At 64.8% G+C, this 56,505-nt stretch carries 55 protein-coding genes (1 of these 55 only partly in view); 39 read left to right on the top strand and 16 right to left on the bottom strand.

The window, feature by feature from the left end:
• Both V3C33_00275 and V3C33_00270 read right to left on the bottom strand, forming a co-directional pair.
• Nucleotides 1–315 carry the beginning of a LytTR family DNA-binding domain-containing protein gene (locus V3C33_00275; GenBank protein XAS67825.1) on the bottom strand. The gene continues 405 nt to the left of window position 1, outside the view, so only the first 315 of its 720 coding nucleotides appear in the window; its start codon is at nucleotides 313–315; its stop codon lies beyond the left edge, outside the window.
• 85 nt (nucleotides 316–400) lie between these two features.
• A complete protein-coding gene (locus V3C33_00270; protein XAS67824.1) occupies nucleotides 401–1,618 on the bottom strand; it encodes a sensor histidine kinase in 1,218 nt (405 codons plus the stop codon).
• Between the two features lie 170 nt (nucleotides 1,619–1,788).
• Here V3C33_00270 and V3C33_00265 point away from each other — a divergent pair, with 170 nt between their 5' ends.
• Together V3C33_00265 and V3C33_00260 are read left to right on the top strand one after the other, a co-directional pair.
• Nucleotides 1,789–2,169 (top strand): DUF485 domain-containing protein, encoded by a 381-nt coding sequence (locus V3C33_00265; GenBank protein XAS67823.1) that lies wholly within the window; start codon nucleotides 1,789–1,791, stop codon nucleotides 2,167–2,169.
• Nucleotides 2,166–3,782 (top strand): cation acetate symporter, encoded by a 1,617-nt coding sequence (locus V3C33_00260; GenBank protein XAS67822.1) that lies wholly within the window; start codon nucleotides 2,166–2,168, stop codon nucleotides 3,780–3,782. Before V3C33_00265 ends, V3C33_00260 begins: the two co-directional genes overlap by 4 nt.
• Before the next feature lie 139 nt (nucleotides 3,783–3,921).
• On the opposite strand, the gene V3C33_00255 is transcribed toward V3C33_00260, so the two are convergent.
• From V3C33_00255 to V3C33_00240, 4 genes are all read right to left on the bottom strand, one after another.
• A complete protein-coding gene (locus V3C33_00255; protein ID XAS67821.1) occupies nucleotides 3,922–4,518 on the bottom strand; it encodes a hypothetical protein in 597 nt (198 codons plus the stop codon).
• A gap of 6 nt (nucleotides 4,519–4,524) precedes the next feature.
• On the bottom strand, nucleotides 4,525–4,929 hold the full coding sequence (locus V3C33_00250; protein ID XAS67820.1) for a DUF4383 domain-containing protein: 405 nt from the start codon (nucleotides 4,927–4,929) through the stop codon (nucleotides 4,525–4,527).
• Nucleotides 4,930–5,050: 121 nt separating this feature from the next.
• Nucleotides 5,051–5,629, bottom strand: coding sequence for a hypothetical protein (locus V3C33_00245; GenBank protein XAS67819.1), 579 nt, complete (start codon nucleotides 5,627–5,629; stop codon nucleotides 5,051–5,053).
• Nucleotides 5,630–5,767: 138 nt separating this feature from the next.
• Nucleotides 5,768–6,241 carry an Lrp/AsnC family transcriptional regulator gene (locus tag V3C33_00240; GenBank protein ID XAS67818.1) on the bottom strand — a complete coding sequence of 158 codons (474 nt, stop codon included), beginning with the start codon at nucleotides 6,239–6,241 and terminating at the stop codon, nucleotides 5,768–5,770.
• Nucleotides 6,242–6,437: 196 nt separating this feature from the next.
• On the opposite strand from V3C33_00240, the gene pdhA reads away from it, so the two are divergent.
• The 3 genes from pdhA to V3C33_00225 are packed head-to-tail and all read left to right on the top strand — an operon-like array spanning nucleotide 6,438 to nucleotide 10,023.
• Nucleotides 6,438–7,616, top strand: coding sequence for a pyruvate dehydrogenase (acetyl-transferring) E1 component subunit alpha (gene pdhA / locus V3C33_00235; GenBank protein XAS67817.1), 1,179 nt, complete (start codon nucleotides 6,438–6,440; stop codon nucleotides 7,614–7,616).
• On the top strand, nucleotides 7,616–8,626 hold the full coding sequence (locus V3C33_00230; GenBank protein ID XAS67816.1) for an alpha-ketoacid dehydrogenase subunit beta: 1,011 nt from the start codon (nucleotides 7,616–7,618) through the stop codon (nucleotides 8,624–8,626). The genes pdhA and V3C33_00230 overlap by 1 nt, the downstream gene beginning before the upstream one ends.
• Nucleotides 8,623–10,023: a dihydrolipoamide acetyltransferase family protein gene (locus V3C33_00225; GenBank protein XAS67815.1), complete on the top strand. Its 1,401-nt coding sequence runs from the start codon at nucleotides 8,623–8,625 to the stop codon at nucleotides 10,021–10,023. The genes V3C33_00230 and V3C33_00225 overlap by 4 nt, the downstream gene beginning before the upstream one ends.
• Before the next feature lie 103 nt (nucleotides 10,024–10,126).
• Here the strand turns inward: V3C33_00225 and V3C33_00220 are convergent, their stop codons facing one another.
• On the bottom strand, nucleotides 10,127–10,792 hold the full coding sequence (locus tag V3C33_00220) for a TetR family transcriptional regulator (protein ID XAS67814.1): 666 nt from the start codon (nucleotides 10,790–10,792) through the stop codon (nucleotides 10,127–10,129).
• Between the two features lie 133 nt (nucleotides 10,793–10,925).
• Between V3C33_00220 and V3C33_00215 the strand changes: the two genes are divergently transcribed.
• From V3C33_00215 to V3C33_00185, 7 genes are read left to right on the top strand one after another with little or no spacing between them, the layout of a single operon-like run.
• Entirely contained in the window at nucleotides 10,926–12,533 is a 1,608-nt protein-coding gene (locus V3C33_00215) for a carboxyl transferase domain-containing protein (GenBank protein ID XAS67813.1), read from the top strand.
• A gap of 7 nt (nucleotides 12,534–12,540) precedes the next feature.
• On the top strand, nucleotides 12,541–14,880 hold the full coding sequence (locus V3C33_00210) for a biotin carboxylase N-terminal domain-containing protein (GenBank protein ID XAS67812.1): 2,340 nt from the start codon (nucleotides 12,541–12,543) through the stop codon (nucleotides 14,878–14,880).
• Nucleotides 14,881–14,882: 2 nt separating this feature from the next.
• Nucleotides 14,883–16,046, top strand: a complete 1,164-nt coding sequence (locus V3C33_00205) for an acyl-CoA dehydrogenase family protein (protein ID XAS67811.1) — start codon at nucleotides 14,883–14,885, stop codon at nucleotides 16,044–16,046.
• Between the two features lie 46 nt (nucleotides 16,047–16,092).
• Nucleotides 16,093–16,884 carry a CoA transferase subunit A gene (locus V3C33_00200; GenBank protein ID XAS67810.1) on the top strand — a complete coding sequence of 264 codons (792 nt, stop codon included), beginning with the start codon at nucleotides 16,093–16,095 and terminating at the stop codon, nucleotides 16,882–16,884.
• A gap of 2 nt (nucleotides 16,885–16,886) precedes the next feature.
• Nucleotides 16,887–17,639: a CoA transferase subunit B gene (locus V3C33_00195; GenBank protein XAS67809.1), complete on the top strand. Its 753-nt coding sequence runs from the start codon at nucleotides 16,887–16,889 to the stop codon at nucleotides 17,637–17,639.
• Nucleotides 17,636–18,157: a MaoC family dehydratase gene (locus V3C33_00190; protein ID XAS67808.1), complete on the top strand. Its 522-nt coding sequence runs from the start codon at nucleotides 17,636–17,638 to the stop codon at nucleotides 18,155–18,157. The genes V3C33_00195 and V3C33_00190 overlap by 4 nt, the downstream gene beginning before the upstream one ends.
• Entirely contained in the window at nucleotides 18,154–18,993 is an 840-nt protein-coding gene (locus V3C33_00185) for a CoA ester lyase (protein ID XAS67807.1), read from the top strand. Before V3C33_00190 ends, V3C33_00185 begins: the two co-directional genes overlap by 4 nt.
• A 9-nt stretch (nucleotides 18,994–19,002) precedes the next feature.
• Here V3C33_00185 and V3C33_00180 read toward each other — a convergent pair whose 3' ends face one another.
• Together V3C33_00180 and V3C33_00175 are read right to left on the bottom strand one after the other, a co-directional pair.
• A complete protein-coding gene (locus V3C33_00180) occupies nucleotides 19,003–20,463 on the bottom strand; it encodes a lipase maturation factor family protein (GenBank protein XAS67806.1) in 1,461 nt (486 codons plus the stop codon).
• 94 nt (nucleotides 20,464–20,557) lie between these two features.
• Nucleotides 20,558–21,997, bottom strand: coding sequence for an NAD(P)/FAD-dependent oxidoreductase (locus tag V3C33_00175; protein XAS67805.1), 1,440 nt, complete (start codon nucleotides 21,995–21,997; stop codon nucleotides 20,558–20,560).
• A gap of 124 nt (nucleotides 21,998–22,121) precedes the next feature.
• On the opposite strand from V3C33_00175, the gene V3C33_00170 reads away from it, so the two are divergent.
• From V3C33_00170 to V3C33_00135, 8 genes are all read left to right on the top strand, one after another.
• On the top strand, nucleotides 22,122–22,865 hold the full coding sequence (locus tag V3C33_00170; protein XAS67804.1) for a sulfite exporter TauE/SafE family protein: 744 nt from the start codon (nucleotides 22,122–22,124) through the stop codon (nucleotides 22,863–22,865).
• 81 nt (nucleotides 22,866–22,946) lie between these two features.
• The gene (gene dxr, locus V3C33_00165) at nucleotides 22,947–24,167 is read left to right on the top strand and encodes a 1-deoxy-D-xylulose-5-phosphate reductoisomerase (protein XAS67803.1); all 1,221 of its coding nucleotides are present in this window, start codon (nucleotides 22,947–22,949) and stop codon (nucleotides 24,165–24,167) included.
• Nucleotides 24,168–24,185: 18 nt separating this feature from the next.
• Nucleotides 24,186–25,517, top strand: a complete 1,332-nt coding sequence (locus tag V3C33_00160; protein XAS67802.1) for a site-2 protease family protein — start codon at nucleotides 24,186–24,188, stop codon at nucleotides 25,515–25,517.
• 105 nt (nucleotides 25,518–25,622) lie between these two features.
• Nucleotides 25,623–26,321 (top strand): MarR family transcriptional regulator, encoded by a 699-nt coding sequence (locus tag V3C33_00155; GenBank protein ID XAS67801.1) that lies wholly within the window; start codon nucleotides 25,623–25,625, stop codon nucleotides 26,319–26,321.
• Nucleotides 26,318–26,782: a hypothetical protein gene (locus V3C33_00150; protein XAS67800.1), complete on the top strand. Its 465-nt coding sequence runs from the start codon at nucleotides 26,318–26,320 to the stop codon at nucleotides 26,780–26,782. Before V3C33_00155 ends, V3C33_00150 begins: the two co-directional genes overlap by 4 nt.
• Nucleotides 26,783–26,825: 43 nt before the next feature.
• A complete protein-coding gene (locus V3C33_00145; protein XAS67799.1) occupies nucleotides 26,826–27,119 on the top strand; it encodes a YciI family protein in 294 nt (97 codons plus the stop codon).
• 71 nt (nucleotides 27,120–27,190) lie between these two features.
• Nucleotides 27,191–28,357: a flavodoxin-dependent (E)-4-hydroxy-3-methylbut-2-enyl-diphosphate synthase gene (gene ispG / locus V3C33_00140; protein XAS67798.1), complete on the top strand. Its 1,167-nt coding sequence runs from the start codon at nucleotides 27,191–27,193 to the stop codon at nucleotides 28,355–28,357.
• Complete coding sequence (locus V3C33_00135; GenBank protein ID XAS69818.1) at nucleotides 28,320–29,210, top strand: GNAT family N-acetyltransferase; 891 nt, start codon at nucleotides 28,320–28,322, stop codon at nucleotides 29,208–29,210. Before ispG ends, V3C33_00135 begins: the two co-directional genes overlap by 38 nt.
• A gap of 3 nt (nucleotides 29,211–29,213) precedes the next feature.
• On the opposite strand, the gene V3C33_00130 is transcribed toward V3C33_00135, so the two are convergent.
• Genes V3C33_00130 through V3C33_00120 form a run of 3 tightly spaced genes read right to left on the bottom strand, consistent with a single transcriptional unit; the run spans nucleotide 29,214 to nucleotide 31,374 of the window.
• Complete coding sequence (locus V3C33_00130; GenBank protein XAS67797.1) at nucleotides 29,214–29,843, bottom strand: TetR family transcriptional regulator; 630 nt, start codon at nucleotides 29,841–29,843, stop codon at nucleotides 29,214–29,216.
• A complete protein-coding gene (locus V3C33_00125; GenBank protein XAS67796.1) occupies nucleotides 29,840–30,583 on the bottom strand; it encodes an ABC transporter permease in 744 nt (247 codons plus the stop codon). The genes V3C33_00130 and V3C33_00125 overlap by 4 nt, the downstream gene beginning before the upstream one ends.
• Before the next feature lie 11 nt (nucleotides 30,584–30,594).
• Nucleotides 30,595–31,374 (bottom strand): ABC transporter ATP-binding protein, encoded by a 780-nt coding sequence (locus V3C33_00120; GenBank protein ID XAS67795.1) that lies wholly within the window; start codon nucleotides 31,372–31,374, stop codon nucleotides 30,595–30,597.
• A gap of 208 nt (nucleotides 31,375–31,582) precedes the next feature.
• Between V3C33_00120 and V3C33_00115 the strand changes: the two genes are divergently transcribed.
• From V3C33_00115 to V3C33_00095, 5 genes are all read left to right on the top strand, one after another.
• Entirely contained in the window at nucleotides 31,583–32,800 is a 1,218-nt protein-coding gene (locus tag V3C33_00115) for a transposase family protein (protein ID XAS67794.1), read from the top strand.
• A 116-nt stretch (nucleotides 32,801–32,916) separates the two neighbouring features.
• Complete coding sequence (locus V3C33_00110; GenBank protein XAS67793.1) at nucleotides 32,917–33,141, top strand: hypothetical protein; 225 nt, start codon at nucleotides 32,917–32,919, stop codon at nucleotides 33,139–33,141.
• Nucleotides 33,142–33,392: 251 nt separating this feature from the next.
• Nucleotides 33,393–35,204, top strand: coding sequence for a proline--tRNA ligase (locus V3C33_00105; protein XAS67792.1), 1,812 nt, complete (start codon nucleotides 33,393–33,395; stop codon nucleotides 35,202–35,204).
• Nucleotides 35,205–35,223: 19 nt separating this feature from the next.
• Nucleotides 35,224–36,018: a TSUP family transporter gene (locus V3C33_00100; GenBank protein XAS67791.1), complete on the top strand. Its 795-nt coding sequence runs from the start codon at nucleotides 35,224–35,226 to the stop codon at nucleotides 36,016–36,018.
• Nucleotides 36,019–36,193: 175 nt separating this feature from the next.
• Complete coding sequence (locus tag V3C33_00095) at nucleotides 36,194–37,585, top strand: pyridoxal-dependent decarboxylase (protein ID XAS67790.1); 1,392 nt, start codon at nucleotides 36,194–36,196, stop codon at nucleotides 37,583–37,585.
• A 79-nt stretch (nucleotides 37,586–37,664) separates the two neighbouring features.
• On the opposite strand, the gene V3C33_00090 is transcribed toward V3C33_00095, so the two are convergent.
• The 3 genes from V3C33_00090 to V3C33_00080 are packed head-to-tail and all read right to left on the bottom strand — an operon-like array spanning nucleotide 37,665 to nucleotide 40,598.
• Nucleotides 37,665–38,693 carry an aminoglycoside phosphotransferase family protein gene (locus tag V3C33_00090; protein ID XAS67789.1) on the bottom strand — a complete coding sequence of 343 codons (1,029 nt, stop codon included), beginning with the start codon at nucleotides 38,691–38,693 and terminating at the stop codon, nucleotides 37,665–37,667.
• Nucleotides 38,693–39,448 carry a VIT1/CCC1 transporter family protein gene (locus V3C33_00085; protein ID XAS67788.1) on the bottom strand — a complete coding sequence of 252 codons (756 nt, stop codon included), beginning with the start codon at nucleotides 39,446–39,448 and terminating at the stop codon, nucleotides 38,693–38,695. The genes V3C33_00090 and V3C33_00085 overlap by 1 nt, the downstream gene beginning before the upstream one ends.
• Before the next feature lie 46 nt (nucleotides 39,449–39,494).
• Complete coding sequence (locus V3C33_00080; GenBank protein ID XAS67787.1) at nucleotides 39,495–40,598, bottom strand: ferritin-like domain-containing protein; 1,104 nt, start codon at nucleotides 40,596–40,598, stop codon at nucleotides 39,495–39,497.
• 87 nt (nucleotides 40,599–40,685) lie between these two features.
• On the opposite strand from V3C33_00080, the gene rimP reads away from it, so the two are divergent.
• The 6 genes from rimP to V3C33_00050 all read left to right on the top strand — a co-directional run bounded on the left by rimP (nucleotide 40,686) and on the right by V3C33_00050 (nucleotide 47,170).
• A complete protein-coding gene (gene rimP / locus V3C33_00075; GenBank protein ID XAS67786.1) occupies nucleotides 40,686–41,300 on the top strand; it encodes a ribosome maturation factor RimP in 615 nt (204 codons plus the stop codon).
• Nucleotides 41,300–42,280, top strand: a complete 981-nt coding sequence (gene nusA, locus V3C33_00070) for a transcription termination factor NusA (protein XAS67785.1) — start codon at nucleotides 41,300–41,302, stop codon at nucleotides 42,278–42,280. The genes rimP and nusA overlap by 1 nt, the downstream gene beginning before the upstream one ends.
• A 144-nt stretch (nucleotides 42,281–42,424) precedes the next feature.
• Complete coding sequence (locus V3C33_00065; protein XAS67784.1) at nucleotides 42,425–42,823, top strand: YlxR family protein; 399 nt, start codon at nucleotides 42,425–42,427, stop codon at nucleotides 42,821–42,823.
• Between the two features lie 152 nt (nucleotides 42,824–42,975).
• Complete coding sequence (infB, locus tag V3C33_00060; GenBank protein ID XAS67783.1) at nucleotides 42,976–45,879, top strand: translation initiation factor IF-2; 2,904 nt, start codon at nucleotides 42,976–42,978, stop codon at nucleotides 45,877–45,879.
• A gap of 205 nt (nucleotides 45,880–46,084) precedes the next feature.
• Entirely contained in the window at nucleotides 46,085–46,594 is a 510-nt protein-coding gene (rbfA, locus tag V3C33_00055) for a 30S ribosome-binding factor RbfA (protein ID XAS67782.1), read from the top strand.
• A 90-nt stretch (nucleotides 46,595–46,684) separates the two neighbouring features.
• Nucleotides 46,685–47,170 (top strand): nucleoside deaminase, encoded by a 486-nt coding sequence (locus tag V3C33_00050; GenBank protein ID XAS67781.1) that lies wholly within the window; start codon nucleotides 46,685–46,687, stop codon nucleotides 47,168–47,170.
• A 29-nt stretch (nucleotides 47,171–47,199) separates the two neighbouring features.
• On the opposite strand, the gene V3C33_00045 is transcribed toward V3C33_00050, so the two are convergent.
• Nucleotides 47,200–48,354 (bottom strand): pyridoxal phosphate-dependent aminotransferase, encoded by a 1,155-nt coding sequence (locus V3C33_00045; protein ID XAS67780.1) that lies wholly within the window; start codon nucleotides 48,352–48,354, stop codon nucleotides 47,200–47,202.
• A gap of 81 nt (nucleotides 48,355–48,435) precedes the next feature.
• Here V3C33_00045 and truB point away from each other — a divergent pair, with 81 nt between their 5' ends.
• The 8 genes from truB (at nucleotide 48,436) to V3C33_00005 (ending at nucleotide 56,475) form a co-directional block, all read left to right on the top strand.
• Nucleotides 48,436–49,359 (top strand): tRNA pseudouridine(55) synthase TruB, encoded by a 924-nt coding sequence (gene truB, locus V3C33_00040; GenBank protein XAS67779.1) that lies wholly within the window; start codon nucleotides 48,436–48,438, stop codon nucleotides 49,357–49,359.
• 2 nt (nucleotides 49,360–49,361) lie between these two features.
• The gene (locus V3C33_00035; GenBank protein XAS67778.1) at nucleotides 49,362–49,715 is read left to right on the top strand and encodes a hypothetical protein; all 354 of its coding nucleotides are present in this window, start codon (nucleotides 49,362–49,364) and stop codon (nucleotides 49,713–49,715) included.
• Between the two features lie 19 nt (nucleotides 49,716–49,734).
• The gene (locus V3C33_00030) at nucleotides 49,735–50,175 is read left to right on the top strand and encodes a hypothetical protein (protein XAS67777.1); all 441 of its coding nucleotides are present in this window, start codon (nucleotides 49,735–49,737) and stop codon (nucleotides 50,173–50,175) included.
• Between the two features lie 202 nt (nucleotides 50,176–50,377).
• Nucleotides 50,378–51,361, top strand: a complete 984-nt coding sequence (locus tag V3C33_00025; GenBank protein ID XAS67776.1) for a bifunctional riboflavin kinase/FAD synthetase — start codon at nucleotides 50,378–50,380, stop codon at nucleotides 51,359–51,361.
• Between the two features lie 38 nt (nucleotides 51,362–51,399).
• Entirely contained in the window at nucleotides 51,400–52,254 is an 855-nt protein-coding gene (gene kynA / locus V3C33_00020; GenBank protein XAS67775.1) for a tryptophan 2,3-dioxygenase, read from the top strand.
• The gene (gene kynU / locus V3C33_00015; GenBank protein XAS67774.1) at nucleotides 52,251–53,492 is read left to right on the top strand and encodes a kynureninase; all 1,242 of its coding nucleotides are present in this window, start codon (nucleotides 52,251–52,253) and stop codon (nucleotides 53,490–53,492) included. The genes kynA and kynU overlap by 4 nt, the downstream gene beginning before the upstream one ends.
• Before the next feature lie 193 nt (nucleotides 53,493–53,685).
• A complete protein-coding gene (gene rpsO / locus V3C33_00010) occupies nucleotides 53,686–53,955 on the top strand; it encodes a 30S ribosomal protein S15 (protein ID XAS67773.1) in 270 nt (89 codons plus the stop codon).
• Nucleotides 53,956–54,198: 243 nt separating this feature from the next.
• Nucleotides 54,199–56,475 carry a polyribonucleotide nucleotidyltransferase gene (locus V3C33_00005; protein ID XAS69817.1) on the top strand — a complete coding sequence of 759 codons (2,277 nt, stop codon included), beginning with the start codon at nucleotides 54,199–54,201 and terminating at the stop codon, nucleotides 56,473–56,475.
• Nucleotides 56,476–56,505 lie beyond the last annotated feature (30 nt).

The following is a 56,505-nucleotide window of genomic DNA, read 5'->3' as shown; positions in this document are numbered from 1 at the left end:
GCGCACGGGCTTCAACAGGTAGTCAACGGCCGCCAGCTCGAAGGCCTCCAGCGCGCAGTCCTCGTCCGCCGTCACAAACACCACAGCCGGTGGGTTGCTGCTGCGCGAAATAACCCTGGCGATGTCCAGTCCGGAAACTGCCGGCATATGGATGTCGAGGAATACTGCGTCCACGGACTCGGCTTCCAGCGCCCGCAGTGCTTCTGAACCGGACGAGGCGCGGTGGATGATGCCGATCCGGTCGTCCTTGCCCAGCAGGAAGGCGAGTTCTTCAATGGCCGGCAGCTCGTCGTCAGCGACGAGGACGTTAATCATAGTTCTAGATTAGCTTCCGCAGGCGGCGGCCGGCAGGAAACGGAAGTCAGCAGGAAAACTGCGGCTTTCGGCCAGCGCCCGGGTGTCAGGCATCGTGGCTCGGCTGGGATTTGGGCACACGCATGGTGATGAGGGTTCCTTCACCGGGAGCGGTCTCGATCACCAGGCCATGTTCGTCGCCGTACACCTGGCGGAGCCGGGCATCCACATTCCGCAGGCCCACATGGTCTCCGTCGCTGTGTCCGGCCAGCATGGACCGCAGCTGCTCCGGATCCATCCCCACGCCGTCGTCCTCTATGGTGACTTCGGCGAAGGCCCCGGAACCGTTGGCGGTGATGGTGATGTGGCCGGGTCCTTCCTTGGCTTCGAGCCCGTGCCTGACTGCGTTCTCCACAAGCGGCTGCAGGCTCAGGAACGGGATCACGGTGCTCAGCACCTCCGGGGCGATCCGCAGGCTGACCTGCACCCGCTCGCCGAACCGTGCGCGTTCGAGGAGCAGGTAGCGGTCGATGCAGCGCAGTTCCTCGGCAAGGGTGGTGAAGTCACCGTGGCGCCGGAACGAGTACCTGGTGAAGTCGGCGAACTCCACCACCAGCTCGCGTGCCCGCTCCGGATCGGTGTTGATAAAGGAAGCGATCGCATTGAGCGAGTTGTAGATGAAATGCGGGCTTATCTGGGCGCGCAGTGCCCGCACTTCAGCCTCCATCAGCAGGGTGCGGGACGCATCGAGCTCGGCAAGTTCCACCTGGGTTGCCACCCAGTCAGCCACCTCGCCCGTTGCGCGGACCAGGCCGGCGCCTGCGGCCGGGGCAAAGGCGGCCACTACGCCCACCACTCTGGCTCCTGCCCGGATCGGGGCGATAACGGCGGCGGGCTGGACGGCTTGGCCGCCGCGTTCCGCCCCGCCGTTCAATGCGCGCGGCTGAATGTCACCGGCATGGATCACCGTGGTCCGCCCTCCTGCGAGTACGTCCGCCGCGAGCCCCATCAGCAACGGTTTGAGTTCCTCCGACCCCCCGTCCCACGCCAGCACTCCGGAGGTGTCCGTAATGGCAAGGGCATCGCAGCCCAGCAGGTTACGCAGCTGCCGGCTGGCCTTGGCTGCGCCTGAAGGGTTCAGGCCGGTGCGCAGATGCTGTCCGGCTCTCGACGCCGCGTGCAGCGTGTTGTACGTGGCGCGCTCGGCGTCTGTGCCCAGCTCGCGGAAGGAGCGGAGCACCTTGAGGCCCACGGCGACGACGACGGCGATCGCCATGGCGATGACAGCCACGGCGGCGGCGGTAAACAGGGGAGAGTCCGGCATGGTGCCAGCGTATCGCGGGTGCCGTTTGTCGCAGCATCCGGACCGCTGAGCGACGGGGTACGCAAGAACTCTGGATAGTAAGCGGCACCGGGGGTCATAGTGATTGTAGTCACATTGGCAGGGGGCTGTTCAGCCGGTGTGGACCAGGCAAGTCTCAATGAGGAGGAATGATGGGTAATGATGCCCAAACTCCGGACGCTGCGGCGTCCGTTGACTTCGTGGAAGTCCAATCGACGGAGCGGTTCCAGGAACTGCGCAAACGTCATCGCAGCTTTGTCTTTCCGATGGCCATTGCATTCCTGCTCTGGTACTTCGCCTACGTCCTGCTGGCCGACTACGCGGTCGGTTTCATGTCAACCAAGGTCTGGGGCAACATCAACGTCGGACTGATCCTGGGCCTGCTGCAGTTCGTGTCCACGTTCGCCATCACCGGCTGGTACGTCAGCTACTCGAACCGGAAGCTTGACCCCATCGCCGCCGAGATCCGCCAGGAAATCGAAGGCCACGAGTTCGACAAACACGGCAATCCACTAAGCGGGGCGGCACAATGACACTCATGGTTCCCGCAGTGAACGTTGCGGATCTCAAGGACACCACCCTGCTGAACATGGGCATCTTCGCCCTGTTCGTTGCAATCACCATGGTGATTGTGATCAAGGCCAGCCGCAACAACAAGACGGCGGCCGACTACTACGCCGCCGGGCGGTCCTTCACGGGCCCCCAGAACGGCACAGCCATCGCCGGCGACTACCTCTCGGCGGCCTCGTTCCTGGGCATCACCGGGGCCATCGCCATCAACGGGTACGACGGCTTCATGTACTCCATCGGATTCCTCGTCGCCTGGCTGGTGGCCCTGCTGCTCGTCGCCGAGCTGCTCCGCAACACGGGCAAGTTCACCATGGCCGACGTCCTGTCCTTCCGCCTCAAGCAGCGACCGGTGCGGATCGCGGCAGCCATTTCCACCCTGGCCGTCTGCTTCTTCTACCTGCTGGCGCAGATGGCCGGCGCAGGGAGCCTGATCTCCCTGCTCCTGGGTATCAGCGACTGGGGCGGGCAGGCGCTGGTGATCATCGTCGTCGGCGCCCTGATGATCATGTACGTCCTGATCGGCGGAATGAAGGGCACCACCTGGGTCCAGATCATCAAGGCCATGCTGCTCATTGCAGGTGCCGCGGTCATGACTTTCTGGGTCCTGGCGATCTACGGCTTCAACCTCTCCGACCTGCTGGGGGGCGCTGTGGAAACCTCAAAGAACCCCAACATGCTCAACCCGGGCCTGCAGTACGGCAAAACCGAGACCTCCAAGCTGGACTTCATGTCCCTGGGCCTGGCACTGGTGCTCGGCACCGCCGCCCTGCCGCACGTGCTGATGCGCTTCTACACGGTCCCCACGGCCAAGGAAGCCCGCAAGTCCGTGGTGTGGTCCATCTGGCTGATCGGCATCTTCTACATCTTCACCCTGGTCCTGGGTTACGGCGCGGCGGCGCTGGTGGGTGCTGACACCATCAAGGCGGCTCCGGGCGGGGTCAACTCCGCTGCACCGCTGCTCGCCTTCCACCTCGGCGGGCCGCTGTTGCTGGGCTTCATCTCGGCCGTGGCGTTCGCCACCATCCTTGCAGTGGTGGCTGGTCTCACCATCACGGCCGCTGCCTCCTTTGCCCATGACATCTACGCCAGCGTTATCTCCAAGGGCAAGGCCGACGCCGAAACTGAGGTCAAGGTTGCCCGGCGCACCGTTGTGGTGATCGGCCTGCTCGCCATTGTCGGCGGCATCTTCGCCAACGGCCAGAACGTGGCGTTCCTTGTGGCGCTGGCCTTCGCGGTGGCGGCGTCCGCCAACCTGCCCACCATCGTCTACTCGCTGTTCTGGCGCCGGTTCACCACCCAGGGCGCGGTGTGGAGCATGTATGGCGGACTGGGCTCGGCAATCCTGCTGATCGCGCTGTCTCCAGTGGTTTCAGGGGCCAAAACGTCCATGATCCCGGGAGCAAACTTCGCGATCTTCCCGCTGAGCAACCCGGGAATTGTGTCCATTCCGCTGGCCTTCTTCCTTGGCTGGCTGGGCACCGTGCTGGACAAGAATAAGGAGAACAGCGCCAAGCAGGCCGAAATGGAGGTCCGATCGCTGACCGGTGTAGGAGCCGAGAAGGCCGTCAACCACTGACTTTGACCAGCCCAAGGCATTCAACGTAAACGAAGTTTCACTCAGAGGAAGGAGCCGCCGCGCGGATGCGCAGCGGCTCCTTCCTCTGGTTCCCCAGGTCGTCTGGTTGTGCAGGGCCTCTGGTTCCGCGCGTCAACAGTCAGTGCTGGTGGTGGGAACCCTTTGGAAGTTCAACGCCGTGTCCGCCGTGCGGAACAGCGTACTGTCCCGCCGTCGATGCGGAAAGTCCCGGCGTCGCAACGGACGCCACCACCACGGCGCCGGTGAACGCTGCGATCAAAAGCCTGCCTGGCTTGGGGCCAGCCGGGGTGGGCAAACCGCCGTCGTGATTCCGGCTGCGGTCCTGCCGTTGCAGCCACGCAGCGGAGGCAACGATCATCAGGGTCAGCAGGAGTGCCGCGAGCTGGCTGATGCTGAGGCTGGACGGCCCGGGCGAGCGGGCCGTCGCAATGGCCACAATATGGGTTCCGGCAGCGGCCAGGAGCAGGGCCATCGCCAGCCGGGGAAGCGGAAACGTGCCGCCGCGGAGCGCGGTCACTGTCCAGACGATGAGCGCAATGCCCCAAAGCCCGGCGGCTGCAGCGACCGGGATCTGCCATTGAACGGCGGCCCTGGCCGGTTCCACGAGCAGGCTTGAGGCAATGGCCAGATTCACTGATGCCGCCCCGAACCCCGCGAAACCGGCGAAAAGCCGCACCGCGTCAGCTGACTGGCCGTCCCTGATCCGGCTGGCCATAACTGCCTAGGCTCGGGCCGCGGCAGGAGACCTGTCCAGGGACAGGCCGACACCGAGCAAAAGCACCGCGCTGGCGAGGTGCAGGACGTTGTCCGCACCGTTGAGCGCGATGATGTTCAGGGGTGAGCTGAGCAGGAACAGGCCCACCAATCCAACCAGTAGGTACACGGCGCCGACGCTCGCGTTGACTGTCCGGGCCTGCTGGGTGTTCTTCAGGCCGGCATAGAGCAAGGCCGCGCCGATGGCGAGGTGAATGATGTTGTGCAGGGGATTGACTTCAAAAATGATCAGATTGCGGCCTTCGGTGGCAAAGAAGCCGATGCCCGAGGTGACGACGAATCCGAGGAGACCCACAAGCAGATAAACGGCGCCGAAGACGGTGGCGATGAGGCGGTTCGGTGAGGTGCGCATTGTCCGAATCCTTCCGGTGAGGCGGGGATAACGTATCCCGGCCGGACTGTGGAGTCCCGGCTGGGACTCTCAGGAAGCAATTCGGACCATGCGGTTGTCCGGATGGGTGGAGTGCCGGCCGTCAGGCCTTGGGCTTGAGTTTGATGTTGATCATCTTGAGTTCGTCGGTCCCGGCGAAGCGGTAGGCGAGCTCCACTTCTTTGCCGTCGCAGGTGATGAGGCCGGCCACGTCGGCGGCATTTGTGCCGTTCTCGGAGCTGACCTTGAGGTCGTCATAAGATGGCTTGCAGGATGCATCCATTTCAAGGCTTTTGACGCCGGCTGCGAAGTCCGCCTTGGAGAGCTGCTCCTGAAGCTTGGGATCCAGGAAGTCGTCGTAGGCTTTGTCGGTATCACCGGAGATCACCAGTTTCGTGAAATCATCGGCGAGGCCCCGGGCCTGGTTGGTGGCGCCACCGACCACGTTCAGAAGCACAATGACCCCCACAATCACCAGCAGCAGAACGCCGCCCACAATTCCCAGAATGATCCAGAGCCCCTTGCGGTTCTTGACGGGAGGCCAGCCGGGGAGGCCGAAGGGCCCGGGCGCCGCATGCTGTCCGGGGGCTGCGTACTGCCCCGGTGCTTGGTACTGGCCGGGTACACCCTGCTGGCTTGAGTCCGGCTGGCCGGGCTGCTGCGGTTCCTGAGGATTGCTCAAGATTAAGCCTTTCCGGCAGCCTGCATTGCCCGCTGCCTGATTGCTGGGGGCCACTGTCCGGCGCCACATCGATCAACTGGGAACAGCCTATAACCCAACCCTCGTACCGAGGCATTCTGCGTCTGCCGCCGTCGGATTTCAGTCTGGCGCGGAGCCGCGGTCCAGAAGCGGCTGGATGCGGAACGGAATGAGTTCTCCCATGGCCAGGGCCGTATCCGTTCGGTCCACACCATCGCAGGCCAGAATTTTCCCGTTGATCCGGAACAGGTCCTCGGCGTCCAGCGCCACTACGCGTAGGAGGAGATCCGCCGAGCCTGTCAGGCCATACCCTTCGAGGATTTCCGGCACGCCGGCAAGTTCCTCGGCCAGCTGGCCAAGCTTCTGTTGCTGCACGTGCACGGAGATAAAGGCCATCAGCGGGTAGCCCAGTGACGCCGGATTGATGCGGCGTTCGAAGGAAAGAAAGACGTGCTTTTTCTCCAGCTGCGCCATCCGGGCCTGGACCGTATTCCGGGACAGCCCCAGTTTTTGAGCCAATGCCACAACTGTTCGGCGGGGGTCGCGCGCCAACGCTGAAAGGAGCCGTGTGTCTGTGCCATCCAAAGCTTGCATAATGCGCAAGGCTAGCACGGCGCGGCGTCGTCAAACAGTGCATACTGCTCAGTTTTTGCGGCGGTGGTTGTACCCATTGGGCATTGTGAGTAGGGTCACAATTATCCGGGGCGACGGCGCCCGGGAGGCCTGAACGAGGCGGGATCACGAGTCCTTCCCGGGCAGGTCAAACGACGTAAGAAGGTTGCGGGCAATCGTGTTTACAGACGAGTTGGGTAAGGGCGGAACAAACGCCGGAGGCCCGGGCAACAGCGCAGGACCACATGGCGGGGCGGCCCAGAACCTGGTCCAGCTGATCACCCCCGAGGGGGAACGGATCAGCCATCCGGAATATGACATCTGGGTCCAGGACGTTACTGATGAGCAGCTGTGCTCCCTCTACGAGGACATGGTGGCCATCCGGCGGATCGATACGGAGGCCACCGCACTGCAGCGGCAGGGCGAGCTTGCACTCTGGCCGCCGCTGCTGGGCCAGGAAGCATCCCAGATCGGCTCCGGCCGGGCACTGCGTGAGGATGACTTCGTCTTTTCCAGCTACCGTGAAAACGGTGTGGCGTACTGCCGCGGCGTGGACCTGACGGACATCGTCCGGGTCTGGCGCGGGAACGCCTCCTCAGGCTGGGATCCGTACACCATAAATATGGCAACGCCGCAGATCATCATCGGCGCCCAGACGCTGCATGCCACCGGTTACGCCATGGGGATCCAGAATGACGGAGCCGATTCCGTGGCCGTGACCTATTTCGGTGACGGGGCAACCAGCGAGGGAGACGTCAACGAGGCCATGGTTTTCGCCGCCAGTTTCCAGGCGCCCGTTGTCTTTTTCTGCCAGAACAACCAGTGGGCCATCTCCGAGCCGGTGCGGCTGCAGTCACACATCCAGATTGCCGACAGGGCAATGGGCTTCGGCATCCCCAGCATGCGGGTGGATGGCAACGACGTCCTGGCCGTGCTGGCAGCCACCCGTGTGGCATTGGACAGGGCGCGCCACGGCGGCGGCCCCACCTTTATCGAGGCCGTTACTTACCGCATGGGCCCCCATACCACCGCTGATGACCCCACGCGCTACCGGGACGCCAACGAGCTCGAAGACTGGGCTGCCAAGGACCCCATTGCCCGGGTCAAGGCCCTGCTGGACCGGAAGGGCCTGCTGAGCGAAGACTTCGAGGCGCACGTGCAGGCAAAGGCCGACGCCGTTGCCCGCGAAATGCGCGCAGGCTGCATCAACATGCCCGAGCCGGAGCCGCTGGACATCTTCAAGCACGTCTACAGCACACCGAACTCCTGGCTGGACCGCCAGCAGGACCATTACTCCCGTTACCTGGCTTCCTTCGGCGATCCCGCGGAAGCCACTTCAGAAGAAGGTGCACGCTGATGACGCAGATGACCTTTGCCCGTGCCATCAATTCCGGTCTGCGCAAGTCCCTCGAAAACGACCCCAAGGTGATTCTGATGGGCGAGGACATCGGCGCCCTGGGCGGTGTCTTCCGGGTCACTGACGGCTTACAGAAGGATTTCGGAGAGCACCGCGTGGTGGACACGCCCCTCGCGGAGGCCGCCATCATGGGCACCGCCGTGGGCCTTGCCTACCGCGGGTACCGTCCGGTGGTGGAGATCCAGTTCGACGGCTTCATCTACCCTGCTTTTGACCAGATTGTGTGCCAGGTGGCCAAGCTCCACTACCGCACGCAGGGTGCCGTGAAGATGCCCATCACCATCAGAGTCCCCTTTGGCGGCGGCATCGGTTCCCCGGAACACCACTCCGAATCCCCGGAGGCCTACTTCACGCACACCTCGGGCCTGCGGGTGATCAGCGTTTCCAACCCGCAGGACGCGCACACCATGATCCAGCAGGCCATCGCCTCCGATGATCCCGTGCTCTACTTCGAACCCAAGCGCCGCTATCACGACAAAGGCGAGGTGGACGAGTCTCTGGACCTCAGCACCGCGCTGTCGATGGAAAAGGCCCGCGTAGTCACCGAGGGAACCGATGTCACGCTCGTGGCGTACGGACCCCTGGTCAAGACCGCCCGGGACGCCGCGATGGCCGCAGCTGATGAGGGTATTTCCGTGGAAGTCATCGACCTGCGCTCGCTGGCGCCGGTGGACTTCACGACGGTGGAGGCTTCCGTACGGAAGACCGGGCGGCTGGTGATCACCCATGAAGCCGGGCAGTCCGGCGGCCTTGGTGCAGAAGTTGCGGCCAGCATCACGGAGCGCTGCTTCTACCACCTCGAAACCGCCCCGGTCCGGGTGACCGGCTTTGACATCCCGTACCCGTATTCCAAGCTCGAAATGCACCATCTGCCGGGCCTGGACAGGATCCTGGACGGTGTGGACCGCGCCCTTGGCCGGCCGAACTCACTCAGCGGGCTGGAAGGATGACCGCCACCATGATCAAGGAATTCAGACTTCCGGACCTCGGCGAAGGCCTCACCGAATCCGAAATTCTCAGCTGGAAAGTGGGAGTGGGGGACACCGTCACGCTGAACCAGATCATCGCCGAGGTGGAGACCGCCAAAGCGGTGGTGGAGCTGCCGTCGCCGTTCGCCGGCGTGATCACCGCACTCCACGAGCAGCCCGGCACAGTTGTCGAGGTCGGCAAACCTATCGTTTCGTTTGAAGTAGAGGGCGACGACGGTGCGTCACCCGGTGCTGGAGGCCCGGCTGAGGAAGCTACCGCCAAGCGCGAGCCCAACCTCGTGGGGTACGGCGCCGTCGTCGAAGGTTCCGGACGCCCCGCCCGTCGGACCCGCAACGTTGCGGCCCCGGCCGAAACCCCGGTGATAGAGCCCGCCGGAACCCCGGTGGCTGAGGCTGTCGAAACCAGGCCGCCCGAAGCCACGCCCGTCCAAAAGCCATCGGCGGAACGCCCTCGGTCCACTCCTCCGGTGCGCAAACTGGCCAAGGACCTCGGCGTGGATCTGGTGGCCATCTCCGGAAGCGGAGCCGCTGGACTGATTACCCGCGAGGACGTGCGGAATTTTGTGGGCGGGGGTGACCTGCCGGCCGCAGCCCATAACCTGGCACCAACTACGGCCGCCGACGCACACGGCGCTGCCGGATCCGGAAGTCAGGCTGAACGTGAGGTGCGTACCCCCATCAAGGGCGTACGCAAGTTCACCGCTGCGGCCATGGTTTCCAGCGCGTTCACGGCCCCCCACGTCACGGAGTTCCTGACGATCGACGTCACACCCACCATGGAGCTGCTGGCCAGGCTCAAAACCAGCCGTGCCTTCGCCGGCTACAGGCTGACGCCGCTGACCCTGGTTGCCAAGGCGGCGCTCATTGCGCTGCGCCGCAATCCGTCCCTGAACTCCAAGTGGGACGAAGCCCGTCAGGAGATTGTGCAGTTCAACTATGTAAACCTCGGCATAGCCGCGGCCACGCCCCGCGGCCTGACGGTCCCGAACATCAAGGACGCCGAACAGCTGTCGCTGATGCAGCTGTCCACCGCCCTGACCGCACTCACCGAAACGGCGAGGGCCGGGAAGACAACGCCGGAGGACCTCTCCGGCGGCACCATCTCCATCACAAACATCGGCGTGTTCGGAATCGACGCGGGAACTCCCATCCTTAATCCGGGTGAGGCCTCGATTCTGGCCATGGGCGCTGTGCGGAAGACTCCGTGGGAGTACCAGGACGAGGTAGCACTGCGCCAGGTCATGACGCTCAGCCTGTCCTTCGACCACCGGCTGGTGGACGGCGAGCAGGGCTCCCGGTTCCTGGCGGATCTCGGCGCCATCCTGGCTGAGCCCGGCATGGTGCTGGCAATGATCTAGGCTCCGCACGAACGGCCCCCGCCCGCATAACCGTTGCCAGCCAGCAACGCTCATGCGGGCGAGGGCAGCTCTTGTGTTCCGGGCGCGTTTGGCTGCGACTCAGCTACCCGGAGGCGGGGCCGTAGGGAACAGTCAATGCGGCCAGCGCCATCTGCTCCAGCAGCGGCCGGGCGGACTTGACGCCCATTCTCCGCCCATGGCTCCTGACCGAGTGCGGCGTGGAGTTGATGAGTCCGAAGCTCGCGTGTGCCCTCATCCGGAGCTCGGCAGGATCCGTCTCCGTATGCAGCCTGGCGAGGACATCCACCCAGAGCTCCACGTAATTGCGCTGGAGGGTGCGGACTTCAGCCTGGTCGTCGTCGGTCAGATTGCTGAAATCCCGGTCCTGGACGCGGATCACGTCCGGATTGCTCAGGGCGAAGTCCACATGGAACTGCACCAGCAGGGCCAGGGCAGCGGCAGGGTCCTGCGCATCCGCCACAACCCGGCTTCCGCCGTCGAGCAGATCCTGGCTTACAGTCAGAAGCAGCGCCCCCAGAACTGCCTGCTTGCCGGGGAAGTGCCGGTACACAGCCGGTCCGCTGACGCCGGCGGCAGCTCCCAGATCCTCGAGCGACACACGGTTGAAACCGTTGGCGGCAAAAAGCGCGGCGGCGGCTGACAGCAGGGCCTGGCGGCGGTTCTCCTTGGCCTGGCTGCGCTGCGTCGAATGGCCGCGTTGCTTGGCTTGGGCCTGCCGCGTTTCCTCGCCGCGCTGGGTGGTCGGCACATTTCCTCCTTGGCACAGCAAAGTCTGACTATGCGCGCCTGTGTTGGACATCACAGTTAATAGAGACTAACCTAAATCTCAGTTACACGTTACTAACCGAAGCGGCCCGGACGGCCAGGAACGGAAGCAGTCAATGGAGACACTAGCCAGCCAGGTGGACACCACAGGTGCCGCCTTTTCCGCGAACAGCCAGGCGCAGCTCGCGCTTGCCGGCGAACTTCGCGAAAGGCTTGCGGCGGCTGCCCTCGGCGGGCCGGAGAAATCGCGAGAACGCCACGTGGCCCGGGGGAAGCTCCTCCCGCGCGAGCGCATCGACCAGCTGTTGGATGACGGCAGCCCGTTCCTCGAGATCGCGCCACTAGCAGCCAACGGCATGTACAACGGTGATTCGCCGGGCGCCGGTGTGATTGCGGGCATCGGGCTGGTCCACGGACGTCATGTGCTGGTGATCTCCAACGATGCCACGGTCAAGGGCGGCACATACTATCCCATGACGGTGAAGAAGCACCTGCGCGCCCAGGAAATCGCCTTGGAAAACAAGCTTCCGTGTATCTATCTGGTGGATTCCGGCGGAGCCTTCCTGCCCAGGCAGGACGAGGTCTTTCCGGACAAGGAGCACTTCGGCCGGATCTTCTTTAACCAGGCAAAGATGTCCGCAGCCAGGATTCCGCAGATCGCCTCGGTGATGGGTTCGTGCACCGCCGGCGGCGCCTACGTTCCCGCAATGAGCGATGAAACCGTGATCGTCCGGAACCAGGGCACCATTTTCCTCGGTGGCCCGCCCCTGGTGAAGGCTGCCATCGGCGAGATTGTCACCGCGGAGGAGCTCGGCGGCGGCGACGTCCACTCGAAGATCTCCGGTGTTACCGACCACCTGGCCGAGAACGACGAACACGCCCTCCAGATTGTCCGTGACATCTTCTCCACCCTGCCCCGGCCGGCCGGCCCCGCCTGGGACGTGGACACAACCGTCGAACCTGTTGCTGACGTAAGTGAGCTCTACGGCGCGGTGCCCACGGACGTTAACGCGCAGTACGACGTCCGTGAGGTCATCGCACGTCTGGTGGACGGCAGCCGGTTCCACGAATTCAAGAAGTACTACGGCACCACCCTGGTGACCGGTTTCGCCAGGCTGCACGGCCATCCTGTGGGCATCGTGGCAAACAACGGCGTACTTTTCAGCGAGTCCTCGCTTAAGGGGGCCCACTTCATCGAACTGTGCGACCAGCGCGGAATTCCGTTGGTCTTCCTGCAGAACCTGTCGGGTTTCATGGTCGGCAAGGACTATGAGCAGGGCGGCATCGCCAAGAATGGCGCCAAGATGGTCACCGCAGTGGCCACGGCCCGTGTTCCCAAGTTGACCGTGGTGATCGGCGGCTCGTTCGGTGCCGGAAACTACTCCATGTGCGGCCGCGCCTACTCGCCCCGCTTCCTGTGGATGTGGCCCGCGAGCCGGATCTCGGTCATGGGCGGCAACCAGGCCTCAAGCGTGCTCGCAACCGTCAAACGGGACCAGTATGAGGCGCGCGGCGAGGAATGGTCGCTCGAGGATGAAGAAGCATTCAAGGCGCCCATCAAACAGCAGTACGAGGACCAGGGAAGCCCCTACTATTCCACCGCCCGGCTCTGGGACGACGGCGTGATTGACCCCGCGGACACCCGCACTGTGCTGGGGCTTGCACTCGACGTCGTCTCCCGCGCCCCCATGCCGGAGACCTCCTTCGGCCTCTTCCGGATGTGAGCCAGCTATGACCACTCATGAGATTCACGACGGACCCACGATGTTCCACACCGTGCTGGTCGCCAACCGCGGCGAGATTGCCTGCCGCGTCATCCGCACCCTGCGTGCCATGGGTGTCCGTTCCGTCGCTGTCTTCAGCGACGCCGACGCCGGAGCCCGGCATGTGCGGGAGGCCGACCTCGCGGTCCGGATCGGCCCGGCGGCCGCCGCCGAAAGCTATCTGAAGATCGAGGCGATCATCCAGGCCTGCCGCGACACCGGCGCCGAGGCCGTGCACCCTGGCTACGGCTTCCTGAGCGAGAACGTCGACTTCGCCCGCGCCCTGGACGAGGCCGGCATCACCTTCATCGGCCCCGGCGTCGAATCCCTGAACGTCATGGGCGACAAAATCCGTTCGAAGAACCACGTGATGGGCTACGGCGTCCCCGTGGTCCCGGGCATGGCCGAGCCCGGTCTCACGGACCGGCAGCTGATCGACGCCGCGGCAGGAGTTGGGTTTCCGCTGCTGATCAAGCCGTCCGCGGGCGGCGGAGGCAAGGGCATGCACGTGGTGGAACAGCCGGACGAGCTGGAGGCCACCCTGGCCACCGCCAGACGGGTTGCCGAGAGTGCATTTGGGGACGACACCCTGTTCCTGGAACGCCTGGTGCCCACGCCCCGCCACATCGAGGTTCAGGTGCTTGCCGACAACTACGGCAACGTCATCCACCTGGGCGAGCGCGAGTGCTCTCTGCAGCGCCGCCACCAGAAGGTCATCGAGGAGGCGCCGTCCTCGCTCCTGGACGCACTCAACGACGGCGGGGCCACACGGGCACGCATCGGCGAGGCCGCCTGCAACGCCGCGCGCAGCGTCAACTACAGCGGTGCCGGAACCGTGGAATTCCTGGTTTCGGACAACGCACCGGATGAGTTCTTCTTTATGGAAATGAACACCCGCCTGCAGGTGGAGCACCCCGTCACCGAAATGGTCACCGGGGTGGACCTCGTTGAATGGCAGGTGCGCATTGCGGCAGGTGAGCCGCTCACCCTGACGCAGGCTGACGTCGTGCTTAACGGACACTCGGTGGAGGCGCGCGTCTACGCGGAGATCCCGGAACGGAACTTCATGCCGTCCACCGGAACCGTGCTGCTGCTGGACGAGCTGCCTGCCGGTGACACGCACGGCAGCGTGCGGGTGGATTCGTCGCTCATGGAGGGATTGGAGATTTCGTCCAGCTACGATCCCATGATTTCCAAGGTCATTGCGTGGGGGGAGGACCGCAAGGCCGCCCTGGACACACTTGATGAGGCGCTCGCCGGGTACACCGTGCTGGGCGTGGACACCAACGTTGAGTATCTGCGGCTCCTGATCAACGACTCCGACGTCCGGGCCGGACGCCTGGATACCACCATGATCGAGCGCAAAATGCCGGACTTCACGTTCCGGCACATCGGCGACGCCGAGCTGATCGCTGCGGCCATGTTCGTGCGGGAGCTGGAGGCCGACGGCGGCTCCCGGACTTCCGGTGGCGGGCCAGGTGGCGGTCCGGGTGGCGGCGCGGCGGTTGCCGGTCCGGGTGGCGGCGCGGCGGTTGCCGGTCCGGGTGGCGGCGCGGCGGTTGCCGGTCCGGGTGGCGGCGCGGCGGTTGCCGGTCCGGCCGTTGCAGGTCCCTGGCACCGGACTGACGGTTGGCGGCTTGGACTGCGTGCACCGTGGCGCATCAGCCTGGGCACCTCCGCCGGGGAGTTCGCCACCGTGTCCCTCACGGCCGGTCCGGCCGGTCACGCGACGGCGCGGGTGGGTGCGGGTCCCGAGCGGAAAGCGTCACTGGAGATCCTCAGCGAGGACTATGCGGTGTTGACGCTCGACGGCGGGGCGCTCGGTTACTCGATCGCCGCAGACTGGACTGCAGGAGCAGCAGGCATGTCCACGTGCTCCGGGGCTTCGGGGGAGCGGCCGACGGAACTGTTCCTCGGCAACGATGGCTGGTCCTGCCGGCTGGAAGTCCTCACCCGGGAATCCCGGCTTACCCGGGTGTTGTCCGCCATCCAGCGCGAGGACGGCGCAGCCGATCCGGAAGTCCGCTCACCCATGCCCGGAACCGTGGTTTCCGTGTCGGTCCACAATGGCGACACCGTGGGAGCGGGCCAGGTACTCCTCGCCGTGGAAGCCATGAAGATGGAACATCAGCTGGTGGCCGAGGTTGCGGGCACCGTGCACATTACCGTCAAGACCGGCGACCTGGTCAAGGCAGATCAGGTGCTCGCCACCATTCACTCGGACCACTCCGACGACACTCATTCCGACGAAACAAGAATTGAAGACTCGACTATTGGAGTCTCCAGCAATCAAGAAAAGGGAGCCTAGGCATGGCTGATTTTGAGCTCAGTGAGGAATACCAGGACCTCAGCGACACCGTCCGCGCATTTGCAGATGAAGTAGTGGCCCCGGTCTCTGCAAAGCACGATGAGGAGCACAGCTTCCCGTATGAGGTGGTGTCCCAGATGGCGGACATGGGCCTCTTCGGATTGCCGTTCCCGGAGGAATTCGGCGGAATGGGCGGCGACTATTTCGCCCTGGCACTTGCCCTGGAGCAGCTGGGCCGCGTGGACCAGTCCGTGGCCATTACCTTGGAAGCCGGCGTTTCGCTCGGTGCCATGCCCGTCCACCGGTTCGGCACTGAGGAGCAGAAGCAGGAGTGGCTGCCGCTGCTGGCATCAGGAAAGGCGCTCGCAGGCTTCGGCCTGACGGAGCCGGAGGCCGGTTCCGATGCCGGCGGCACCAAAACCACCGGCAAACGTGTGGGTGGTGAGTGGATCATCAACGGCAACAAGGAGTTCATCACCAACTCCGGCACGGACATCACGCGCCTCGTGACGGTCACCGCGGTAACCGGTCTGCACGAGCGCAAAGACGGCAGCATCAAGAAGGAAATCTCCACCATCCTGGTACCCACCGACACGCCCGGCTTCAAGGCTGAGAAGCCGTACAACAAGGTGGGCTGGAATGCTTCGGACACGCACCCGCTGACGCTCAAGGACGTGCACGTGCCGGAGGCCAACCTGCTCGGCAAAGAGGGACGCGGCTACGCCAACTTCCTGTCCATCCTGGACGAAGGCCGCATCGCCATCGCGGCCCTCGCCACCGGCGCAGCCCAGGGGTGCGTTGATCTGTCCGTGAAGTATGCCAAAGAGCGCAGCGCGTTCGGCCACCACATCGGCAAGTACCAGGCCATCTCCTTCAAGATCGCGCGCATGCAGACCCGGGCGCACACCGCCCGGCTGGCCTACTACGACGCCGCCGCCCGGATGCTGGCCGGAAAGCCGTTCAAGACCCAGGCGGCCATGGCTAAGATGGTCGCAGGCGAGGCAGCCATGGACAACGCGCGGGACGCCACCCAGGTGTTCGGCGGCTATGGCTTCATCAACGAATTCACCGTGGCGCGCCACTACCGCGACTCCAAGATCCTTGAAGTCGGTGAGGGCACCACGGAGGTCCAGCTGATGCTGATCGCCCGCGAACTCGGACTGTAGCCGGACCCGGTGGTCGAGCTTGTCGAGACCCCTGAAAGGATCAACGATGATTGACAAGGTTGTTGCCACCGCGGCGGAGGCGGTTGCGGACATCCACGACGGCGCGTCAATTGCCGTCGGAGGCTTCGGGCTCTGCGGAATCCCCGTGGCTCTCATCGAGGCCCTTCACCGGCTCGGCACCAAGGAACTGGAAACCGTCAGCAACAACTGCGGCGTGGACGACTGGGGCCTGGGCATCCTGCTCAAGGACGGCCGGATCCGGCGCACCATCAGTTCCTACGTCGGTGAAAACAAGGAGTTCGCCCGGCAGTACCTGTCCGGCGAACTCGAGGTGGTGCTCACGCCGCAGGGCACGCTGGCGGAGAAACTCCGCGCCGGCGGTGCCGGCATCCCCGCGTTTTTTACGCCTGCCGGTGTGGGTACCCAGGTGTCCGACGGCGGCCTGCCGCAGAAGTACGACGCCGACGGAAACATCGCGATTGCCTCGGAGCCGAAAGAAGTGCGCAACTTCGGGGGCGCCGACTACGTCCTGGAAGAATCACTGACGCCGGACTTCGGCCTGGTGCATGCGTGGAAGGGCGACCGTCACGGAAACCTTGTCTTCCACGCCACAGCCATGAACTTCAACCCTTTGTGCGCCATGGCCGGGAAGGTCACCATCGCCGAGGTGGAAGAGCTGGTACAGCCCGGCGAGATGGACCCGGAACACATCCACACACCCGGCATCTTCGTCCAGCGGGTTGTCGTCGCGCCCCGGATTGAGAAGCGCATCGAAAAGAGGACGGTCGCGCTCTCTGCAGCGTCCGCATCCGGCAGCACCGACAAGGCAGGAGCATAGCCATGGATCCGAACAGCTCGCAGGGGGCACCTCCCCGTCCTGAAGCCGTCCGTCCAGAATACCGGCGTGCCGCCGTCGCGCACCCGGACAGCAAGGGCTGGACGCGCAATGAACTGGCCGCCCGCGTGGCACAGGAACTCAGCAACGGGCAGTACGTCAACCTCGGCATCGGGATGCCCACGCTGATCCCCAATTACATCCCCGCCGGTGTGGAAGTGGTCCTGCATTCAGAAAACGGCATCCTGGGCGTCGGCCCCTACCCGGGCGAGGATGAGGTCGATGCAGATCTGATCAACGCGGGCAAGGAAACGGTCACCGCCAACCCGGGCGCCGCGTTCTTCGATTCCGCCGCCTCCTTCGGCATGATCCGCGGCGGGCATGTGGACGTGGCCGTGCTCGGCGCCATGGAGGTCGCCGCCAACGGGGACCTGGCCAACTGGATGATTCCGGGCAAGATGGTCAAGGGAATGGGCGGTGCCATGGACCTGGTCTTCGGAGCCAAGAAAGTTATTGTGATGATGGAGCACGTGGACCGGAACGGCAAACCGAAGATCGTGGAACAGTGCACACTGCCGCTGACGGGAAAGGCGTGCGTGGACCGCATCATCACCGACCTCGCCGTGATTGACGTGGTCGCCGGAAGCGGACAGACCAGGCTGGTGCTGCGTGAGCTGGCACCCAACGTGTCCGTTGAGGACGTCGCCGCGGCCACCGGCGCCGAGCTCTTCGAGGAAGACCAGGAATTGACCGTATGACGGCGAACCCTCCGCAGCACCGGGTCATCGAACAGCGAGGGCTCTACTTCGAGGAACTCGAAGAAGGCGTGGTCTACGCGCACCGCCCGGGCCGGACGGTCACGGAGACGGACAACGTCCTCTTCACCACCATGACCATGAACACGCAGGCGCTGCACCTGGACGCTGCCTGGAGCGCAGGGCAGCCGTTCGGACAGCGGCTGATGAACTCGATGTTTACCCTCGCCACCGTCGTCGGGCAGTCCGTTCCGCAGCTTACCCAGGGCACCATCATCGCGCAGCTGGGCCTGACGGATGTTTCCTTCCCCAGCCCGCTGTATCACGGCGATACCCTCTACACGGAGACTGTCATCACCGAAAAGCGGCTCTCCGCGTCGCGTCCCGGCCAGGGGGTCGTCACCATGAGTCACACCGGCAGGAACCAGGACGGCAAGGTGGTGGCACTGGCCACCAGGACCTGCCTGATGTGGACACGCGAGGCGCATATCGACGCTCAAAGGGGGACAATCGAAGCATGACTTTTGTGATGGGTCCCGCCCTGCTCTTCTGCCCGGCCGACCGCCCCGAACGCTTCCAGAAAGCGGCTGAAAGGGCCGATGCCGTCATCCTTGACTTGGAGGACGCCGTGGCGCCGGCGGACAAACAGCGCGCCCGCGGTGCCATTCTGGCGCAGCTGGGAGCCATGGGTGAGGTCCCCGAGCTGGATCCCAGCCGGACCATCGTTCGTGTCAATCCGGCGGGTACCGAGGAGTTCGAGAAGGACCTGCATTGCCTGGCGCACACGCCGTACCGCACCGTGATGCTGGCCAAAGCGGAGAACGCCGCGCAGCTGAGTGCGCTGGAAGGCTTCAAAGTGGTGGCTCTCTGCGAAACAGCTGCCGGCATTCTCAACGCACCCGCCATTGCCGCGGAACCGAACGTCGTGGCGCTGATGTGGGGAGCCGAGGATCTGCTGGCCTCGCTGGGCGGTACTTCCAGCAGGAAGGACGACGGCGGTTACCGCGCGGTGGCGCTGCACGCACGCTCGTCCGTGCTGCTGGCGGCCGGAGCCTTCGGCAAAGAGGCCATCGATTCCGTCTACGTGAGCATTCCGGATCTCGAAGGGCTGGCCGTTGAATGCCGGGACGCCGTGGCCTCGGGCTTTGGCTCCAAGGCGTGCATCCACCCCAACCAGGTGGCCGTGGTGCGGGACGCATACGCGCCGTCCGAAGCCGATGTCGCTGCCGCCACTGAACTGCTGGATGCCGCAGCTGCAGCCGGCACCGGCGTGTTCCAGTTCAACGGAAGAATGATTGATGGGCCCATCCTCAAGCACGCCGAAGCGACGCTGCGGAGAGCCGCCCTCACCGCCTGAGGATTCTGCTCAGTCCTCCGGCGGGAGAGACAGCGCGGGGATGGCCTCGTAAAGCGGAGTCCGGATCCAGCGCTGCCGGGATTCCCGGTACTCGGCGCGGGTGGCGAAGCGGTACAGGTAACTGCGGGCGCGCACCCAGTGCGGGCGCCCGCCGTCGAACGGGTCATGGCGCAACAGGCGCAGCGTGGGCCGGTCCGCCTCCAGCAGCCGGCCCAGGAACGCGTAGAACCACTCCTCGTGCACGGTGCGCAGCGGCAGGAACCACATGAGCCAGTCCAGCCGCAGGTGGTAGGGGGCCCACTGGTCCGGTAGCCGGTGCACCTCGCCGGGCTTTCCCTTGAAGCCGTACTCGCGCCAGTCCGCGTCGTCGTCGGGCTCTTCGTCCAGGGTCCCTTCCACCACGATCTCGATCCGCAGCCTCGTAACGGTGCCGAAGGCCCCGTAGGTGTTGACCAGCTGCCAGCGGTTGAAACTGGCGTTCATGAGCTGCCGGGAGGAAAACAGGTTGCGGACCGGCCGGTAGCTGAGCACCAGGAGCAGTAGTGTCACGGCCAGGACGACGGCGAGCCACCACACCGGGCTTGGTCCGGCCCCGGACGTCGCCGGTGAGGGCCAGTCCGGCGGGATTACCGGCAGCACGGCTTGCGCCACGGGATCACTGACCGCCGAGAAGGCCAGGACGATCGCCATCCAGTTAAGCCAGGCGAAGTTGCCGCTCGCCACCAGCCACAGCTGGGTGAAGATGATGATGCCGGCCGCCGCGCTCGCCACTGGCTGCGGGGCAAACAGGGCGAACGGCACCACCAGCTGGGCGAAATGGTTGCCGAGGACCTCCATCCGATGTAGGGGCTTCGGGAGCAGATGAGCCTGGCGGCTGAGCGGGCCGGGCATCGGCTGGGTCTCGTGGTGGTAGTACAGAGCCGTCAGGTCCCGCCATTCGCTGCCGCCGCGGATCTTGATCATCCCGGCGCCGAACTCCAGGCGGAAGAGCAGCCAGGCCAGCAGAATCAGGACGGTCCGGGGCGGGGGAGTCTGGTCCGAACCCAGGAAGGCCACCGTGAAACCAGCCTCGAGCAGCAGCATCTCCCAGCCGAAGCCGTAGAAGGTTTGTCCCACGTTGACGATGGACATGTACAGCAGCCAGAGTGCCAGGAAGGCGATGAGCGGAAGCCAGGGCGGCCCCAGCTGGGGCAGTCCCGCAACGAGTGTGGCCGCAATGGCCAGACTGGTCCAGCACACGGCCCGCAGCAGGCGATCCGAGTAGCGCCAGCGGAACAGGCTGGGCCGGCGCAGCCTGCTGAACCCCTCCACATAGGCCGGGACAGGGAGCAGTCCGCGCTCGCCGAGGAGCGCGGGAAACTGGTTCAGGCTGGAGAGGAACGCAATGAAGTAGAGCGCGGCGACGCCACGCTGCAGCACCTGCCGGGCAAACTCATACTCCGGCGCGTCGAACCAGGCAGCCCAGTCCACACAGTCCACGGTACGCCGTCCGTGCCCCGCCAGCGTCCCCAACTGGCTCGCAGTTGTTGTCGTTTTGGGCGCTCAGAACGACAACAACTGCGAGTTAGTTGAGAGGGTCCGGGGCGAACGGAGCCTCCAGGCCGAAATGCTCGCGCAGGGCCAGGCGCGCGGCGAACCAGCCATTCATTCCGTGCACTGCCGGTCCGGGCGGAGTGGCCGCCGAGCAGATGTAGACGCCGTCCAGCGGAGTGCGCCAGGGCGACGGCGCGAGGACCGGACGTTTGGCCAGTTGCCACAGGCTCAGGGCGCCGCCGTAGATGTCACCGCCCACGCAGTTGGCGTTGTACCCGGCCAGCCCGGCGGCGGAACGGGCCGCGGATCCGAGCACCAGCCCGCTGAAGCCCGGCGCATACCGCTCGACCTCGGCCGTCACGAGCTCGGTCGGATCCAGCTCCGACCCCGCAGGCACGTGGATGTAGGCCCAGAGCACGTGGTGCCCGGCCGGAGCCCGGGTGGGGTCCAGCACGCTCGGCTGTGTGAGGAGCACATAGGGGTGCCGGGGGACGGTGCCGCGGGCCACGGAATTCTCTGCCGCCGCGATCTCCGCCCTGGTTCCGCCCAAGTGCACGGTGGCTGCCTTCCGCACGTCCGCATTCGTCCATGGCACGGGACCCGAAAGCGCAAAATCCACTTTCGCCACCCCGGCCCCGTAGCGGTAGCTGCGCAGGGACCGTGCGTACCGGGCAGGGAGGTCTGCGGTGAGCAGCAGGTTCGGCGACGTGTCCAGGAGTGTCACGCGGCTCGGCGGCAACTGGGCGAGGGACGCCACCGGCGCATCGGTCTGCACCGTGCCGCCATGGGCTTCGAGCTCTGCCAGGAGGGCGTCAGCAATGGCCTGCGAACCGCCGGCCGGGAAACCCCAGCCCCCGGCATGTCCGTGCGCGGCCAGGAGCAGCCCGGCTCCGGCCGAGGCCAGCGAAGGCTGCCGGCCCGCTGCATGGGCCACCGAGCCGCTGAGAAGTGCCGGCGCTGTCCGCTCCCGGAAGCGCGCATTCCACAGCGGCGTTCCCTGCTCCAGGCAGGCCTTGGCGAAGCCGAAGGCGGCGGTCGGATCCCCGGGCACGCGGAGGAGGGCCGAGCCCGTGAAGTCCACAACGCCGTCGAGCCTTTCCACCAGCGGTTCCAGCAGCGAGTACCAGGCCTTGCCGTCGCGGCCCAGCCCCTCGGCCGTCCGGTCCAGGCTGCGCCAGGCCACACCGGCCGTTCCGTCAAGAAACGGATGGGCGTAGGAAATCTCGGGCGTGATCCATTCGATGCGGTCCAGCAGGCCGAAGGCCCGGAAAAACGGCGACGCGACGGCGGCCGGGTGCACCGCGGAGCACACATCGTGCCGGTACCCAGGCAGGGTGAGTTCGTCGGTGCGCAATCCTCCGCCGGCGTGCGGCGCGGACTCGAGGACGCGCACGCTGAGCCCGGCCTTGGCAGCCGTGACTGCGGCGGCCAGGCCGTTGGGCCCGGTGCCCACCACCGTGACATCGATCATCGGTTACGGTGGTGACGGGAGCGTTCCATGGCCCCAATTCTGCCCCGGCGCCGCGACGTGCGCCAGCCCGGCCGCCGCGGTTGCCGGTCCCGCCCGGAACGGCCTCCGGCGCTAGAATCGAAGGATGTTTGCCCTGGTGCTCATCGCGGTGGTTGCGGGCGCACTGGCGCAACGGCTCGCCGGGCTGGGCTTCGGATTGCTGGTATCGCCGGTCCTGGTGGTTTTACTGGGGCCGTTCGACGGTGTGATGATCATCAACCTCTGCGGTGCCGCTTCGTCCCTGCTGATCCTGTCCAGGGTGTGGCGGCACGTTGACTGGCGGCGTTACACCGGTCTCGCTCTTTCGGCCCTGACCGGAGTGGTGCCCGGTGCGTGGCTGGCCAGCCAGGCACCGGAGGCGCCGCTGGAGATCTGCATCGGCGTGCTCCTGATCATCGCCCTGCTGGCGTCGCAGCGGCTGAAGCGCAGCTCATGGCGGGCCACGGGCAGGATTCCGATGGTATCGCTGGGGTTTTCAAGCGGGCTCATGAATGCTGCGGCGGGCGTGGGAGGCCCGGCAATCACCGCATATGCCATTGCCACCCGCTGGGACCAGAAGAGCTTCGGCGCCACGCTGCAGCCCTACTTCATCACCACCGGCCTTTCATCGCTGGCTGGCAAGTACCTGTTTTCCGGCGGGCACCTTCCGGCACTGGAGGCCTGGCAGTGGCTGGGCATCCTGGCCGCCATGGTGCTCGGGATCGTGGCGGGTGATCTCCTCTCGGGCCGGATTCAGCCCCGCGTCATCCGCGGGATTGTCATCGCGATTGCCTACACGGGTGCGGTGTCCACCCTGACCAAGGGCGTGCTGGAGCTGGCGTTCGGCTGAGCCCCCACCGCCGCCAAGGGTCCCTGCCACGCGTTCCTGCCACCCGTCCCGGCGGGGCCCGCGTTGCGGGATACTTAAGCCATGCAGACTTCGGGCACCGCCGGCGATTCGGCTACAGGGCAGCCACGCAGAATCGTTCTCCTCGGATCCACCGGTTCCATCGGCACCCAGGCGATTGACGTCGTCGACGGCGCCCCGCACCTTTTCGAGGTGGTGGCACTTAGTGCCGGCGGCGGCAACCTTGATCTCATGGCCCGGCAGGCCGTCCACACAAAGGCCAGAGCGGTGGGCATCGCCAAGGGCGATCCGCGCAGGCTTCAGGAACTGATAGACGACGCCGCCGTGGCGGCCGGGGTGGAAAACTACCGTCCGGAGATCATCACCGGCCCGGACGCCTCCACCCGGATCGCCGGAATCGACGCCGATGTGGTGCTCAACGGCATCACAGGCTCCATCGGCCTGGCGCCCACGCTTGCCGCGCTCAAATCCGGCGCAACCCTCGCGCTCGCCAACAAGGAGTCGCTGATTGTTGGCGGGTCACTGGTCAAGGCCGCCGCCCGGGAAGGCCAGATCGTGCCGGTCGATTCCGAGCACTCGGCCATTGCCCAGTGCTTGCGCTCCGGCTCCGCGGACGAGGTGGACAAACTCATCCTCACCGCTTCCGGCGGGCCATTCCGCGGCCGGACGCGTGAGCAGCTCCACAACGTTTCGCCGCAGGAAGCACTGGCCCACCCCACCTGGGACATGGGCCTGATGGTCACCACCAACTCGGCCAGCCTGGTCAACAAAGGCCTTGAAGTCATTGAGGCGCACCTGCTGTTCGACATCCCGCTGGACAGGATTGACGTTGTGGTCCATCCGCAGTCCGTGGTCCACTCCATGGTGCAGTTTGTGGATGGCTCCATCATCGCCCAGGCATCACCCCCGGACATGCGGCTCCCCATAGCGCTCGGCCTGGGCTGGCCGGAGCGTGTCCCCAAAGCAGTCACACCCTGCGACTGGACCAAGGCCACCAGCTGGACCTTTGAACCGCTGGACGTCAAGGCATTTCCCGCGGTGGAGCTGGCCAAGGACTCGGCCAAGCAGGGGAGCACCTTCCCGGCGGTGTTCAACGCAGCAAACGAGGAGGCAGTGGTCGCCTTCCACGAGGGCCGCATCCGCTTCACGGACATTGTGGATACCATCGAAGCCGTACTCAGCGAACATTCAGGATCCTCCGGGCTGACGGTTGAGTCCGTACTGGATGCTGAGAAGTGGGCACGTGCGCGCACCCACGAACGTTTAGCAGTGAGCAGTCTCTAGGAAGCAGCAGATCGAAGCATGAGTCCCGTCATTCTCTTTATCCTCGGTGTCGTCTTTGTGGCGATCGGCATCGCGGTCTCCATCGCGCTGCATGAAGTGGGGCATCTGCTCCCGGCCAAGCTGTTCAAGGTGCGTGTCACCAAGTACATGATCGGCTTCGGGCCCACGCTGTGGTCCACCAAAAAGGGCGAGACCGAATACGGCTTCAAGGCCATTCCGCTGGGCGGCTATGTGTCCATGATCGGCATGTACCCGCCCAACAAGGAAGACGGCACGGTACGCCCCTCCAGTACCGGCATGTTCCAGACCCTCGCCACGGAGGCCCGGTCCATGGCCCATGAGGATGTGGGCCCGGGGGATGAAAACCGGGTCTTCTACCGGCTCCCCGTCTGGAAGAAAATCATCATCATGCTGGGCGGCCCGGCCATGAACCTGCTGATCGGCGTTGCCCTCACCGCAGTTCTCCTGATGGGTTTCGGTATTGCCACGCCGACGACGACCATCGCCGATGTCTCGAAGTGCCAGGTTGCGGCCGGGGAGACGGTCGATCCGGATTCTGCGGATTGCAAGCCCACGCCGGCCGCCGCCGCCGAACTGAAGCCCAACGACGTCATCACCGCCTTCGATGGCAAGGCTGTGACCGACTGGAACGAGCTGACGGGCTGGATCCGCGCCTCGGCGGGCAAACAGGTGGGCATCACCGTGGAACGCGACGGTGCGCCCGTGACCGCCACGGTCACCCCGGTACTGTCCGCACGGCCTGTCATCGGAGTTGACGGCCGGCAGGAAAAGGACGACGCCGGCAATCTCAAGTACCAGGACGTCGGCTTTTTGGGCATCGGTGCGCAGACAGCGCTGGTGGCTCAGCCAGCCTCGTCCGTGCTGCCCATGTCCGGCGAAAACATCAAGCAGGTGGCCGGCGTCGTCTTCAATCTTCCGGCGAGGGTTGCAGGGGTTGCGAAGGCGGCCTTCAGCGAAGAGCCACGCGATCCCAACGGTCCCATCAGCGTGGTGGGTGTGGGCCGGGTGGCCGGCGAGGTCGCTGCGATGGAGGAAGTGCCGGTCCAGTCCCGATTGGGCGTCCTGGTGGGCTTGTTGGCCGGCCTCAACTTCGCCCTCGCCATCTTCAACCTGATCCCGCTGCTGCCGCTCGACGGCGGTCATGTGGCTGGCGCGCTGTATGAAGGCGCCCGACGGCGAGTGTCGAAGCTCTTTGGCAAACCTGACCCGGGCGCCTTCGATATAGCCAAGCTGCTGCCGCTCACCTACGTGGTAGCGGCGCTACTGATAGGGATGAGTGCGCTCCTGATCTACGCGGACATCGTTAAGCCGGTGAATCTCTTCGGTTAGACAGTCATGTTCGGCTGATACAGCAAACTCAGTTCATTTCGGCTGATATTTAATAATCAGCTAAAAATGATTGATTTATCATTCTTAGCCGGTTATGGTTGAGTCATGTACGTCATGACCATCGACCAGCGCGGCAGCAGCACCGATATGGACCGTGTGCCTGCCATCCTGGCCGAGCTGCGCGGGCTCACGGCGGCGCGGTTTGAGCGCTCGGTGGGTGACGAAGTCCAGGGTGTGGTGCCGGACGCGGCAGACGTCGTGGAGATCGCCCTGCATGCCCTCCGGAGCGGCCGATGGTATGTCGGAATCGGGATCGGTGCAGTGGACACACCGCCCGCCGCGAGTCCCCGCGAAGGGTCCGGGGCCGCTTTTGTGGCCGCCCGGCAGGCTGTGGACCAGGCAAAGGCCGCTGCGGGCCACGTTCCCGTTTCCGTGGTTTCAGGAGCTGTCCTAAGAGGGGCGGTTGCATCCCCGCAAGCCGCGGAAGGAGCAACGGCGTGCGCCAACGCCGAAGCGGTGCTCCGCCTGATAGGCCGCCTGGTCCAGGACCGGACCAAAGCCCAATGGACGGTTGTTGACATGATTCGCACCGTGCAGCAAGGCCGGGCAGGCAGGCATGGCACGCAGAAACAGGCGGCTCGGGAACTCGGAATCACGGAACAGTCGGTGAGCCGCGCCGTCCGCAGGTCCGGCTGGCAGGAAGAATGGGCGGCAAGGCCGGCTGCCGGGATGCTGCTGGCCACCGCCCACAAACTGGTCGTCAGCCCCGGCGAACCGGACACAAGGAATCAAGGAGACAGGTGAACGCACTCTGGATCACACTGGCCCTGCTGATGGCAGGATTCGCCGGCTGGCCTGTTACCGCGCTCGTGTTCAGGCTGGCCCGCACCATTGATGACAAAGCTGATGACAAAGCGGATGCGGGAACGGCTGATTCCGGCAATGCCGATGACCCCTCTGCGGATGTCACGGTGGACGGCGAGATCACGGCAGCGGCGCCGGACCAGGGCTCGAACGTTGCCGCCCAGCGAATCCTGCGCGGGGGCGCAATCATCGGCGTGCTGGAGCGCCTCGCCGTGTGCGTGGCCATTCTGACCGGGCAGCCCGTGGCCATCGCCTATGTGGTTGCCATCAAGGGGCTCGGCCGGTTCGCTGAGCTGAAAGAGACGCCCGTTGCCGCGGAGCGGTTCATCATCGGGACCCTGGCCTCCATGCTGTGGGCGGCCGGCGTTGCCGCAACGGCGAAGGTGCTGTTCCTGAGCTGACACCGGATGGGTGCTTGGGCCGGCATGGCGATAGTGTATCCGTATGACTGTTTTTGCTGTTGAGTACGTGTACGACGCCGAGTCCGCGGATGCGCGGGATGCCAACCGCCCAGCCCACCGGGAGTGGCTGGGTGGGCTGGCCGAAGAGGGCGTGCTCCTGTCCAGCGGCCCGTATGGCGATGGCGCCGGTGCGCTGCTGATCTTCAAGGCCCCGGACGAATCCGCCCTGGGTGAAGTTCTCCAGCGGGACCCTTTCGCCGCAGCCAAGGGCATTGCCGGGATCCGCATCACCGAATGGAATCCGATCATCGGGCTGTTGGCAGGCCACGCAGCCTAGTCCGTCCCGAACATCGTCCGGATGGAACATAATCCGCCCGGAACAACAGTCCTACAACTCTAGGAGTCCACGTGACCTCGGTCAGCCTGGGAATGCCGTCAGCACCGCCGCCCGTACTTGCCCCCCGCCGTAAGACCCGCCAGATCAAGGTGGGTTCCGTGGGTGTGGGCTCCGATTCGCCCATCAGCGTGCAGTCGATGACCACCACCCCCACGACGGACATCAATGCCACGTTGCAGCAGATCGCTGAACTGACGGCCACCGGCTGTGACATCGTACGGGTGGCCTGCCCAACAGCGGATGACGCCGAAGCGCTGCCCATCATCGCCAGGAAGTCCCAGATTCCGGTCATCGCGGACATCCACTTCCAGCCGAAGTACGTTTTCGCCGCCATCGAAGCAGGCTGTGCTGCGGTGCGGGTGAACCCTGGCAACATCCGCAAGTTCGATGACCAGATCAAGGAAATCGCCAAGGCCGCCAAGGACCACGGCACCTCAATCCGCATAGGCGTGAACGCGGGCTCCCTCGAACCGGGCATCATGAAGAAATACGGCAAGGCCACTCCGGAAGCACTGGTGGAATCCGCCGTATGGGAAGCCTCCCTCTTTGAGGAGCACGGCTTCCATGACTTCAAGATTTCGGTCAAGCACAATGACCCCGTCATCATGGTTGCGGCGTACGAGATGCTCGCGGAAAAAGGCGACTGGCCGCTCCACCTCGGTGTAACCGAGGCAGGGCCCGCCTTTCAAGGCACCATCAAGTCGGCAACCGCATTCGGCGCGTTGCTGGCCAAGGGCATCGGCGACACCATCCGCGTCTCACTCTCCGCTCCGCCGGTGGAGGAGATCAAGGTGGGCAACCAGATCCTGCAGTCACTGAACCTGCGCCCCCGCAAACTGGAAATCGTCTCATGCCCCTCCTGCGGGCGCGCCCAGGTGGATGTCTACACGCTGGCGGAGCAGGTCACGGCTGGCCTTGAAGGGATGGAGATCCCGCTGCGCGTTGCCGTTATGGGCTGTGTGGTGAACGGCCCGGGTGAGGCCCGCGAAGCCGACCTCGGTGTTGCCTCCGGAAACGGCAAGGGCCAGATATTTGTGCGGGGCGAAGTCATCAAGACTGTTCCCGAGGACCAGATTGTTGAGACACTGATCGAGGAAGCCATGCGTATCGCCGAAGAGATGGGGGAGGCCGATGGCGAAGATGCTGTCAAGGGTAGCCCCGTGGTTAGCGTCTCATAAGGACGGTGTTGCGCCCGCGGGCATCTCCCTCCGGGCGCTCGGAGGCAATGACACGGCCGCACTCCGGGAACTGGCCCAGCGGGATCCGGTAGCCAACGTTTTTATCCTGGCGCACCTTCAGGCTGCGGGTACGGCTGCGCCCACCACCGGCGGGGCCAGTGTGCTCGGAATTTTCGACGACGGCACTCTGGTCGGTGCCTGCTGGGCGGGAGCCAATCTGGTGCCCGTACAGCTGGAGCCGGAGTTCGCCGGACTGGTTGCGGCGGCGGCGCACCGGTCCGGCCGCCGCTACGCTTCGATCTTCGGTCCGGCAGAGCCCGTGCTGGCCCTGCACCGGCAGCTTGAAGCGCTGGGCCACTCCGCGCACGAGGTCCGGTCCGATCAACCGCTGATGACTGTTGCCGGACCGCCCGCAATCGAGCCCAACCGGCAGCTCGGACTCGGTCACTATGCCGACTTTGACCTCATCCTTCCCGCCTGTGCGGCCATGTTCGAAGAGGAAGTCGGCTATTCGCCGTTCCTCGGCGGCAAGGAGTTCTACAGCCGGCGGGTGGCCGGGCTGATCAGGCAGGGACACTCACTGGTGCACCTGAACGCGGACGACGAAGTGGTGTTCAAAGCCGAGCTCGGTGCCGTGACCCCGCAAGTGACCCAGGTCCAGGGCGTCTGGATGAACCCGTCGTACCGCGGCCTCGGACTAAGCGCGGGGTACATGGCCGCCGTGGTGGAGCTGGCCCAGAAAATTGCTCCCATCACCAGCCTGTACGTGAACGACTACAACTCCCGGGCACGCGCCGCATACGAGCGCGTGGGATTCCGTGAAGTCGGCACCTTCGCCACTGTGCTCTTTTGAGACCTATTCGCTTGCGCTTTCCGGCGGCTGAAGCTCCCCGGTCAGGTAGCGCTGGATAGTCGGGGCAATCAGCCTCACCACTTCCTCCTGCGAGGCTGAGGCGAGCGGTTCCAGCCGGATGACGTAGCGCACCAGCATCAGACCCACCATCTGGCTGGCCACGAGGTTGCTGCGCATTGAAATCTCCGCAGCCGTTCCCGGGACACCGGTCATGATCCTGGACAGGATGGTCCTCGTGACCATCTCACGCAGAAGTGTTGTTTTGGCCTTGGAACTGATGGTTCCGCGGATAAACGCCACCATGCCGTGCTGGGCGGGGCTTTCCCACAGCCGCATAACCGCGCGGATAATCGCTTCGGCCCGGTGCCGGGGATCGTGGCCGTCAACGCCCGCAAGGACCTCCGCCGGGTCCGCGGGCAGGGCAACGCTGAGGGCGAAGAGCTCGTCCTTGCCCTCGAAAAAGTGGTGGATCATGGCAGGGTCGACCTCTGCTTCTCGTGCGATCTGCCGGAGGCTGGTGCCGTCGAACCCGTGCTCGGCGAAGAGGCGGCGTGCGGTGTCCAGGATTTTCTCCCGCGAACCGGTGGTGCCGGACCGGCGTCCACGGCGGCCGGAAGGCAGCCCTGCGCTCACGCCGTCCGCCTGCGCAGTGTCAGCGATGCCAGCACCAGCACCCCCAGGACAATGGCTGCCATGATGCCGGCATCCATCCACAGCGTCTCGGTGGCTTCGCTGTTGCCGGCAATTTCCTGCAGGGCATCCACCGAGAAGGTCAGCGGCAGCACGTTGGAGATGGCTTCGAGGCCTTCGTTCATCCTGTCCCGGGCAACAAACAGCCCGCACAGGAGGATCTGCGGCACCACCACAACCGGCATGAACTGCACGGCCTGGAACTCGGTCCGGGCAAAGGCGGAGCAGAGTAGACCCAGCGCCACGCCCAGCACAGCGTTAATAACGGCGATCATGACCACCAGCCCGGGGCTGCCCTGGATGTCCAGCCCGAATATCCAGTAGGCAACGGCCGTGGCCACGAGGGATTGCAGCGTGGCCATTATGGAAAAGGCCAGGCCGTAGCCGAAGAGCAGATCGGCCTTGTGGATGGGAGTGGTCAACAACCGCTCCAGCGTGCCTGATGTACGCTCCCGGAGCATGGTGATTGAAGTGACCAGGAACATCACCACAAACGGGAAGATTGCCAGCATCATCAGGCCCACGCGGTCAAAAGTCCGCGGCACACCGGGCGGCAGTGTTTCATTCTCGTAGAGGAAATAGACGGCGGTCAGCAACAGCGCGGGAACCACCAGAATGAGGCCGATGCTGCGGTGGTCATGGCGCAGCTGGTCCAGCACCCGGCCGGTACTGGCGAGCATCATTCGTGGATTCATCACGCCACCTGGCTTTCGGGGGTTGCCGCCGGCGATTCGTTCTGGATGATGTGCAGGAACGCTTTCTCCAGGTCTTCGCTCCCGCCGCGCCGGCTGAGTTCCGCAGGGGTCAGTTGCGCCAGGAGCCGGCCGTCCCTCAGGAGCAGAAGCGAGGCGCAGTGGCTCGCTTCCTCCATGACGTGGCTGGACACAAGCAGCGTCGTCCCGGAATCGGCCATCGTCTGGAACCGGTTCCACAGATCGGCGCGGAGCACCGGGTCCAGCCCCACAGTCGGCTCGTCCAGAATGAGGAGCCCGGGATGGGAGACCAGCGCGCAGGCGAGGGATACGCGGCTGAATTGCCCGCCGGACAGATCGGCAGTTTTCTGCCGCGCGAGGTTTTCAAGTCCGACGGCGGCGATCGCCTCCGCGGCGTCGCTGCGGTTTTTGCCGTGCATCGCCCCGAAATATCTGACGTTGGCTTCAACGCTGAGATCGGTGTAGACGCTGGGGGCCTGGGTGACATATCCGACGTCGTGCCTGAGCGTTGGATGGCCGGCCGGCCGGCCCAGTACCTGGACCGTTCCGGAGGTGAGGCGCTGGACACCAACAATCGCACGCATCAGGGTGGTTTTGCCGCTCCCTGATGGTCCCAGAAGTCCGGTGATCTGCCCTGCCGGAATGGTGAAGTCCAGCCCCCGCAGGATGGCGGTCCTGCCCCTCGTGATGTGCAGCTTCCTGACATCTACGGCGGACCCGGTGGGCAGCGGACCCGGCCCTGCGGTTGCTTCATGCGACATGATTTCCTCCGTTTGAACGGCCGGTTTTAAATTCACCAACTGATGAATTAAAAGTAGGCCCGGAGCCCGTTGACGTCAACGGAGCGCGTTGACTCATCAAAGATGCCCGCGTAGCTGCTATCGAAGAATCATTTGGTAATGCCCGCGAAGCGGTGTGTCTGCCGGGGCGGCGCCTGCCGGCCCGGCACGCTGAGCCATGGAGCTATCGATGAGTGAACGTAAGGCCGTCACGAAGACCATCGCCATCCGGTATGCGCGGTCTGACCGGGCCGCCAAGAAACTTATTCTGGACGAACTCTGTGCCACGACGGCGTGGCATCGGGACCATGCGAGGAAGGCCCTGCGCGGGGCTCTGGTGCTCAGACAGGTCAAGCCGCGCCCTGCCCGTCCGCCCCTTTACGGCGAGGCGGTGATCGAGGCCCTGCGGTTCTGCTGGGCTGTCCAGGGCACCCCGTGCGGGCGGTTGCTGGCGGCGGCGCTGCCTGATCTGGTGCCGCGACTGCGCCGGTTCAGGGAGCTTCAGATTGATGACGGGACGGCTGCGCAGTTGCTCAGGATCGCCCCGGCCACCATCGACCGGCGGCTCAAGGCGGACCGGGTGAAACTGGATCCGCGGGGCCGGTCCCATACCAAGCCCGGAACGCTGTTGAAGGACTCCATTCCGATGCGGACCTGGGCCGAGTGGGACGACGCGGTGCCCGGGTTTGTGGAGATTGATCTGGTCGGCCACGAGGGCGGGAAAAGCCAGGGGGAATTCTGCTTCACCCTTGACATCACCGACATCGCGACCGGCTGGACCGAAACACGGTCGGTGAAGAACAAGGCCCAGAAATGGGTATTCGCCGCGATCAGGGAAGCCACCGCGGCGTTCCCGTTTCCGATCCTTGGCATCGACTCGGACAACGGCTCCGAGTTCATTAACTGGGAGCTGTACCGCTGGTGCGAACAGGAGAAACTGACCTTCACCCGGTCCCGGTCCGGGAACAAGAATGACGGGGCCCACGTGGAGCAGAAGAACTGGCACATCGTCCGGCAGACCGTCGGCTACCGCCGTTACGACACCGCCGGCGAGCTGGAGTTGCTGAACCGGATCTGGGCGTTGCAGCGGCTGCTGAGCAATCATTTCGGGCCCCAGCAAAAACTCGTCGCGAAGGTCCGGACCGGTGCGAAGATCAGCAAGAAGTACGACCTGCCCGCGACCCCGTTCCAACGCGTCCTGGCCGATAAAGTCACAGTCGGCCAGAGCGTGCAGACCCGGCTGAAGCGGGAAAACAAACCCTTGAATCCGGCCGCGATCCAACGTCAGGTCCAGGCCCTCTGCGCTGAACTGCGGACCCTGGCCAACGCGAAACAAGACCCAAAACCCCAGCCGGCCATCCGGGCAAAATCAAATGATTCCACGAATCAATCCAGCCGGGCATCTTGACATGATTCCTCGGGCGGAGGAAATGATTCCCGGCCCCTTGTAAAGGTGATAGATATCACATAGGTTCGATCTAGCCGCGTCGCTGGGGCGTGGGCGGTCTCAGAGAGGAATGACCCATGGCTGTAAGTGTTGACCTTGCCAAGGCACTGGACAAAGAATACGAGGACAAATCCTTGAGTGAAATCCTGAACGCATCGCCGTCTGCATTAGCCGGTGTTACCGATGCGAAAGCGAAGGCACTCAAGGACGTTCTCGGAATCGACACCGTCCGTGAACTCGGCAGCAACAAGTACTTTGCAGTCGCTGGGGTTTTGGTTGCGCTGGAGGGTAAGACCAAGTAGCAGTTCCCCCCTCAGAAGTAGTGGCCTGAGAGGCCACAGGGCCACGCCCATGCAGGATGACCAGCCGGAAACGGCCAGGGGCTTCCTCCAGTTGCGGCGTGGCTCTTCTGCGTCCAGGCCGGGATTCCGCGCAGGAACGGGAGGGAATCAGGCTGGAAATCGGGCCTTCGGCTGGGCGGTAGATTAGTACCCAGACGATTTTCCCTGCTCTGCTTCACAACCAGCTCTTCCTCAGAAACGGATACTGACCCGTGGTCCTTAGACTTTCCAAGCTGTTCCTGCGCACCCTGCGTGAAGATCCCGCCGACGCCGAGGTGGCCAGCCACCGGCTTCTGGTCCGCGCCGGCTACATCCGCCGCGCCGCACCGGGCATCTACACCTGGCTGCCGCTTGGGCTGAGTGTCCTGCGCAAGGTGGAGACGGTCATCCGCGAGGAAATGGCGGCAATCGGTGCCCAGGAAGTGCACTTCCCGGCGCTGCTGCCCAAGGAACCCTACGAGGTCACCAACCGCTGGACCGAATATGGCGACGGTATCTTCAGGCTCAAGGACCGCAAGGGCGGGGACTACCTGCTGGCCCCCACGCACGAGGAAATGTTCACCCTGCTGGTCAAGGACCTCTACTCGTCCTACAAGGACCTGCCGCTGAGCATCTACCAGATCCAGAACAAGTACCGGGACGAGGCGCGTCCGCGTGCAGGGTTGTTGCGCGGCCGCGAGTTCATCATGAAGGATTCATACTCCTTCGACGTGGATGACGCCGGCCTGGACGCAAGCTATGCCGCCCACCGCGGCGCGTACCTGAAGATTTTCGAACGACTGGGCCTTGAAGTGATTCCTGTGGCGGCCACTGCCGGTGCCATGGGCGGTTCCAAGAGCGAGGAATTCCTGCACCCCACGGAAATCGGCGAGGACACCTTTGTGCGCTCGGCCGGCGGTTATGCGGCGAACGTCGAAGCAGTCACCACCGTGGTTCCCGCGGATATCGACTTCACGGATGCGCCGCCAGCCGAGGTCCGGGACACCCCGGACACCCCCACCATCGAGACTCTGGTGGACGCGGCCAACCAGCTTGCGCCGCGCAGCGGGGCCGACGGCGGTGCCTGGACTGCCGCTGACACGCTCAAGAATGTTGTCCTTGCCGTCACGCTGCCCACGGGTGAGCGCCAGATTGTGGTGATCGGACTGCCCGGTGACCGCGGTGTTGACCTCAAGCGGGTCGAAGCCAACATCGGTCCGTTCCTGACCATCGGCGGCGAGATCACGCTGGAGGCCGCCAACGAGGAGGACCTCAGGAAGCACCCGCTGATCGTTAAGGGCTACCTCGGCCCCGGACTCTCCCTGGATGCCCCGCTCCTCGGCGCCGAGGCCGGGTCCAGGCTGCTGTACCTGGTGGATCCCCGCGTTGTCAGCGGCAGCGCCTGGGTGACAGGTGCCAACGAGGCCGGCAAACACGTATTCGGGCTCGTTGCGGGCCGAGACTTCGGCTGGGACGGGGTCATTGAAAGCACCGAGGTCCGCGCCGGCGATCTGGCCCCTGACGGTTCCGGTCCGCTCGAAACCGCACGCGGCATCGAGATGGGCCACATCTTCCAGCTGGGCCGTAAATATGCCGAGGCCCTGGAGTTGAAGGTACTGGACCGGAACGGCAAGCAGGTTGTGGTAACCATGGGTTCCTACGGCGTGGGAGTGACCCGGGCTGTAGCCGCCCTGGCCGAATCCAACCACGATGACAAGGGCCTGGTGTGGCCCCGGGCGGTGGCTCCGGCAGATGTCCACGTAGTGGCTGTGGGCCGCGGTGAGGAAATCTTCGAAACCGCGGAGAAGCTGGCACTGGAACTCGAAGCTGCCGGCCTCGAGGTCATTTACGACGACCGTCCCAAGGTATCCCCGGGCGTAAAGTTCGGCGACGCGGAACTGGTGGGCGTGCCCACCATCCTGGCCGTGGGCCGCGGGCTGGTGGACGGTGAGGTGGAGATCAAGGACCGACGCAGCGGCGAGGCGGAAAACGTGGCCGTGGACAAGGCAGTTGACTATGTAGTCAACGCTGTCCGCGGCAACTGATCCGCAGTAGTCGGCAGGTGTGATCTCAGGATTCGAGTCGATCCAGCCCACCACACTCATTCTGATTGTGGTGGCTGGATTTGCTGCAGGCTGGGTGGATGCCGTGGTGGGCGGCGGGGGACTCATCCAGCTTCCCGCGATGCTCCTGGTGCCTGGCATTACGCCCGTGCAGGCTCTGGCCACCAACAAGATGGGTTCCATTTTCGGGACCACCACCAGCGCGGTTACTTACTACAACCGTGTCAAACCTGATATGCGAACTGCCATTCCCATGGCTGTCATCGCACTGGCGGGAAGCTTTGGCGGCGCTCTGCTTGCAGCCAGCCTGCCTGCGAACGTGTTCAAACCGGTTATCGTGGCCGCGCTGATCGCCGTCGCGCTTTTTACGGCCTTCAAACCGGACGTCGGCGAACTTACTGTGCTTCGTCACGACGGCCGCACCCACTACGTGGTGGCCTGCATGATCGGGGCCGTGATCGGTTTCTACGACGGGCTGATCGGACCAGGTACGGGCTCGTTCCTCATCATCGCGCTGGTGTCAGCCATGGGCTACGCCTTCCTGGAAGCCAGCGCCAAGGCGAAAATCGTCAACATGGCGACCAACGCCGGCGCCCTGCTGTTTTTCCTGCCGCATGGCTCGTTGCTTTGGGGTGTTGGGCTGGTCCTGGGATTGGCGAACATGGCCGGCGGCTATCTGGGGGCACGGACGGCAGTAAAGCAGGGGAGCCGGTTTGTGCGGACCGTGTTCCTTGTGGTGGTGGGCGCTTTGATCATCAAACTCGGCTACGACGTCTGGGCGGAAAATTTCGCGTAGAAATTTCGCCTGAATCTCTGGTCCAGAGGCCGGCAGCTTCCGCGATTCAACCAAGATTCACCGGATTTCAACCCTTGCCCCTTTGGAACCGGCGTGGATCAGCACCACACGCGGGCTCATGCCCCGAGTCCAAGCAGCTCTCGCAGTCCGGGTTGGCCAGGCGTAGCATGCTGCCATGTCAACAGGCGCAGATCCGTATGCGGAGGCACTGGCGGCTGCGGCGCGCCATGCCACCGAATGGTTGGCCAGCCAGCCCACCCGGCACGTTGGCCCGCGGATGGCGGCGCGCGAACTGGCCGCCGATTTTGGCGGTCCGCTCCAGTCCGAGGGCATGGCCGCGGCCGACGTGGTGGAATATCTGGCGCTGAAATCCGAGCCGGGGCTGATGGCCATGCCGTCCGGCCGCTTTTTCGGCTGGGTCATTGGCGGCACACTGCCTGCGGCCCTGGCAGCGGATTGGCTCGTCAGCGCCTGGGACCAGAACGCTGGGCTCCGCTACGCCACGCCGGCCATGGCTGCCGTCGAGGAGGAGGCGGGCCACTGGCTGCTGACGCTTCTGGGGCTGCCGGAGGAGTCCGACGTCGGCTTCGTTACGGGCGCAACCATGGCTAACTTCACGGGTATGGCGGCTGCCCGCTGGCGGCTCATGACGGATGCCGGCTGGGACCTGGACCGTGACGGGTTGTCCGGGGCTCCGCGAATCCGTTGTTTTGTGGGCCAGGAACGTCACGACACCATTGATCTGGGGTTGCGCTACCTGGGGCTGGGGCAACCCACAGCGGTTCCGGCCGACCGGCAGGGAAGGATCATCCCGGGCGAACTGGAACGGCTGCTGGCCGAAGGGACGGGCCCGGCGCTCGTCTGTCTTCAGGCGGGCAACCTGCATTCCGGTGCCTTCGATCCGTTCACCGAGTCCATTGGAGTTGCCCGTCATCATGGCGCCTGGGTGCACGTTGACGGAGCCTTCGGTCTTTGGGCCGCAGCATCCCCGGAACTGGCGGCGTTGACTCTGGGTATGGAGCTGGCAGATTCGTGGGGAACCGATGCCCACAAAACCCTCAATGTCCCGTACGACTGCGGCATTGCGGTGGTGAAGGACACCATGGCGCTGCGCAGCGCGATGGGACTCAGCACCAGCTATCTCATCCATGACGCCGACGGCCCCGCGGATCCCTTCGAGAAGGTGCCGGAACTGTCCCGGCGAGCCAGGGGGGTTCCGGTATGGGCCGCCCTGAAATCGCTCGGGACCAACGGCGTGGCCGGCCAGATCCGCCAGCTGGCGTCGAGTGCGGCTGAAATCGCTGCCCGGTTGTCACGGATCGACGGCATCGAGGTGCTCAATGAGGTGGGCTACACCCAGGTATCGCTGGCCTTCGGCGATGACGCCACCACCCGCGAGGTGACCGCGCGCATCATCGACGACGGCCAGGTGTGGATGTCCGGGTCACGTTGGCAGGGCCGCGATGTGCTGCGGATCTCGGTCAGCAACTGGAGCACGGACGCGGACGACGTCGACACCGCGGTTGAGGCGGTCAGCGCCGCCTTTGCCCGTGTCCGGGCTGGTTGAGGGCGGTTGAGGGGCCCGGTGGCGGCCGGTTGACCAGCGGCAGAGATCAACGGAGGAGACCGGCGGCCGCGCCTGCCGGCTATGCGCCCGCTGCCGCCCCCTGCTCGGGTAGCTCGTGCGGATCCGGGAGCCCGTCCAGTGTCCTGCCCGCGAGGGTACTTGCCACCCACAGCGAACGCGCCAGGTCACCGCCGTGATGCGGCTTCGATGCGTAACGGAGGGCGTTCTCCACTTCGCGGGCGATGCTCCATTGCCGGGCAACTTCAGGATCCAGCCCGGCGGACCGGCTGAAGTCCCGGCAGCGTTCGAGCAAACCCGACCGGGGGTCTGCCCGGGAAAGGTCGGCGATCCGGTTCCACAGCAGCGGCGCTACCCCGAACTCGGCTTCGCCGATCATGGGCTGAGGGTCGATGGCCGCAAAATCGCCCGGTCCAGGCGTCTCCGGCGCTCCGGGTCTGGCCAGGATGTTCAGGAAATGAAGGTCCGTATTCACCAGCACGTCCCGCCCCGAGCGGCGGCTCACGGCCCCGCGGGTCTGGCAGACTTCGAGCGCGGCTTCAAGCAGCCAGCGTGGAAACGGGCGGCCGAGTTGCTCCCAGTCGGCCGGCAGATCATCGCTCCACTGCTCGGCCCGGGCGGCCACATGGTCAAACTCCTGCCATTGCGGCCGGTCATCAGGGACCACGCACAGCTGGCGCATCAGGCCACCCCACACGGTGACGGCAATGTCCATAGGGGCGTTCTGGAGCGACCGCCCGGCGTTTAGGCGCTCCATCAGCATGGCGCACGTCCCGGCGTCGGACTCCAGCAGGCGGACAGCACCGTGGCCGTCCCACAACGTCAGTGCATGCCGCTCAACCCGGGCTTCATCATGGGGGAAGGCAACTTTCAGGGCTGCCGCCGTTCCTGCACGGTGCACGGGCACCACTATTCCGCCGTGACCATTCCACGGAAACGCGCCCTCGGACAGATCGATCCCGAGCTGCCAATGTTCCAGCCGGCCCCGGATCAGCTCCGGCAATGAGGCCAGCCACGCCCGCCCGGCGCTGTTGCCGCTGTAGCGGCGGGTGAGGTCGGGAGGAATGGGAACGTCAGTTCGCTGGATCATCAGACAATGCCGCTGGCGCCGAGCAGGTTTCCGATGGTGAACGTGGCCGCAAGAGCCAGCGCGCCCCCCAGAACCACCCGCACTGCCGCCCGTGACCTTGAGCCTCCGCCGATCCAAGCGCCCAGTGCACCGGTCAGAGCAAGCGCCACCAGCACGGCGCCGAAGGTCAAAGGAACGCGGATATTTTCCGGCGGCAGCAGGATGGCCAGCAGCGGCAGCACGGCGCCCAGCGTAAACGCCACGGCGGAGGCGAACGCTGCGTGCCACGGGCTGACAATATCGGCTTCGTCAATGTTCAGTTCGGCAGACAGATGGGCAGCCAGGGCATCGTGCGCCGTGAGTTCTTCGGCAACAGTCTGCGCTGTTTCCGCGCTGAGCCCCTTGCTCCGGTAGATCGCTGCCAGCTCTGCGAGCTCTTCTTCGGGTTCCTCTGCGAGCTCGCGGCGTTCCTTTTCGATCAGGGCCTTCTGGCTGTCGCTCTGGCTGCTGACAGAGACATATTCGCCGAGCGCCATGGAGACGGCTCCGCCTACCAGCCCGGCCGCACCGGCAGCGAGGATGGCGCCGGGATCCGGGGTGGCGCCGGCAACGCCCACCACGATGGCGGCAACGGAGACGATTCCGTCATTGGCGCCCAGGACACCGGCGCGCAGCCAGTTGAGGCGGTGGGCAACGTCGTTGCCGTGCGGTTCGTTCTCGTGCCGGCCATCGGGCAGAAGCCCGCTGCGGTCCATTGAATCGTCCGAAGAGTCCATGGCTTCAGCAAACCACCACTCGACGCGGCCTGCCAGTAAAGCGCGGCTAAGGCGCCGGCGGGTTCGAGGCGTTTACCGTGGCCGAAGCATTGTTTTCCGGCAGCGGCGGCAGCTGTGCGGTGTCCAGGACGACGCCCGGAACCGGTCCGGGGTCTGCTCCCCACTGGACTGCCCGCTGCGCCGCGTTGAGTAGCCCGGAGATGGCCCAGGTCCGGGTGGATCCTTCACTCAAAGCCACGAGATCGCCATACACAGGCAAGGTGCCGCTTTCCAGGCTGCCCAGCCCCGTCGCTGGCGCGGCCAGAAAAAGGTCGCCCAGGGTGTAGCCCGGTTCACGCGGAGGGATGGCCACACAATGCACCCGGCTCTGGGCCTCTGCCTCATCCACCATGTTTTCGTGCCTGGCCAAAAGTCCGGATGCCGAGGCCGCGGCGGCACCGTCGAGCCTGGTAAGCGCCACCTGGTACCCGTACACGGTTTCCACCTCGGTCTTCACCGCCACAGACAACGCGGCTTCCAGTGATGCGCCGGCAGGAGCCGGCGCCGGCGCCGGGCAGGATCCGGCCACCGCGGGAATATCGCGTACCGGGGCCGCCGGTGCCGGTATCCCGGACGCGGCGGCGAGTGCCGCGGCCTGGACCAGCTGCGCAGCACCGATGGCGGCGAGCAGGCGTGCCATCCCGCCGTCGGCCGTTTCCGCATCAGCCAGGCGCTGGCCGCCACTGGTAGCCAGCGCCGCCACCAGCCCGGATGCCGACGGCGGAACGGGAACCGTTTCATTGGAAGCGTGGGCGCCTGACGCGGCGACGCGATCGGGCCGGGGAGTGTCTGTTTCGCCGGGAAGAATCAAGGCCCGGGCCTGGGTTGTCAGCAAAGTCACAGTCCGGGCAAAGTGCAGCCGCTCCGCTCCGGACGCGGAGTCCATCAACTGCCTCCCCGCCACACGCAGGCCCATCGTTTCGGTGAATGCCGCGGCGCGCGCCTGCTCTGAAAAGGGCGGTACGGCGGGGCTGGGAGCCTCCCGGGGGATAAGCGCAACCCCCAGACTGACAACGAGCACGGCGATGAAAAGGAGGGTGGAGTACCGGAAATAGCGGCCCGGCCGGCGGTTTTCCCTGCTGTCGTCATTCACAACACACCATGTTGCCATGACGGCTCCAAAGTCCGTGCACCACGGCGGCCGGAAAATCGCTAGGCTAGTACACACAACATCATCTAGCGGGAGGCGGCCGGCATCGTGAGCAATGCAGAAGCCACGGCTTCATCAGACCGGACCGGAACGGGAAAGGCTGAAGCCACACCCGTTTACAATCCTGAGGCCACGCGCCTGCGGGCGTTGCTTGAGCCGGCAGTACTGGCCAACCGCCTGTACCTCGAGGATGTCACCATCAACGCAGGGTCCCACCGGGTGGTCCACATAGTGGTGGACCTGCCCCAGGAGGAAACCGGGGGCGTGAACCTTGATGTCATCGCAAACATCTCGCGGGAGCTTTCGGAGGTCCTTGACAACGATCCGGCAGACGACGGCCGGCCGTATGATCTCGAGGTCTCCTCGCCCGGCGTCGGGCGCCCGCTGACCGAGATCCGGCACTGGCACCGCGCCCGTGGCCGCATGGTCAAGGTCAGCGTCATCCAGGGTGAGAACATCACCGGCAGAATCCAGTCGGTCGATGACACCGGAGTGGATCTGATCCCGGAAATTGCCGTGAAAAAAGGTATGAAGCCCAAACAGGGCGAACCTGTAAGACTTCCTTTCGACAGGATCCGTAATGGAAAAGTCGAAATTGAGTTCAGCCACCTCGACGAGGCTGGTCTGGAAAATGAGCACAATGGACCTTCTGAGGAGGCCTAATGGATATTGACATGAGCGCACTGAGACTCCTGGAGCGTGAGCGCGAAATCCCGCTGGATCTCCTGATTCCCACCATCGAGCAGGCACTGCTGGTGGCGTACCACAAGTCACCGGGCGCCTTCGAAAAGGCCCGCGCGGAGCTGGACCGCAAGAGCGGTCACGTGACCATCTGGGCAGTCGAGATCGACGACGACGGGGAGCCTATCGGCGAGTTCGAGGACACCCCGGCCGGCTTTGGACGCATTGCGGCCAGCACCGCCCGCCAGATCATTCTTCAGCGCCTGCGCGATGTCGAGGACGACAACGTTCTGGGCGAGTTCAAGGGCCGCGAGGGCGAACTCGTTGCCGGCCAGATCCAGCAGGGCAATAACCCGCACATGATCCAGGTCAATCTGGGTACGGTGGAGGCCCTTCTTCCGCCGCCCGAGCAGGTTCCCGGCGAGAAGTACACGCACGGCAACCGCCTCCGCGCCTTTGTGATTGACGTGCACCGGGGTACCAAGGGGCCGTCCATCACCCTCTCCCGGTCGCACCCCGGGCTGGTCAGGAAACTCTTCGAGCTGGAGGTCCCTGAGATCGCGGACCACTCTGTGGAGATTGTTGCCCTGGCACGTGAGGCAGGACACCGCACCAAGATGGCCGTCAAGGCGAACATCGCCGGCATCAACGCCAAGGGCGCGTGCATTGGCGAAATGGGTTCCCGCGTGCGGGCAGTCATGACTGAACTGAACGACGAAAAAATCGACATCGTCGACTTCAGCGAGGACCCGGCCACCTTCATTGCCAGCGCGCTGTCTCCGTCGCGTGTGAACTCCGTCACCATTACGGACGAATCCACCCGCTCCGCCCGCGTAGTGGTGCCCGACTACCAGCTGTCCCTGGCCATCGGCAAAGAAGGACAGAACGCCCGCCTTGCTGCCAAACTGACCGGATGGCGGATCGACATCGTCTCGGACGCCGCCGCACCGCGCGAAAACTAGACCGCGTCTGCAGGCTGCCGGCTGGCCTCCAGCCCGGCGCAGTGCCCTTCAGTTACCGGTCCCCGGTGCCTGAGGGGCTAGAATAGACATGACCGCGCCTAACGGCCGGTATTTGTGCGCCCTAAGCGTGCCCGAAGCGTTGCCATGCGGCGCGGGGCCGTGCAGGGCCGGCAGATATGTACTGGCAGGAAGATACTCACAGTGGCAGAAGTGCTTCACAGCGAGAATCAGCCGCAGCGTACCTGCATCGGATGCCGGAAAAAGGGCCCGCGGTCTGAGTTACTCCGGCTCGTCGCCGAAGGCAGCGGTTCAACCGCTGTCCTGGTGGATGAACGACGCCGGATGGCTGGCAGAGGTGCATGGCTGCACCTCCGCGAATCGTGCCTGGCACTGGCGGTCAAGCGGCGAGCTTTCGGAAGGGCCCTCAACGGCGCATCCGGAACTGCCGACATCGAACGCCGGATAGCGGCAGGCACGAATGCTGCGGACACCCCGGTGGCTGCAGCACCAACCGTCCAACCTGAAAGCGGGTCAGAAATCTGATGGAAACCCGATGAGTTCCCACCGATGAGTGCGCAACGATGACAACTTTGTTGCGCTCAGCAATGGGCCTTTCAGCTGCATCCGCGGCGAGGGCCCGCATTAAGAAGTAGACGGTTCGTGCCTGGCTCGGTGCGGACCGAGACAGGAGAAATGTGGCCAAGGTCCGCGTACATGAGCTTGCAAAAGAGCTCGGTATTACTTCCAAAGATGCAGTGACCAAACTGCAGGAACTGGGCGAATTCGTTCGCTCCGCCTCTTCAACCATTGAGGCCCCCGTTGTGAGGAAACTCCGCAACGCTTACCCAAACGCTGCCGCTTCGAAGACCGAAGCGCCCGCAGCCGCGCCCAAGGCGCCGGCTCAGCCCGCAGAATCACGTCCCGCGCCTGCCCCGGCACCGGGTCCCGCAGCACCGGCAGTGCCTAAAACCCAGGCAGCCCAGACCGAAGCTCCCGCCCCCAAAGCAGAGGCTCCGGCCGCCCCCGTTGCACCGTCAGCACCTGCTGCCGCTGCGCCCCCGGCCCCGTCCACCGGCGCCAAGCCGGGCGCACGCCCGGCTCCGAAGGCCGAAGCTCCCGCAGCGCCGGCCCGCCAGGGCGGTTCTGCCCCTCGTCCGGGCGGTCCCCGTCCCGGCAACAACCCTTTCGCCACTTCGCAGGGCATGCCCCGCGGCCGTGGTGACGGAGAACGTCCCCCGCGTCCGGGCAACAACCCGTTCGCTCCTTCCCAGGGCATGCCCCGTCCGGGCGGAGGCCGTCCCGACGGCGAACGTCCCGGCGGTCCGCGTCCCGCAGCAGGTACCGGTGGCCCGCGTCCCGGTGCTCCCCGCACGGCCGGTGCACCAGGCAGTACCCGTCCCGGTGCCCCGCGTACCGGCGGCGCTCCGGGTGGCGCAGGCCGTCCGGCAGGTGCCGGCGGAAACCGGCCCACTCCCGGCATGATGCCAAACCGCACCGAGCGTCCCGCCCCGGCTGGTGCCGGCGGACGTCCCGGTGGCGGCGGCCGCGGTGCGGGCGGTCCAGGCCGTCCGGGTGGCGCGCCAGGAACCGGCGCTCCCGGTACCGGCGGCGGCGGCGCCCCGGCCGGCGGTGGCTTCGGCAAGGGTGGCCGCGGTCGCGGCGGTACCCAGGGTGCCTTCGGCAAGGGCGGTGCAGGCCGCGGCAAGCAGCGCAAGTCGAAGCGTGCCAAGCGCCAGGAACTCGAGCAGATGAGTGCTCCGTCGCTGGGTGGCGTAAGTGTGCCCCGCGGCGACGGCAACACCGTAGTCCGGCTTCGCCGGGGCTCGTCAATCACGGACTTCGCCGACAAGATCGAGGCGAACCCCGCCGCACTGGTTACCGTCCTCTTCCACCTCGGCGAAATGGCTACGGCCACCCAGTCGCTGGATGAAGAGACGTTCGCCCTGCTTGGCGAGGAGCTGGGCTACAAGCTGCAGGTCGTATCGCCGGAGGACGAGGAGCGCGAGCTGCTCAGCACCTTCGACATCGACTTTGACGCCGAGCTTGAGGCCGAAGGCGACGAAGACCTCGAGGCGCGTCCTCCGGTTGTCACGGTCATGGGTCACGTTGACCACGGTAAGACCCGTCTGCTGGATGCCATCCGTAACTCGGATGTTATGGCTGACGAGCACGGTGGCATCACGCAGCACATCGGTGCGTACCAGATTGTTCACGAGCACGAAGGCACCGATCGCCGGATCACCTTCATTGACACCCCCGGCCACGAGGCGTTCACCGCCATGCGTGCCCGTGGTGCCAAGGTCACCGACATCGCCATCCTGGTGGTCGCAGCGGACGACGGCGTTATGCCGCAGACCGTTGAAGCCCTCAACCACGCGCAGGCAGCAAACGTGCCGATCGTTGTGGCTGTGAACAAGATCGACAAGGAAGGGGCCAACCCTGAGAAGGTGCGTGGCCAGCTGACCGAGTATGGACTGGTTCCGGAAGAATACGGTGGCGACACCATGTTCGTTGAGGTTTCTGCCCGCCAGAACCTGAACATCGAGGAGTTGCTTGAGGCTGTTCTGCTCACCGCAGATGCTGCCCTGGACATGCGCGCCAACCCGAACAAGGACGCCCGCGGTATTGCGATTGAAGCCAACCTGGATAAGGGCCGCGGTTCCGTGGCCACCGTTCTGGTGCAGTCGGGTACTTTGAAGGTCGGCGACACCATCGTGGCAGGCACGGCCCACGGCCGCGTCCGTGCGATGTTCGACGATGACGGCAGCGCCCTGACCGAGGCGGGCCCGTCCCGCCCCGTGCAGGTACTGGGTCTGTCCAACGTCCCGCGCGCCGGTGACACCTTCTTCGTGACCGCTGACGAGCGTACCGCCCGCCAGATCGCCGAGAAGCGTGAAACTGCGGACCGCAACGCCGCCCTGGCCAAGCGCCGCAAGCGCATCAGCCTGGAAGACTTCGACCAGGCCGTCGCCGAAGGCAAGATCGACACCCTCAACCTCATCCTCAAGGGTGACGTGTCCGGTGCCGTGGAAGCCCTCGAGGACGCGCTGCTCAAGATCGACGTCGGCGAAGGTGTCCAGCTCCGCATCATCCACCGCGGTGTCGGTGCGATCACGCAGAATGACGTCAACCTGGCTACGGTGGACAGCGCCGTTATCATCGGCTTCAACGTCAAGCCCGCCGAGCGTGTTGCCGAACTGGCAGACCGCGAAGGCGTGGACATGCGCTTCTACTCCGTCATCTACGCAGCAATTGATGACATCGAGCTGGCCCTTAAGGGCATGCTCAAGCCGGAGTACGAAGAAGTCCAGCTTGGCACCGCCGAGGTCCGCGAAGTCTTCCGCTCGTCCAAGTTCGGAAACATCGCCGGTTCCATCGTCCGCTCGGGTGTTATCCGACGCAACACGAAGGCACGCATCACCCGCGACGGCAAGACCATCGGTGACAACCTCACCGTTGAGACGCTCAAGCGCTTCAAGGACGACGCCACTGAGGTCCGGACGGACTTCGAGTGCGGTATCGGTCTTGGCTCGTTCAACGACATCACCGAAGGCGACATCATTGAGACCTTCGAGATGCGCGAAAAGCCGCGCGTCTAGTTGTTCTAGCGTTAGAGGTGCGGGGCCGTTGGATTTTTTCCGGCGGCCCCGCCCCTTCGCCGGACGGTTTTCGATCTACGATCGCAAACCGCCCGGCTCCGACAGGCCCGATGCCACTCCCTGGCCGCCGGAAAAAACCCAACGCGAGTCCGTCGTGGACTCGCCTCAGAGCGTGGCTAAGTTTTCTATATTTCAGGAGGATGTCATGGCTGATCCCGCACGGGCTGCCAAGTTGGCGCAGCGGATCAAGGTTGTTGTTGCGGAGGCACTGGGCCGGAAGGTCAAGGATCCGCGGCTTGAGGGCATTACTGTTACTGATGCCCGCGTCACCAATGATCTGCAGCATGCCACCATTTACTACACGGTGTTCGGCGACCAGCTGGTCCAGGACGAAGCCGCCAAGGGCCTGGAGAAGGCAAGGGGCGTGTTGCGGCAGGAAGTGGGGCGCAACGTCACCGTGCGCCTGACTCCTACCCTTGAATTTGTGGCGGATCAGATCCCTGTGGTGGCCTCAAACCTGGAGGAGCTGCTCCGGGCCGCCAAGAAGCGCGACGCCGAGGTTGCAGCTCTCGCCGAGGGTGCCAAGCACGCCGGCGACGCCGACCCTTACAAGAGCGATGTTCCCGAGGACGTGGAAATCGACGAGGACGACTTCGACGAAGAGGATGTTGACCTCAGCGCCGGCACCGACCTCGACGAAGACAGCAACAAGTAGTAATTCCCTGAAAAGCAGTGAAGGGCCGGAACCGGAAACGGGACCGGCCCTTCTGCTGTTTTCGCCGCCGTGCATCGCTAGGATCAGAGCATGACGGTGTCAACTGAATCCACAGGTCCCGAAGGTTATCTTGAGCGAGCAGTGCAGCTGGCGCTACGGAACGTGGCCGACGGCGGCGGACCGTTCGGTGCGCTGGTGGTCACCGCTGACGGGCGGATGCACGGGGGAGTCAACCGAGTGACCCGGGACAACGATCCCACGGCCCATGCTGAAGTCGTGGCCATCCGGACGGCAGCCGCGGAATCCCGAAATTTCGATCTGAGCGGTGCCGTGCTCTACGCAAGCTGCGAACCCTGCCCGCTTTGCCTCGCAGCCGCCCTCTGGGCGCGCATTGACCGCGTCTATTTTGCGGCGGACCGCCACGGAGCCGCCGCCGCAGGCTTCGACGACGCCGTCTTCTACGAGTACTTCGACGGTAGCCGGCCGGAACTTCTGCCTGTCAGCCAAACTGCCATTCCGACGTCGGATGCTCCTTTTGAGGCGTGGCGGGACAACACGGAACGCACCGAGTACTGAAGCCTGCCGACTTCGGAAACGGGCCGCTCCTAAGCCCGTTTCGGCAACCTGCCCACGCCTGCGAGCAGCTCGGCCTGACCGCCGCACAATGCAATCCGGATCCATCCCTCGCCGATGGAACCGAAGGCCGTGCCCGGGGCAAAGGCAACACCTGAGCCTGCCAGGAATCGCCGGGTCCACCCCCGGACGTCGCCGTCACTGACGTGGGACACGTCGGCCCAGAGGTAGAACGCCCCCTGTGCGCTCAGGAACGGGATGCCGTAGGACGTGAGGATGGCGGCGGCCGCATCCCTGTTGGCGCGGTAGTGCGCATGGGCGTGGGCCACGTAGTCCTGCGGGCCGGTCAGTGCTGCGAGCGCGGCATATTGGGATGGCGAGGCAACGCACGAAACGATGGATTCCATCACATTGTTCATCTTCTGTTCGAGCCCGGGCGGACACAGCAGTGCGCCGATCCGCAGCCCTGTGAGCCCGTAGGTTTTGGACAGGGTCAGCGACGTGAATACCCTGGCCTCGCCGGGAACATCACTGTCGAACCGCGCCGGACTCACATGCGGGACATCGTAGGTGAAGGCCTCGTAGCATTCGTCCGAGATGATCCAGAGATCGTGCCTGCGGGCCAGTTCCACCAGCTGGCGGGTCAGCTGTTCGCCGAGCACGGCGCCGAGGGGGTTCGACGGCGAATTGAGCATCAGTACCCGTGTCCGGGGTGTGATGAGGACTTCCACATCTTCAATCCTGGGCTGGAAATCATGCTCCGGATAAAGCGGATACTCCACGGGTACGGCGTGCAGGAGCCGGCTGGTCATGGCAAAGGTGGGGTAGCCCGGGTTCGGTATCAGGATTTCGTCACCCGGAGCCAGCAGCAGGCTCATGGCAAAATGCAGGCCCTGCTGGGCACCGTCCACGACGTAAACGCGGTCGGCTCCGACCGCCGTTCCGGTCTGCTCGCGGAATCTTGCCGCGAAGGCCTCACGGAGGACAGGGATTCCGGCATTCGGTGTGTAGTTGGTTTCGTCGCGGTCCAGGCAGGCCATACCGGCCTCCAATACGTGGCGGGGGAGCGCGAAGCCTGGCTCGCCGATACTCAGCACAACGGCACCGGGTGTGCGCCAGGCTGCCTCGGTGATCTCTCGGATCTGGTTGGCGGGTACATCGCGGATATGTGCGGCAAGCTCAGGCATGACAGCCATCCTAGCCGCCGCCTTACAGACGGCCCACGACGGGCGGCGGGAGCATGGGACGGCGCAGATATACTGGGAAGCGTGCTTTCTGGACTGGTAATAGTGGACAAACCGCAGGGATGGACCAGCCACGATGTGGTTGGACGGATGCGGCGGCTCGCCGGTACCCGGAAAGTGGGGCACGCAGGAACACTGGATCCCATGGCCACCGGTGTCCTGGTGGTGGGCATCAATAAGGCCACCCGGCTGCTGACGTACATCGTCGGCACCTCCAAGACCTACACGGCAACCATCCGGCTGGGCGAGTCCACAGTTACCGACGACGCCGAAGGCGACGTCATCAGCAGCACCAGCGCGGCCGCCGTCGCTGATGAGGCGATCCTTGCCGGCATCGCCGCACTGACGGGGGAAATCCAACAGGTGCCCAGCAGCGTCAGCGCGATTAAAGTCAACGGTGAAAGAGCCTACGCCCGCGTCCGTTCCGGCGAAGAGGTCAGGCTCGCCGCACGTCCGGTAACCATCCATCGCTTCGAGGTCCACGGGGTCCGCCGCGAGCGCGATGGTGAGGTGCTGGATGTTGATGTCACGGTGGAATGTTCTTCCGGCACCTATATCCGGGCCCTTGCCCGTGATCTGGGCGATGCTCTGGGCGTTGGCGGACACCTGACGGCACTGCGCAGAACCCAGGTTGGCCCGTATTCCCTGGACCAGGCAAGAACGCTCGAGCAGCTGGCCGACGAGCTGGACGTTCTGGAGATGTCACTGGCGGCGCGCGCCCTGATGCCCAACCGCGAGCTGAGCGAAGAGGAAACCACGGAAATCTCGTTCGGACGGCGGATCGCAGCCGGTGCGGCTGCCGGAACTCCTGATGCCGCCACCGCGGACAATCCAGCTGCAGCGTTTGCGCCCGATGGCAGCCTGGTTGCCCTGCTGGCGGATTCCGGCAGTTTCGCCAAGCCTGTGCTGGTGTTTGCGCCGGACAACGAAAAACGCCAGGGGAAGTAGCTTTGGACGCGTATTTTTACATCATTCTGGCCGTGGGGCTGCTGTCAACAGTCATCTGTCTCGTCGCAGGAATCCTCAAGAAAGCACCGAACGATTTCACCATTCTGTCCGTGGCCGCCGTCGAACTGGCACTGCTCGTCTACCTTGTGGGCTCCATCGTCCGGGTCGCCGCAGGCGAAGGGATCGCCGGTGAAGCCTGGGAATTCTGGGGCTACCTGGTTACCGCACTGATGCTGCCGGTGGCCGCCGTGTACTGGTCCATCCTCGAACGGACCCGCTGGAGCAACTTTGTCCTTGCCGCCGTGGGCGTGACCGCACTGGTGATGGCCGCCCGAATGAACCAGATCTGGTACTGAAGTGGAAGAAGCACACATCGTGACTGCACTGCCCTCCGAAAAGTCCCCGGGTCAGTCCCCCGACACCCGGAACACGGGTCCTGGCCGCCTCCTGATTGCCGTCTACGCAGTGTTTGCCATTTCGGCCACGGCCCGGGCGGGCTACCAGATCCTGACGAAATTCTCGGAAGCGCCCCTCGCCTACCTGCTGTCGGCCTTCGCCGCCCTGGTGTACGTGGTGGCCACTGTGTCGCTGGCGAAGCCCGGGCGGACCTGGTTCAAGGTGTCCGTGTCCGCAGTGCTTGTTGAACTGATCGGTGTGCTGGTGGTGGGTGCGCTGAGCGTCTTTGACTCCGTCCGGTTCCCTCACGAGACAGTCTGGTCGCTGTTCGGCCGCGGCTACGCCTTCATCCCACTGCTTTTGCCCATCCTTGGGCTCATCTGGCTTTACCGCAGGCGCCCGGTACCAGTCAGGGCATGAATCCGCCCGAACTGCAGGACGAGCGCGTACTCCTGCGGGCCCCCGTGCATCGTAGCCCGGACTCCGGCCAGCGGAAGACCGGGCTGCCGGTACCCGGACCACGCCGTCCGTGGCCCCCGGTGATTGCGGGTAATGTTAGAGAGTTCCGGCGCCCGGCACGGCGTGCGGACGAGTCATTGGCAGGCAGTAAAAGGCGAGGTTGATGGTCCACATCTGGAATGATCCGTCCGAGGTCCCAGCGGACTTTGGTCCATCCGTTGTCACTTTCGGCAACTTCGACGGTGTCCACCGCGGCCATCAGCAGGTGCTCTCGCAACTCATCCGGACGGCCCGCGTCAACGGTGCCAGGACCGTCGCGGTGACCTTTGACCCCCACCCCGCACAGGTTCACCGGCCCGCGTCCGCTCCCGAACTGATCATGGGCCTGCAGGACAAGCTGGATGCCCTGGGCCAGCTGGGTCTGGACGCGGTACTGGTCATGAAGTATTCGCTGAACCTGGCCAGCCTGACCCCCGAGGAATTCGTGGGGCGGGTACTGGTGGAAAGCCTGCACGCAAGCCACGTGGTGATCGGGCACGACGCCCGCTTCGGCCGCGGCAACACGGGCGATCTTGCCACCATGCAGGCTTTGGGCCAGCAGTTCGGTTTCGAGGTCCAGGTCATCAGCGAGTTCGGCTCTGAAGGCTTCCCGCTTCACAACGACGGCGGCACGGACCGCCGCTGCTCCTCCACCTGGGTGCGCGAGGCCCTGCAGGATGGCGACGTCGCCACGGCAGCTGCCGTGCTCGGCCGTCCGCACCGGATGCGGGGCGAAGTGGTGCACGGGGCATCGCGTGGCCGTGCGCTGGGGTTCCCCACCGCCAACCTGGCACCCAGTGCGAGCGGGCTCATTCCCGCGGACGGCATTTACGCCGGCTGGCTGGTGGACCAGGCCGGCACACGCTGGCCGGCGGCCATTTCGGTAGGGTCGAATCCCACCTTCGACGGCGTCAGCAGGCATGTGGAGGCCCATGTCATCGACCGGCCGCATGAGCCCGTGGAGGACTTCGATCTGTACGGCCAGACAGTAGTCGTGGAATTCGTGGCCAGGCTGCGCGGCATGGTGGCATACCGTGGGCCTGAGGCTCTGGTGGACCAGATGCGCCTGGACGTTGTCCAGACCCATGGCATCCTGACCCGCCGCTGATTCAGCAGCACACAGTCATTGGCAAGGAAGGCAACACTGTGACAGTAGAAAAGAACACCAGAAAACTGGACAAGGGGATCGTCCGCGATTTCAGTTCCCGGATGAGCTACGCGTCGTACCTCCAGCTGCCCACGTTGCTCAGCGCCCAGCAGCCCGTCAGCGAACCCGAGCACCATGACGAACTGCTGTTCATCATTCAGCACCAGACCACCGAACTGTGGCTCAAGCTGGTGCTGCACGAACTCCGGAGCGCGGCGGACAAACTGCGTGCGGACGAACTCGGCTCGGCCCTCAAAGCCATAGCCAGGGTCAAGCACATCCAGAAGACTTTGACCGAGCAATGGTCGGTTCTGGCCACACTGACGCCCACCGAGTACTCGCAGTTCCGTGGTTTCCTGGGGAACTCCTCGGGTTTCCAGTCGAGCCAGTACCGGGCAGTGGAATTCGTTCTGGGCAACAAGAACCGCAAGATGCTCCCCGTGTTCGAATCCGATCCCGAGGCCCACGCACTGCTTCAGCAGGTGCTCGCGGCGCCCAGCATCTACGACGAATTCCTGGCCTACCTGGCGCGGCAGGGCTTCGACGTCCCGGCGTCCGTGCTGAACCGTGACGTAACGAGGGCGCACGAGTTCATGCCGGAGCTGGTGCCGCTCTTCAAACACATCTATGAAAACGCCGCCGACAACTGGGGCGCCTACGAGGCCTGCGAAGAGCTCGTGGATCTCGAGGATAATTTCCAGCTGTGGCGCTTCCGCCACCTCCGCACAGTGCAGCGGACCATCGGCATGAAAACAGGAACCGGCGGCTCCAGCGGCGCAGCTTTCCTCCAGAAGGCACTCGAACTGACGTTCTTCCCCGAGCTGTTTGCCGTCCGGACGGAGATCGGCCAGTGAGCATTGAAACCTTCGACGGCGACGCCCTCCGGCAGCGGGCAGCCCAGCTTGACGCCGAGGACCCGCTGGCCCGGTACCGGGCGCTTTTCGTCGGCACGGACACGGAGCTGTCCTATCTGGACGGCAATTCACTGGGCCGTCCGCTCAGGCGAACTGCGGAGGATGTCACCGAATTCATCCACTCCGGCTGGGGCGGCCGCCTGATCCGTGGCTGGGATGAGGAATGGCTGGCCATGCCGCAGGCCATCGGCGACCAGCTGGGACGTTCCGTACTGGGTGCTGCCGCGGGGCAGACCATCATCGCCGATTCCACAACGGTGGTGCTCTACAAAATAATCCGGGCGGCACTGGCTGCCGTGACCGACCCTGCCCGGACCGAAATCGTGCTGGACACAGACAATTTTCCTACCGACCGCTACCTTGTTGAAGGGATCGCCCGGGAGGAAGGCCTCACCCTGCGCTGGATCGACGCCGATCCGTCCGCCGGGGTGACCGCAGAACAGATGCGGGCAGCAGCAGGGCCGGCCACCGCCGTCGTGGTTCTCAGTCATGTGGCCTACCGCTCGGGGTACCTCGCGGATCTACCGGCCATCACCGCCGCCGCGCACAACGCCGGGGCACTGGTGGTGTGGGACCTGTGCCATTCTGCCGGTTCCGTGGAGCTGGAACTGGACACCTGGGAGGTAGATTTCGCCGCCGGATGCACATACAAATACCTCAACGGCGGACCGGGCTCACCCGCCTTCGCCTACGTCAACAGGCGGCATCTTCCGGGCCTGCGGCAGCCCGTCTGGGGCTGGATGGGGCGGAAGGACGCCTTTGAAATGGCGGCCGGCTACGAACCTGCCCCGGGTATCCGTGGATTCCTCAGCGGCACCCCGGCCATTTTCGGCATGCTCGCGATGCGCGGGACCCTGGATCTGCTCGAAGAAGCCGGCATGTCGGCCGTCCGGGAGAAATCACGGAAGCTCACCGCATTTGCCCTGGAACTGCACGACGCCTGGCTGGCGCCCGCCGGGGTGGAGCTCGCAACACCACGCGATCCTGAGCGCAGGGGAAGCCACATCACCGTTGACCATCCGTCATTCCGCGGGGTCACCGCCGCGTTGTGGGACCAGGACGTCATCCCGGATTTCCGGGCACCCCACGGCATCAGGATCGGGCTGTCGCCGCTGAGCACCGGCTTTGCGGAACTCCACCAGGGCATGTCCGCAATCCGCGGGCAGCTGCAGGCTTGACCCAGTGTCATAGGCCGTGTTTCGACAAGATTGCAGCAAGGCCGGTAAACTAAACGTTGGATCCGGCTGCAGTCCGTGGCGGCTGGTTCTTGTTGTGTGTTGGACTTCCTGGATTTACCCTCGGAATCCGGCGCCTGCATACCCGGCAGTGAGTTACTGACTCGGGCCACACGGCACATCTCTAGGAGTTATTGTGGCACTTGAAGCCGCTGTAAAGCAGTCCATCATCAAGGATTTCGCAACGTCCGAGGCCGACACCGGTTCACCGGAGGTCCAGGTTGCAGTCCTTACTCAGCGGATCAAGGATCTGACTGAGCACATGAAGGTGCACAAGCACGATTACCACACCCAGCGCGGTCTGCTGGCCATGGTGGGCCGTCGCAAGCGCATGCTCACCTACCTCAAGAACACTGACATTGCACGCTACCGTGCGCTCATCGAGCGCCTCGGCCTGCGTCGCTAGTTAGACACAAGGGGCGGCCCCTTCCCTTCCGGATCGGGCCGCCTTCTTCACACGAAAACTAAACAGGAGGATCAACCGCATCGCGCATTCGCGGTCCTCGGTAGTGATCCCCGGGAGCGGCTTCAACGAATGAAGTGCGGCCCGTGGGTCTCGATCGATGACCGGGTGTAGTACAGGCCAGCAGATGCTGGACTGGGTTGATGCGGCTGGACTTCCGTAAATCAAGAAACGGAGGTGACTCTCTTGGAGGGTCCCGAAATCCAGTTCTCAGAAGCCGTCATTGACAATGGCCGCTTCGGCAAGCGTGTAATCCGCTTCGAAACAGGCCGTCTTGCCAAGCAGGCGGCCGGCGCAGCAATGGTGTACATCGACGAAGACACCGCGCTGCTGTCCGCAACCACCGCAGGCAAGCACCCGCGCGAAGGTTTCGACTTCTTCCCGCTGACGGTCGACGTCGAAGAGCGCATGTATGCCGCGGGCCGTATCCCGGGCTCGTTCTTCCGCCGAGAAGGACGCCCGTCCACCGAGGCCATCCTGGCCTGCCGCCTGATGGACCGCCCGCTGCGTCCGGCCTTCGTCAAGGGCCTGCGCAACGAGGTCCAGATCGTGGTCACGGTTCTGGCCATCAACCCGGACGAGCTGTACGACGTTGTGGCAATCAACGCTTCGTCCATGTCCACCCAGCTTTCCGGTCTTCCGTTCTCCGGCCCGATCGGCGGCGTCCGCGTTGCCCTGATCGCTGACGAGCACGGTTCGCAGTGGGTTGCCTTCCCGAAGCACTCCCAGCTCGAGAACGCCGTGTTCAACATGGTCGTTGCCGGCAGGACTGTGTCGGGAGCCGACGGTGACGACGTCGCCATCATGATGGTTGAAGCCGAAGCAACGGACAACTCCTGGAACCTCATCAAGGAACAGGGCGCCACCGCCCCGACCGAAGAGGTTGTCTCCGAGGGCCTCGAGGCTGCCAAGCCGTTCATCAAGGCACTGTGCGAGGCACAGGCCGACCTGGCCGCACGCGCTGCCAAGCCCACCGTTGAATTCCCGGTCTTCCTTGACTACCAGGACGACGTCTTCGCTGCTGTTGAGTCCGCTGCCGCGGACAAGCTGGCAGCTGTCTTCCAGATCGCTGACAAGCAGGACCGCGACATCGCTTCGGACGAACTGAAGGACGAAGTCACCGGTTCACTGGCCGGCCAGTTCGAAGGCCGCGAGAAGGAACTGTCCGCAGCATTCCGCTCGGTCACCAAGCAGGTTGTGCGCCAGCGTATCCTCAAGGACCAGATCCGCATCGACGGCCGTGGCCTGACGGACATCCGCCAGCTCACTGCCGAGGTTGAGGTTCTGCCCCGCGTTCACGGCTCGGCCATCTTCGAGCGCGGCGAGACCCAGATCATGGGTGTCACCACGCTGAACATGCTCAAGATGGAACAGCAGATCGACTCGCTGTCTCCGGTGACGCGCAAGCGCTACATGCACAACTACAACTTCCCGCCGTACTCCACCGGCGAGACCGGCCGCGTCGGTTCCCCGAAGCGCCGCGAAATCGGCCACGGCGCACTCGCAGAGCGCGCCATCATGCCGGTGCTGCCGTCCCGCGAGGAGTTCCCCTACGCGATCCGCCAGGTGTCTGAGGCTCTCAGCTCCAACGGTTCGACGTCGATGGGTTCCGTCTGTGCTTCCACGCTGTCCCTGCTCAATGCAGGTGTGCCGCTGAAGGCGGCCGTCGCCGGTATCGCCATGGGCCTGGTTTCCGACCAGGTTGACGGCCAGACCCGCTACGCTGCCCTGACCGATATCCTCGGCGCCGAAGATGCGTTCGGCGACATGGACTTCAAGGTTGCCGGTACCGCCGAATTCGTCACGGCCATCCAGCTGGACACCAAGCTCGACGGCATCCCGGCCTCCGTCCTGGCGGCCGCCCTGAAGCAGGCCCGCGAAGCCCGCCTGCACATCCTGGACGTCCTGAACTCCGCGATCGACACCCCGGACGAGCTCTCCGAGTTCGCGCCGCGCGTCATCGCGGTCAAGATCCCGGTAGACAAGATCGGCGAGGTCATCGGCCCGAAGGGCAAGATGATCAACCAGATCCAGGAAGACACCGGCGCCGACATCTCCATCGAGGACGACGGCACGGTCTACATCGGCGCCACGAACGGCCCGTCTGCCGACGCAGCACGGTCCGCGATCAACGCCATCGCCAACCCGCAGATCCCGGAAATCGGCGAGCGCTACCTGGGCACGGTCGTCAAGACCACCGCCTTCGGCGCCTTCATTTCCCTGACCCCGGGCAAGGACGGCCTGCTGCACATCTCCGAGCTGCGCAAGCTCGCCAGCGGCAAGCGCGTGGACAACGTCGATGACGTCCTCTCCGTTGGCCAGAAGATCCAGGTGGAAATCACCAAGATCGATGACCGCGGAAAGCTGTCCCTGTCTCCCGTGGTTGCCGAGGAAGAAGGCGCCGGCGAGACCGAACGCGTTCACGCCTCGGCTCCTGCCGAGGGCGCTGACATCTCCGAGTAGTCAGCACTCACGCAACAAAGCGGCGGGGCC

It is taken from the genome of Micrococcaceae bacterium Sec5.7 (assembly GCA_039636785.1).
GTDB lineage: Bacteria > Actinomycetota > Actinomycetes > Actinomycetales > Micrococcaceae > Arthrobacter.
Note: the sequence above shows the minus strand (reverse complement) of the source record. Positions and strands in the feature narration are given on the sequence as shown.

Excerpts from the sequence above, each read along its gene's own strand:
- V3C33_00270 (XAS67824.1), bottom strand. The coding sequence starts at position 1,618 with ATGCCGGACTCTCCCCTGTTTACCGCCGCCGCCGTGGCTGTCATCGCC.
- V3C33_00265 (XAS67823.1), top strand. The coding sequence starts at position 1,789 with ATGGGTAATGATGCCCAAACTCCGGACGCTGCGGCGTCCGTTGACTTC.
- V3C33_00260 (XAS67822.1), top strand. The coding sequence starts at position 2,166 with ATGACACTCATGGTTCCCGCAGTGAACGTTGCGGATCTCAAGGACACC.
- V3C33_00255 (XAS67821.1), bottom strand. The coding sequence starts at position 4,518 with ATGGCCAGCCGGATCAGGGACGGCCAGTCAGCTGACGCGGTGCGGCTT.
- V3C33_00250 (XAS67820.1), bottom strand. The coding sequence starts at position 4,929 with ATGCGCACCTCACCGAACCGCCTCATCGCCACCGTCTTCGGCGCCGTT.
- V3C33_00240 (XAS67818.1), bottom strand. The coding sequence starts at position 6,241 with ATGCAAGCTTTGGATGGCACAGACACACGGCTCCTTTCAGCGTTGGCG.
- V3C33_00230 (XAS67816.1), top strand. The coding sequence starts at position 7,616 with ATGACGCAGATGACCTTTGCCCGTGCCATCAATTCCGGTCTGCGCAAG.
- V3C33_00225 (XAS67815.1), top strand. The coding sequence starts at position 8,623 with ATGACCGCCACCATGATCAAGGAATTCAGACTTCCGGACCTCGGCGAA.
- V3C33_00215 (XAS67813.1), top strand. The coding sequence starts at position 10,926 with ATGGAGACACTAGCCAGCCAGGTGGACACCACAGGTGCCGCCTTTTCC.
- V3C33_00210 (XAS67812.1), top strand. The coding sequence starts at position 12,541 with ATGACCACTCATGAGATTCACGACGGACCCACGATGTTCCACACCGTG.
- V3C33_00205 (XAS67811.1), top strand. The coding sequence starts at position 14,883 with ATGGCTGATTTTGAGCTCAGTGAGGAATACCAGGACCTCAGCGACACC.
- V3C33_00200 (XAS67810.1), top strand. The coding sequence starts at position 16,093 with ATGATTGACAAGGTTGTTGCCACCGCGGCGGAGGCGGTTGCGGACATC.
- V3C33_00195 (XAS67809.1), top strand. The coding sequence starts at position 16,887 with ATGGATCCGAACAGCTCGCAGGGGGCACCTCCCCGTCCTGAAGCCGTC.
- V3C33_00190 (XAS67808.1), top strand. The coding sequence starts at position 17,636 with ATGACGGCGAACCCTCCGCAGCACCGGGTCATCGAACAGCGAGGGCTC.
- V3C33_00185 (XAS67807.1), top strand. The coding sequence starts at position 18,154 with ATGACTTTTGTGATGGGTCCCGCCCTGCTCTTCTGCCCGGCCGACCGC.
- V3C33_00175 (XAS67805.1), bottom strand. The coding sequence starts at position 21,997 with ATGATCGATGTCACGGTGGTGGGCACCGGGCCCAACGGCCTGGCCGCC.
- V3C33_00170 (XAS67804.1), top strand. The coding sequence starts at position 22,122 with ATGTTTGCCCTGGTGCTCATCGCGGTGGTTGCGGGCGCACTGGCGCAA.
- dxr (XAS67803.1), top strand. The coding sequence starts at position 22,947 with ATGCAGACTTCGGGCACCGCCGGCGATTCGGCTACAGGGCAGCCACGC.
- V3C33_00160 (XAS67802.1), top strand. The coding sequence starts at position 24,186 with ATGAGTCCCGTCATTCTCTTTATCCTCGGTGTCGTCTTTGTGGCGATC.
- V3C33_00155 (XAS67801.1), top strand. The coding sequence starts at position 25,623 with ATGTACGTCATGACCATCGACCAGCGCGGCAGCAGCACCGATATGGAC.
- V3C33_00145 (XAS67799.1), top strand. The coding sequence starts at position 26,826 with ATGACTGTTTTTGCTGTTGAGTACGTGTACGACGCCGAGTCCGCGGAT.
- V3C33_00135 (XAS69818.1), top strand. The coding sequence starts at position 28,320 with ATGCTGTCAAGGGTAGCCCCGTGGTTAGCGTCTCATAAGGACGGTGTT.
- V3C33_00125 (XAS67796.1), bottom strand. The coding sequence starts at position 30,583 with ATGATGCTCGCCAGTACCGGCCGGGTGCTGGACCAGCTGCGCCATGAC.
- V3C33_00120 (XAS67795.1), bottom strand. The coding sequence starts at position 31,374 with ATGTCGCATGAAGCAACCGCAGGGCCGGGTCCGCTGCCCACCGGGTCC.
- V3C33_00115 (XAS67794.1), top strand. The coding sequence starts at position 31,583 with ATGAGTGAACGTAAGGCCGTCACGAAGACCATCGCCATCCGGTATGCG.
- V3C33_00110 (XAS67793.1), top strand. The coding sequence starts at position 32,917 with ATGGCTGTAAGTGTTGACCTTGCCAAGGCACTGGACAAAGAATACGAG.
- V3C33_00095 (XAS67790.1), top strand. The coding sequence starts at position 36,194 with ATGTCAACAGGCGCAGATCCGTATGCGGAGGCACTGGCGGCTGCGGCG.
- V3C33_00090 (XAS67789.1), bottom strand. The coding sequence starts at position 38,693 with ATGATCCAGCGAACTGACGTTCCCATTCCTCCCGACCTCACCCGCCGC.
- V3C33_00085 (XAS67788.1), bottom strand. The coding sequence starts at position 39,448 with ATGGACTCTTCGGACGATTCAATGGACCGCAGCGGGCTTCTGCCCGAT.
- V3C33_00080 (XAS67787.1), bottom strand. The coding sequence starts at position 40,598 with ATGGCAACATGGTGTGTTGTGAATGACGACAGCAGGGAAAACCGCCGG.
- nusA (XAS67785.1), top strand. The coding sequence starts at position 41,300 with ATGGATATTGACATGAGCGCACTGAGACTCCTGGAGCGTGAGCGCGAA.
- V3C33_00065 (XAS67784.1), top strand. The coding sequence starts at position 42,425 with ATGCGGCGCGGGGCCGTGCAGGGCCGGCAGATATGTACTGGCAGGAAG.
- rbfA (XAS67782.1), top strand. The coding sequence starts at position 46,085 with ATGGCTGATCCCGCACGGGCTGCCAAGTTGGCGCAGCGGATCAAGGTT.
- V3C33_00050 (XAS67781.1), top strand. The coding sequence starts at position 46,685 with ATGACGGTGTCAACTGAATCCACAGGTCCCGAAGGTTATCTTGAGCGA.
- V3C33_00045 (XAS67780.1), bottom strand. The coding sequence starts at position 48,354 with ATGCCTGAGCTTGCCGCACATATCCGCGATGTACCCGCCAACCAGATC.
- V3C33_00025 (XAS67776.1), top strand. The coding sequence starts at position 50,378 with ATGGTCCACATCTGGAATGATCCGTCCGAGGTCCCAGCGGACTTTGGT.